This window comes from Actinocorallia herbida (assembly GCF_003751225.1).
GTDB lineage: Bacteria > Actinomycetota > Actinomycetes > Streptosporangiales > Streptosporangiaceae > Actinocorallia > Actinocorallia herbida.
The window spans coordinates 501815-559485 of the sequence record NZ_RJKE01000001.1 but is presented as its reverse complement, the minus strand read 5'-3'; the positions used below and the strand labels follow the sequence as shown (position 1 = coordinate 559485).

The following is a 57671-nucleotide window of genomic DNA, read 5'->3' as shown; positions in this document are numbered from 1 at the left end:
CTCGCGCCGGACCAGGCCGTCGCGCTGGAGCCGGTCGACGAGGCGGGTCAGGCCGCTGCGCGACAGCAGGACGCGGTCGGCGAGGTCGTTCATCCGCAGCCGTCCGTCGGGCTGCTCCGACAGGTGCTGGAGCACGTCATAGGAGCCCAGCGCGAGGTCGTGCTCACCCAGGAGGTCCTGGTGCAGATGCCGGGAGATGTGGACCTGGGCGCGCAGCAGGGTGCGCCACACCGTCAGTTCCCGGGTGGTGATCGTCGAGCCGGGGAGGGTGCTCACGTCTGTCACGGACCCGATGCTAGGCGTCGCGAGGTTCCGGAAAGTGGTCCTTCGGTTGCGGTTGCGACACGGTCGACTCGCCCCGCGTTCGCCCGCACTCCCCGCGTTCCATACCATGGACGCATGGCCTCCCCTTTGACGACCGAACAGGTGACTGCGGCACTCGCCACGGTCCAGGACCCGGAGATCCGCCGTCCGATCACCGACCTCGGCATGGTGAAGAACATCGAGATCGCCGCGGACGGCGCGGTCACCGTGGGCGTCTACCTGACGGTCGCGGGCTGCCCCATGCGGGACAGGATCACCAAGGACGTGACCGACGCGGTCACCAAGATCGGCGCCTCGTCCGTCAAGGTCGAACTCGACGTGATGAGCGACGAACAGCGCAAGGAGCTCCAGACCACGCTGCGCGGCGGTCAGCCCGCCAAGGAGATCCCGTTCGCCAGGCCCAGCTCGCTGACCAAGGTCTACGCGGTCGCCAGCGGCAAGGGCGGCGTGGGCAAGTCCTCGGTGACGGTGAACCTCGCGGCGGCCTTCGCGGCCCTGGGCCGGAAGGTGGGCGTCGTGGACGCCGACATCTACGGCCACTCCGTGCCGCGCATGCTCGGCGTGGACGACCGCCCGACCAAGGTCGAGGACATGATCATGCCGCCGTCGGCGCATGACGTGAAGGTGATCTCGGTCGGCATGTTCACCCCGGGCAACCAGCCCGTCGTGTGGCGCGGCCCGATGCTGCACCGCGCGCTCCAGCAGTTCCTCGCCGACGTGTACTGGGGTGACCTGGACATCCTGCTGATGGACCTGCCGCCCGGCACCGGCGACATCGCGATCTCCGTCGCCCAGCTGCTGCCGAACGCGGAGATCCTCGTGGTCACCACGCCGCAGCAGGCCGCCGCCGAGGTGGCCGAGCGGGCCGGCGCGATCGCCGCGCAGACCCACCAGCAGGTCGCCGGCGTCATCGAGAACATGTCCTACCTCCAGTGCGACCACTGCAGCGAGCGGCAGTACGTGTTCGGCGAGGGCGGCGGCCAGACCGTCGCCGACGAGCTGACCAAGACGCTCGGCGCGCGGGTGCCGCTCCTCGGCCAGGTGCCGCTGGACGTGCGGCTGCGCGAGGGCGGCGACGCCGGCAAGCCGCTGGTGCTCTCCGACCCGGACGCCCCGGCCGCGGCCGAGCTGCGCCGGATCGCCGAGAACCTGGCCGGGCGCAGCCGCGGCCTGCTCGGCCGCCAGCTCAGCGTCTCGCCCGCCGGGCGCTGACCCGACCCCGAACGAAGAAAGACCGCCCGCTCTCCCTGTGAAGGGAAGCGGGCGGTCTTTCTTCGTTCTGCGCTCTGTCGTGCTCTCGCACTCGGTGGGGCCTCGCTCAGGTGGCCTCGGAGTCGAACGGAGGACGCTCGTCGGACCCGAGCCGCCGCTCCGAAGCCGTCGACGCGTACGACTTGTCGTCGAGGTCGAGGCCGAGATCGAGGCCCTTGATGCCCAGGGGATCGTTGTCGCCCTCGAACAGGTGCTTGCGCACGAAGTTCTTGGGGTTGAGGTCCCGCGGATCGAAATCCTGGAACTCAGGGCCCAGACCGTCCTTCAGGTCGTTCTGCGCCGACTGCGCCATCTGGCGGAGCTGGCGTAGCGCGCGGCCCGCCTGCTGGGCGTAGGAGGGCAGCTTGTCCCCGAAGATCACCAGGGCGAGAACCACGAGGACCAGCGCCTCGGGCAGACCCACATCGAACAACTGCGCCTCCATGCCACGGGGGGCCGGGATCTGCGCCCGGCCCCCCTAGAGTATCCGCGCCCTACCGCCCTGAGGACAGGGCCGGGGCCGCTTCTTCTGCTGGTCAGCCCTGGCCGAGGGTGACCTTGACGGTCCCCTGCTGGCCATCGCGCCGGTACGTCAGCGTGACGGTGTCGCCCGGAGCGTGCGAGGAGATGATCGCCACAAGCGCGTCGGTGGAGGTCACCGCCCTGTCGTCGACCTTGAGGACCAGATCGCCGGGCTTCAGCCCGGCCTTGTCGGCGGGGCCGTCCTTGACGATGCCCTGCGCGCTGTCGAGGATCTGCACGCCGTCACCCTGGTACTGGGTGTTCATGCTGATGCCGATCATCGTCTTCCGGACGGTCTTGCCCTCGATGAGCGCGTCGGCGACCTGGCGCACCTTGTTGATCGGGATGGCGAAGCCCAGGCCGATGCTGCCGCTCTCACCGGAGCCCTGGCCGAGGCTGGCGATCGCGGTGTTCATGCCGATCACCTTGCCGTCGGCCGCGTTCACCAGCGGTCCGCCCGAGTTGCCGGGGTTGATCGCGGCGTCGGTCTGCAACGCGGTGATCATGCCGCCGTCGGAGCCGTTCTCGTCGCCGGTGGGCACGACCCGGTCCTTGGCCGAGATGATGCCCGTGGTGACCGAGCCGGTGAGGCCGAGCGGCGAGCCGATCGCGATCACCGGGTCGCCCGGCGCGAGCGCGTCGGAGTCGCCGAGCTCCAGCTCGGGCAGCGAATGCTGGCCCTGGGGCTTCAGCACGGCGACGTCGTTCTCCGCGGAGGTGCCGACGACCGCCGCGCTGACCTCCTTCTCGTCGCTGAACACGACGTTGATGGACGGGGTGCCACCGCCCCCGGCCTCCACCACGTGGTTGTTGGTGATGATGTAGCCGCCCCGGACGATGAATCCGGTGCCCGTGCCGCCTTCGCCGTTGGCGAGGCTCACCTTGACCGTCACGACGCTCGGCAGCACCTTCTGCGCGACGCCCGCCACCGACTTCGGGTCCCTGGCCTGCTGGCTCTCGCCGTTGCCGCTGCCGCCGCCGATCGAGACCGGCGCGTTGACGCTGCCGTCGTCGTTGGTCACCGACACCGCGACGCCGGCGCCGACCGCGCTGGCCACCAGCGCGATGACGAGCGCCCCGATCGCGAACACCCCGACACCGGGCGTGCGCCGCGGCGCGGACGCGGGCGGCGGCACGGGCGCCCAGTTGGGCGCGCCGGGACCGCCGGGCGGCAGCCCCTGGCCTCCGGGGGGAGGCGGGGGCGGCGGCGCCATGCCGGGAATGATCGGTGGCGGCGGTGCGGCGGGCTGGGTGCCCGGCCAGTAAGCGCCCTGCCGGGCCGGCGCGAATCCCGGACGCGGTTCGCCGTAGGCGGGCGGCGCGTCCTGGTAGAGCGGCGGATTGTCCTGGTAACGCGGTGGCGCGGACTCCGGCAGCCGCTGCGCGCCCGAGGCCCAGGGAGACTCCTGGGCCTGCACGACCGCGCCATCGACCATCGTCGGCTGGGGCGCGTTCGCCGCGGCGGCCGCCCGCGAGACCACGAGCTTGTCGGACGGGGCTGCGGGAGTGTCCGGCGGAGAGAACACCGGCCCTGCCGGGCCCTCCTCGACTGCCTCGTGCGACCCCTTGTCGTCCGTCATGACCCACTCCTCGACGAGCCTGAGATGTAACGGTTTCATGGTCGCCGATCGACCGTGTGATTGCCGTAAGACAACCTAAACCGTACTCAGCGCTTGGCCTCATCGAGACGGCGCGGCAGCCGGACCTGAGTGAGGCCGTTGCTGCCGGAGACCTGCTGGGTGAACGAGGGAGTGACGTTCGGTACGCGCGCCACCGTGGGACCCACGCTGGAGGCCGTGCCCGCCCCCAGCGCGGCCAGCGTCGCCGCCCCCACGACGAGCGAGCGCGCGCGCGGGATGCGCCGCCGGGGCGCGGTGTAGGAACTCGGGTTGGCGAAGACGCCGGGGCTGCGGGCCGGACGGTTGTCCCGCGGCCTGCGGTAGCGGTCCGGCATGTCCGTCTGGCCCGTCATCATCAGGGCCTGGAAGAAATCGGGCGCCGGGACCGGCGTCGCCGGGGTCCGGCCCAGGTTGTACAGACCGATCATCAGATCGGTGCTCGGCGTCGTCCCGCCGAGCGCGCCGAGGCGGCGCTTGACCGAACGCATCGCCTCGACCTCGGTGCGGCAGCCGGCGCACAGCACGAGGTGCGCCTGCGCCCTGTCACGCTCGTCGTGGTCGAGTTCCCCGTCGACCAGCGCGGTAAGACGTTCCCCGAGGCAGCTCACAGAGCGATCCCCTTCTTTTCTGCGGGAGCGCGGTGGGCGAGGGCGGCGCGCAGCTGCGCGCGGCCCCGGTGGATACGGCTGCGCACGGTGCCGATCTTCACCCCGAGCGTGGCCGAGATCTCCTCGTACGACAGGCCCTCGATGTCGCAGAGCACGACGGCGGCGCGGTAGTCCGGCGACAGAGCGTCGAGCGCCGCCTGGACGTCGTTGTCGAAGTTGGTGTCCTCGTAGACCTGGGCGGGGGACTTCTCACGTCCGGGCAGCCTGTCGGCCGCGTCGTCGGCGAGTCCCTCGAACCTGATCCGCTGCTTGCGCCGGGCCTGGTCGAGGAAGAGGTTGGTGGTGATCCGGTGCAGCCAGCCCTCGAACGTGCCGGGGGTGTAGTTGGCCAGGGACCGGAAGACGCGGACGAAGACCTCCTGCGTGAGGTCCTCGGCGTCGTGCTGGTTGCCGGTGAGCCGGTAAGCGAGCCGGTAGACGCGCAGGGAGTGGTCCTTGACGACCTGCTCCCACGAGGGTGGCGACCATTCGGCGGCGGGCGCGTTCTCCCGCCCGACGTCCCTTCCCGCCGCACCCTGATATGGAATAGCTGAGACCGCCATGGTGTCTCAGATCACCCTTTCCCCTGCTTCGCCAAGGAACCGTGCTCCCTCGGACCGTGATTTTTAGAACGCCTCGGAACGCGCCTTCGTTCCCCGACGGCGCTATCGTCTTCACGCGGAGTCGATGTCAGGGCTTGGAGGCGGCCATCAACGAGGTGCAGACCTACGGGGAGTGGTTGTCCCCGGAGGATGAGCCGCTGCGCGAGGCGAGACGGCTCAGCGAGGAGTTCTCAGCGGATCCCATCGGCCCGGGCGGCGGGGCGGCCTTGCGCCTCCTGGCCTCCCTGGTCAACGCCAGGACCGTCGTGGAGATCGGTTCTGGGTGCGGCGTGTCGGGCATCTGGCTGCTGCGCGGGATGCACCCGCAGGGCGTCCTCACCAGTGTGGACGTGGAGCCGGAGAACCAGCGCCTGGCCAAGATCGCCTACACCGACGCCGGATTCGCCGCGGGCCGCACCAGGATGATCAGCGGCCGCGCCCTCGACGTCCTGCCGCGGCTCACCGACGCCGCCTACGACCTCGTCTTCTGCGACGCCGTGCGGCGCGAGTACCCCGACTACCTGGCGGCGGCCCAGCGGCTGCTGCGCCCGGGCGGGGTCGTGGTGTTCGACGACGCGCTCCGGCCGTGCACCGACCCCGCGGACGCGCTCGGCGTGGAGACCACCGCCCGCCTCATCGCCGAGGACGAGTCCCTCATCCCCCTGCTGCTCCCCATAGGGGACGGCCTTCTGATTGCGCAGAAGCATCGTGGCTGACACTCCCCCCGTCGAGGTAAGGCTCCGTCCGTCCTTCCAGGGTTCCGGCCAGGTCGTCGGAGTGACGATCCTGCTGGTCTGCTCGGTTCTGTTCATCGTCGGCGGGGTGGCCGATCCCGCGAGCGTCGGCGGTGTCGTGTTCCTGTTCCTCGGCGTCACCGGGACCCTCGCGTTCGGCGCCGTCCTGCTGGTGCTGCTCGGCCATCTGCTGGGCCGCCGCCCGCTGCTGGTGCTGGAGGACGAGGGCGTCAGGATCCCCGCCAAGTGGCCGATGCCGCGCCGCGGCGACCGGGTGCTGCCGTGGGGCGAGATCGCCTCGGTGTGCGCGTGGACCCAGGGCGTCCTCACCGGCAAGGGGACCGCACACCAGCTGGCGTTCCTGCCGGAGCCGGAGAGCGCGCACGCCGCGCATGTGTCGGGTGCGGAGATCCTGCGGGTCAAGACCCAGGGGATGCCGGGCACCGCGGTGCTGCGCTGGAACGTCGCGACGCTGCCGGGCTGGACGGTCAAGCCCGACGAGGTGATCCGCGAGGTGCGCAAGCGGACCGACGCGCCGTTCGAGGACCGGCGTGTCGGGCTGCCCAAGAAGCGCCGCGTGGTCCGCAAGGCGCCCCCGAAAGAGGCCTGATCCGCACGAAGGACGCGAGGGGATCCCGGGCCCCGGATCGCGGTGGACCCGGGGCGCTCGGCGGTGGCCTCGGTCAGGCGGTGAGCCAGTCGAGGAAGAGCCTGACACCGTAGGCGGTGGCCGATGAGCCGGACCGGGCCGGGCCCGCCACGTCCAGGTGCGCCCAGGGGCGGCTTCCCGCGAACTTCTCCAGGAACAGCGCGGCCATGATCGAGCCGCCGCCGAAGCCGCGCTTCTCGATGTTGGCGACGTCGGCGACGTCCGAGACGATCGCGGGCCGGTAGTCGTCGATGAGCGGCATCCGCCACACCGGCTCCTCGGCGGTCTTCGCGGCGGCCTCCAACTCGGCCGCGAGGGCCTCGTCGGTGGCGAACAGCGCGCCGTGCTTGAGGCCCAGGGCGACCTTGGCGGCTCCGGTGAGGGTGGCGATGTCGACGACGGCGTCGGGCGCGAGCTCGGCGTCGGCGTAGGCGAGCGCGTCGGCGAGCACGAGCCTGCCCTCGGCGTCGGTGTTGAGCACCTCGGAGGTCAGGCCGCCGAAGTGGGTGATCACGTCGGACGGGCGCATCGCCGAGCCGGACGGCATGTTCTCGGCGGCCGCGATCAGCCCGGTGACCTTGACGGGCACCTGGAGGTCGCGCAGCGCGGACAGGACGCCGATGACGACGGCGCCGCCCGCCATGTCGGTCTTCATGGTGGTCATCGAGGCCGCGGGCTTGATCGAGATGCCGCCGGTGTCGAAGGTGATGCCCTTGCCGACCAGCACGATGTGCCGGGTCGCGCCTTCGGGTTCGTAGGAGAGCTGGATGAGGCGGGGCGGGCGGGGCGAACCGGAGCCGACCGCCAGGAGGCCGCCGAAGCCCTGGGCCGCGAGGTCGTCCTCGTCCCAGACCCGCACCCCGAGGCCCTTGCCTTCGGCGACGGTTCTGGCCTGCTCGGCGAGCCAGGCCGGGCCCTTCTCGTTCGACGGGGTGTTCGTGAGGTCGCGGGCGAGCGCCGCGGCGCGCGCGTAGACCGCGCCGCGCTGGGACGGCTCCGCGCCGACCAGGACGATGTCCGCGAACTTCTTGGGTTCACCGGTCTTGAGCCGGTAGTCGTACCCGGCCAGCAGCGCGGCCTCGGTGAAGGTGGTGAGGTCGCCCTCGGGCGGGACGACCGCCAGCACGTCCTTGCCCTTGGCCCGGGCGGCGACCGCGGCCCCGGCCTTGCGGAGGTCGGCCGGGGTGCCCTCGCCGATCCCGTACAGCAGCAGTTCGCGGAACACGCCGTCGACGCGGACCGGGACGGAGATGATCTCCCCGGCCTCGCCCTTGGCCTCCCGGAACTCCAGCAGTTCGGCCGGCGCGAACCCGGTGTCGAATCCGGGATCGACGCCCTGGGGCACCGCGAGCACCTGCGCGCCGGGCACCTGGGACAGCGGACCCTCGACGGCACGGACACCGGTCAGGACGGGCACGGTACTCCTCCAGCACAAAGACGGACGAACAGGACAATCGCCCTGTTCAAAGCAAAAAGGGTCCCGGGCGGCCCAAGGGGGGACGCGGCCGGGACCGCAGAGGCAGATGGGGCAGTCGGCTAGCCGACGACGGCGCCGAGCGCGTTGCCCAGCTCCCTGGCCTCGTCGGGGGTCAGCTCCACCACGAGCCGGCCGCCGCCCTCAAGCGGCACGCGCATGACGATGCCGCGCCCCTCCTTGGTAACTTCGAGCGGACCGTCACCTGTCCGCGGCTTCATCGCCGCCATGCGTGCATCCCCTTCCTTCCCGGCCCAGAGGCCGTTCGGGCCTTGGGAGGCCCGGGCCGCTCCAGCTCCGCGTCTTTCAGTAGTTGACATTATCCCGTGTTCCGGGCGCGAAGTGGTAACGATCAGAGGGGAGAGATCGCTCCCGGGCCGGAGAAAGGCCGTGCCGGACAGCCCGAAACATGGTCGTTGACCAGGCCGCATGCCTGCATGAGGGCATAGGCGGTGGTCGGACCGACAAAGCGGAAACCGGCTTTCTTCAGGGCTTTGGCGAGTCCCTTGGACCCCTCGGTCACGGCCGGGACGTCGGCCGGGGTCCGCGGAGCCGGTGCGTCGGGATCGGCGAATCCCCAGATCAACCGGGCGACGCCGCCGGGCAGGTCGAGGGCCGCACGGGCGTTGGCGACGGCCGCCTCGATCTTGCTGCGGTTGCGCACGATGGAGGCGTCGGCCATCAGCCGGGCCACGTCACGCTCGGTGTAGGCGGCCACCTTGGCCGGGTCGAAGCCGTCGAAGGCGCGGCGGAAGTTCTCCCGTTTGCGCAGGATGGTGAGCCAGGACAGGCCCGATTGGAAGGCCTCCAGGGACAGCCGCTCGTACAGGCCCGTGTCGTCGGTGACCGGGCGGCCCCACTCCTGGTCGTGGTAGAGCACGTACTCAGGGGTCGAAGCGGCCCAGGCGCAGGTCACTGGTTGCGCTGCTGCTCCTCCCAGCGCCACTCCGGCTCCCCGCTCGTCCACGGCTCCTCCTGCTTCGCCCACCGCCCGGCCTCTCCGGGCGTGCCCTGCGATGGCCCGACGAACTCCCACGGCTCCAGGGCGGTGCTTCCCGGGGCCCCGCCGAACTCCGCGAGATCGGTTTCTCCGGGCGCCGCGTCCTCCGGCGCCTTACGCGCCTCCTCGCGCAGCAGCGCGAGCTCGCGCTCCAGCCTGGCCACCTGCTCCTCGCGGACCGCGAGCGCCTGGGTGAGCTTACCCAGCGCGTCGTCTGCGACCGGCACGGTGTAGCCCCACGGGCTCTTGGGGAGCCGCAGCAGGACCGCGTCGGCCGAGCGGGGCAGCCTGTCGTCCGGGATGCCGCTGGGCGGGTTGTCGTCGGCGGGCTCGGCGAGTTCTCCTCCGCGGCCGAGCGCGAGGACGACCGTCGCGGCCACCACGGCGAGCGCGGCGAGCAGGAGCACTACGGGCATCGGGGTCCCCTCCGATCGGCGTCGTCCCCCGATCGTGCCATGCTCTCAGGCATGGAGGAGCACGTGCTGTGGACGACCTGCCCGGAGGACCCGGAGGACCCGGAGGCCCTGACCGACGCGGGAACCGACCCGTCCGCCGAGGAGGTCCGCGCGCTCCTCGCGCGGGGGCCGGTGCGGGTCCGCCTTTCCGGGACGGGCAGCGGGCCTCTGGCGGCCGCGGCGGTCTACGCCTTCCTCGGGGTCAGCGCGGTCGAGTCCAATGCCGACCCCGACGAGCTGCGGCAGGTCCTGGACATGGTCGCGACGATCAAGGGCGCCCGCCCCCCTGCACTCGGGAAGCGGGCGCTGGCCTAGCCGAGACGTGCCTTAGCGGTGGCCGTGGTCGTGGCGGTCGAGGCGCTGCCACGGGCCGGTGATCGCGAAGGTGACGCCGGGGCCGTCCTGCCGGTTGGCGAAGAGGGTGCGGCCGTCGGGCGAGAAGGTGACGCCGGTGAACTCGACGTCGTTGAGCGCGTTGCGGGCGAGGGCGAAGGGGTCGCCCTTGGCGGTGGTGCCGATCAGGAACTGCTCGCCGTCGCCGTCCTCGGCGAGGATGACGCCGCCGCCGTACGGGGAGACGGTGATGTTGTCCGGTGAGTCGAACTGCCCGCCGGGCGCGAAGATCAGCTCGAGCTCCAGCGTGTTGCGCTTGGGGTCGTAGGTCCAGACCTGGCCCGCGTGGTCCCCGGCCGCACCGGACGACTTGCGCGCGTAGGAGGCCACGAAGTAGGCCTTGCCCCGGCCCCACCAGGCGCCTTCGAGCTTCTGCGCGCGGGTGATGTCGGTGAACTGCTTGCGGGTGGAGGTCACCTTGGCCGACGGGTCGGGCACGTCCACCCACTTGACGCCCTTGAGCACGGTCCCGGCCTCGGTGATCGCCGACAGGTCGGGCACTCCGGGGACGCGCATCGCCTGGAGGACGCCGCCCTTGCGGTACGAGTGGTAGCCGCCGCGGCGGGCCTCGGGACGGAACCGGTAGAACAACCCGAAGGGGCCGCTGGCGTCCTCGGTGAGGTAGATGGTGTCGTCGTGAGGGTCGATGCACACCGCCTCGTGGGCGAAGCGGCCGAGCGGCTCGATGGGCTCCGCGACGGTCTTGCGGCCCGTGGGGTCGACCTCGAAGACCCAGCCGTGGGTCTTGGTCTGGCCGGTGAAGCCCTCGGTCTCCTCACAGCTGAGCCAGGTGCCCCAGGGGGTGGCGCCGCCCGCGCAGTTCGTGGCGGTCCCGGCGAGGCTGACGTACTGGTCGATGACGTCGTTGTGCCGGTTGAGGTGCACCGTCGTGGTCCCGCCGAAGGCCGCGGGGTCGTAGGTCCACTCGGGGCGGGCGACGGCCTTGGTGCCGCTGTTGCCCTGCTCGTGGTTGCGGACCAGCCGCAGGTCGTCGTGGCGGCTGCCGGGGAAGGTCGCGGTGCCGTCGTGCTTGCCGGGCACGACGCCCCCGCCGGGCAGCGGGTCGCCCTGCGTGGAGAGGATCTTGTACTCGAAGCCCTTCGGCAGGTCGAGGATGCCCTCGGGGTCGGGCACCAGCGGGCCGTAGCCCTGCACGTCGGGCGCACCCGCGCCCGCGGAGGTCGCGAAGACCGAGTCAAGGCTTCCGGCGAGCGCGATGGACACCGCGCCCCCGGCCACGAAGCCGCGGCGGGAAACACTCATGGTTCAGGAGCTCCTTGGTCAAAGCGGGGTGATCACCCCGGAGCCTGACCGATGGGGTTGAACGCACGGCGTCCGGCAGTCGACGGGACTCAGAACTCCAGCAGCTCCTCGGCCCTGCGCCCGTACTCGGCCTCCAGGTGGTCCAGCGCCTCGGCGACGTCGCCGGTGAAGCGGACGGCGTCGCCCGCGGCGGGCCGGTTGAAGCCCTCGGCCAGCAGGTGGTCCATGAGGGTGCGCAGCGGGCCGTAGACCCCGTGCGGGTCGAGGATCACGATGGGCTTGGCGTGGAAGTCCAGGCTGCGCGCGACCCAGATCTCGAACAGCTCCTCCAGCGTGCCGATGCCGCCGGGGAGCACGAGGAAGGCGTCGGCGCGGCGATCCATCTCGGCCTTGCGCGCCCGCATGTCGGTGACGAGGACGAGTTCGTCGTTGTCCCCGTCGGGCGCCTCCTGGGCCGCGGGCATGCCCTCGGGCACGACGCCCACGGTGCGCGCACCGCCTTCGCGGGCCGCCTCGGCGACCGCGCCCATGCACGACTGGATCCCGCCGCCCGTCACCAGGGTGTGCCCGCGCCGCGCCAGCTCGGCGCCGACCTCGCGGGCGACCTCCACGTGCTTGGGGTCGATCCGGGTGCTGGACGCGCAGAAGACCGTCACCGTCATGCCCACCGTGCACTGCCCTCTTTCATGATGTTTGCTGATTTATATGTGGATTCTCCCTGCTTGCCGAACATGCCGGAACCACCCGCGGGGTGAGCCGCCCGTGTCGCCCGCGTGACCAGGGGTTCGATGAGTTGTCCACAGGGCGTCCAGCGAAGTCGCGGGAAAGCGGCGATGATCTGGGGCAGGTCCCGAGGGGCCTCGGTCGGTGGCGGGGGCCGCGGGCCGGAACGGGGATTTCGAGGAGGGGGCTTCGATGGCCGAGGTGGAGGAACTGGTCGACCGGGTGATCGGCGACACGGTGGTGGGGCTCGAACTGCTCAACATGTGGCTCGGCACGCGGCTCGGGCTGTACCGGGCGCTGGAAGAGGGGCCGCTGGACGCCCGGGGGCTCGCCGACGCGACGGGCGTCCATCCGCGGTACGCGCGCGAATGGCTGGAGCAGCAGGGGGTGGCGGGCTGGCTGAAGGTGGCGGAGGAGGATCCGGCGGGCGATCCGTACCTGCGGGCGTTCCGCCTGCCCGAGGAGGCCCGGGAGGTGCTTCTGGACACCGACAGCCCGTTCTACCTGGGCGCGCTGCCGGAGTTCTTCACCTCGATCGCCTGGACGCTGCCCGAGGTCGCCGACGCCTACCGGCACGGCGGCGGCGTGCCCTTCTCGTCCTACGGCGCGGGCACCCGACACGGCATCGGCGGGCTGAACCGGCCCATGTACCTGGCGTCGGCCTCCGGGTGGGTGCGCGCGCTGCCCGGGGTCGCCGAACGGCTCTCCGTTCCCGGTGCCAGGATCCTCGATCTGGGCTGCGGCACCGGCTGGTCCACGATCGCCCTCGCCGAGGCCTTTCCCGAGGCCGAGGTCCAGGGCGTCGACCTCGACCGGGAGTCGGTGGAGGAGGCGAAGGGCAACGCGGCCGAGCGCGGCCTGTCGGACCGGGTGACGTTCGCGTGCGCGGACGCCGCGTCGTTCGAGGCCGGCGACGACCGCTACGAGCTGGTCTGCCTCTTCGAGGCGCTGCACGACATGGCGGATCCGGTGGGGGTGCTGCGCCAGGTGCACGGGCTGCTGGCACCGGGCGGCTCGGTGCTCGTCGGGGACGAGCGGGTCGCCGAGTCCTACGCCGCGCCCGGCGATCTGCTGGAGCGGCTGAACTACGGTTTCAGCACCCTGCACTGCCTGCCCGCGACCCGGGCGGAGGAGCCGCAGGTAGAGGCGGGCACGGTGCTGCGGCCTTCGATGGTGCACGAGTACGCGCTCCGGGCCGGCTACCCCGAGGGGTCGAACACGGCGGCCATCGAGCACGACCTGTGGCGCTTCTACCACCTGCGGGCTTGAAGAGCCGTCGGCCGGCGGGCCCCCTCACCGGCCCTTGGTGACCTGGATCACAGGGCCATCGATTACAGTGAGGAAAAGGCCCGCGGCGGAGCGATCAGGGGGAGGCGAGGTCGTGGCCCACTATCGCAGTGTCGGAAACGTGCCTCCCAAGCGGCACACGCAGCACCGCACGCCGGAAGGCGGCCTCTACTACGAGGAGCTGATGGGCGAGGAGGGCTTCTTCAGCGACTCCTCGCTGCTGTATCACCGCGGGCTGCCCTCCGCGCTCTCCGACGCGCGGCCCTGGACGCCGCCCGGCGGGCCCGTCCGGGCGAACCTGCCCCTGCTCCCCCGGCACCTGCGCCCGCACGAGCTGTTCGGCGCCGACGACTGGCGGGAGACCGACGCGGTGACGGGCCGCCGCGTCCTGCTCGCCAACGCCGACGTCCGGATCTGCTACGTGGTGGCGGGCAGCCCGTCCCCGCTGTTCCGGGACGCCGTCGGGGACGAGTGCGTCTACATCGAGTCGGGCGCGGGCACCCTGGAGACGGTCTTCGGAGCCCTGCCCTTCCGGCAGGGCGACTACGTGCTGATCCCGCGCGGCACCGCCCACCGGTGGGTGCCGGGCGGCGGGCAGCCCGTGCGCGCCTACTGCGTCGAGGCGTCCTCGCACATCACCCCGGTGCGGCGGTACCTGTCGAAGTACGGGCAGTTCCTGGAGCACGCGCCCTACTGCGAACGCGATCTGCACGGGCCGTCCGAGCCGCTGCTGGCCGACTCCTCCGGCGAGGTGGAGCTGCTGGTGAAGCACCGGGGACCGGAGGGCGTGGACGGCACCTCCTACCTGCTGCCGCACCACCCGTTCGACGTCGTCGGGTGGGACGGCTGCCTGTACCCGTACACGTTCAACGTCGCCGACTTCGAGCCGATCACCGGCCGGATCCACCAGCCGCCGCCCGTCCACCAGGTCTTCGAGGGCTCGGGGTTCGTCATCTGCAACTTCGTGCCGCGCAAGGTCGACTACCACCCTCTGTCGATCCCCGTGCCCTACTACCACTCGAACGTGGACTCGGACGAGGTGATGTTCTACTGCGGCGGCGATTACGCGGCCCGCAAGGGCTCCGGCATCGCCCAGGGCTCGATCTCCCTCCACCCGGGCGGCCACACCCACGGCCCCCAGCCCGGCGCCTACGAGCGCAGCATCGGCGCCGAGTCCTTCGACGAGCTCGCCGTCATGGTCGACACCTTCCGCCCCCTGGACCTGGGCGAGGCCGCCTTCTCGTGCCAGGACCCCGCCTACCCCTGGACCTGGTCCCGCCCGCCCGCCTGACCCGGGCGTGGCGCCGCCCAGGCGGCGTTCGGCCATGGGGCGGCCCCACGCGGGCGCGGCGTCGCCGCACCGGGGCCCGCCGTGCGTGTTCGTTCGCGCAGCGGGCGAGCGGGGCGGGGCCGCGACGGGCCGGGCCGGGCAGGAGCATCGGGATGGGCGGGTGACGGCCTGTCAGGTGTCGGGGGTGGTGAGGCGGGTGACGATGGCGTCCAGGGCGGCCAGGTCGGGGGCGGGGAGGGACAGGAGGGCGCCGGGCGGGGTGTCGAGGATGGCCGCGGCGGTGGCGGCGGCGGCGCGGCCCTCGGGGGTGGGGCGGACGAGTTTGCGGCGGCGGTCGGCCGGGTCGGGGGTGCGGGTCACGTAGTCCCGCTGGACCAGGCCCTCGACGAGGAGGGAGGTGTAGGGCGCGTCGGTCACCAGTTTGGCGGCGAGCAGGCTCATGCTCATCTCGCCGGCCTCGGTGACCAGGCGCAGTGCCTTGGCCATGCCGAAGCTGACGCCCAGGGCGTCGGAGACCTCGCGGCGCCGGTCCGCCCGGTCCAGCACGAGGGTCCGCAGCCCCCGCCACACCCGGACGGCGGTGTCCTCGCTCATGCCGTCGCGTACGGATTCGTTCACGGCGTCGTTCACGGCGTCGTTCTCCACGGCGTCACCGTAGCCCGCCCGGCGGCTCCGCCCTGCCCGTACCCGGTGATCGCCCGGCATCATCGGAAGGCGTCATCAGGGCTTGGCCGTCAGGGCGGGTTCGCGGGACTCGGTGGGGAGACCCAGGTGGGCGGCGTTGCGGGTGGCCGCGGCGCGGGCTCGGGGGCCGGTGGTGGCCGCGCCCAGGAGGAAGACCACGGCGCCGCAGGCGGCGATGATCCAGTAGGTGACGCGCTGGGCGGTGGCGAAGCCGGTCGAGGAGAGCTGGGCGTGGGCGACGACCGAGCCGATGACGGCGACGCCGACGGCGGTGCCCACCTGGCGGCTGGTCGAGGCCAGGGCCCCGGCGACGCCCGCCTGCTCACGGGGCATGCCGGACACCGCGGCGTCGGTGATCGGCGAGTTCACCATGCCGAAGCCGATGCCGAACAGGAGGAACCCGCCGAGCAGCGCCCAGACCGGCAGTTCGCCGCGTGCGGTGAGCGCGAGCAGAAGACCCGATCCGGTCAGGCAGACCCCGGCGAGGAGCAGTGGCAGGCGCGGGCCGTGCCCGCCGACGAGACGCCCGGAGATCGGCGCGCACACCAGGGTCATCAGCGCCATCGGCAGCATGAACAGGCCTGCCTCCAGCGCGCTGTAGCCCTGCACGTCCTGGAGGTAGAGGGTGTTGACGAAGAGGAATCCGCCGAGCGCCGCGCACGCGCAGATCGCGATGAGGGCGGCCCCGGTGAAAGGCGGGCTGCGGAAGAACCGGAGGTCGATGAACGGGTCGGTACGGCGCGGCTCGTACCAGAGCAGCGCGCCGAGGCAGAGGACCGCCGTGGTGGCCGATCCAATGACGACGGGGCTGCCGAGCCCGTGCAGGGGGCCTTCGATGATCCCGTAGGCGGTCGCGCCGAGCAGACCGGCGACGAGCAGCTGGCCGACGGGGTCGAAGCGCCGGGCCCTGGCCGCCTTGGACTCCGGGATGTGCCGGGTCGCCAGGTAGATCGCGAGGAGGCCGATGGGGACGTTGAGCCAGAAGATGGACCGCCAGCCGGACACCGCGACGAGCCCGCCGCCGACGAGCGGCCCCGCGGCCATGCTGATCCCGACGACGCCGCCCCACACACCGATGGCGCGGCCCCGCTCTCGCGGGTCGGTGAAGGTGTTGGTGATGATCGCCATCGCGACCGGGTTGAGCATCGACCCGCCGACGGCCTGGAGGACGCGGGCGCCGATGAGCCACCCGAGTCCGGGGGCGAGGCTGCACAGCAGCGACGCGGCCGTGAAGATTCCGAGCCCGATCCGGAAGACCCGGCGCCGCCCGAACCGGTCGGCGAGCGCCCCTGCGGGCATGAGGAACACCGCGAGGACGAGCGTGTAGGCGTCGAGGGCCCATTGGAGACCGGTCACCGAAGCGTCGAAATCCGTCTTGATGGACGGGAGCGCCACGTTCAGCACCGTGTTGTCGAGGCTGACGATGAGCAGGGACATGCAGCAGGCGATCAGGATCAGCATCCGGCGCCGTTTGTCCAGCGGAGAACTCACCGACCACCCCCGAGATAGTTACTTGTACTTCTACAAACATTTTGAGAGTACAACTGTTCTGGGGGCAGCCGGTGGATCAGGTACGCATTGAGCCGGAAATCACCCGCGGGCGGACATCGCCGCGAGGATGCGGTGCATGGTGCTCTCCAGGTGGGCGCGCAGCGCGGCCGCCGCGGCCTCCCCGTCGTGCGCGGCGCAGGCGTCGAGGATCGCCTGGTGCTCCAGGTGGCTGAGCCGCCGCCGTTCGGCGTCCGGCGTGGCGAACCTGTACCGCTCGCTGTTCTGCCAGACCGGTTCGATCGCCCGGGGCAGCCACAGCGACCCCGACGCCCGGTAGATGGTGAAGTGGAACTCGGTGTGCGCGCGCCGCGCGGCGTCGACGTCACCGGCCTTGAGCAGGTCCTCGTGCTGGGCGAGGGAGGCCGCGGCCCTCTCCACCGCGTCCGGGGTGATCATGAGCGCGGCCCTGGCGGTGGCCAGCGACTCGAGCTCGATCCGGATCTCGTAGGTGTCGCGCAGGTCGTCCTCGGTCAGCTCGCGGACCCTGGCGCCCTTGTGCGGGATGATCTCGACGAGGCCGAGCGCCTCCAGCCGGCGCATGGCGTCCCGGACGGGCATCGGGCTCATGTCGAGCTGCGCGGCGAGGTCGTTGAGGCGGAGCGGCGACCCGGCGGGGAGTTCCCCCGCCAGGATCATCCGGTGCACCTCGGACGCCGCGGTGTCGGCGAGTGTCCGCCCCTTGCGCGGGGTCAGGGCCGACGGTCCGACGCTCTCGCTCAACGGTTGTCCTCTGCCCACGGAAGGAGGACCTTCTCAAGCGCGCTGAGCACGTAGAAGAGGACCACGCTCATCAGCCCGAGCAGGGCCATCGAGGCGAACGCCAGGGCGGTGTCCGCGCTGGCGCCGGACTGGACGATGACGAAGCCGAGACCCGCGTCCGCGCCGACGAACTCGGCGATGACGGCGCCGATGACGGCGAGGGAGATCGCGGTCTTCAGACCGACCATGACGTGCGGCATCGCATTGGGGAATCGCACCTTGAAGAACGCCTGGAGGTGGCTGGATCCCAGCGACTTGACCAGGTCGACCAGCTCGGTCGGCGTGTTCTTCAGACCCGTCGCGGTGGAGATCACAATGGGGAAGAAGCATAGCAGGAAGACCATGACGATCTTCGGCATCTGCCCGAAGCCCATCCAGACCACCAGGATCGGGGCGATGGCCACCTTCGGCACGGAGTTCACGATCAGCAGCAGCGGGTAGACGATCTGCTCGACGAGCTTCGACATCGCGATGACGACGGCGATCGGAACACCGATGAGGACGGCCAGCGCGAAGCCCTGGATCGTCTCCAGCAGGGTCACCCAGAACTGCTCCATGAGGTAGCCGGGCTGGGTCGTGAACGACGCGAGAACGTCGCCCGGCGACGGCACGAGGAACGGGTCGATCGCGAAGACCGCGGTCGCCGCCCACCACAGGACGATCGTGCCGATCACGCCGAGGACCGGCATGCTCCAGCTCATCACCACGTCGCGCGGGTTCGTCCGCGGCTTCTTGCGCCGGTCCTTCGGCCCCTTCTTGCGCACGAGGGAGTCTGCGGTCATCGGTGGCCTCCGGCGGGCTCGGGCATGAGCAGTTCGTGCAGCTCGGCGCTCACCGAGGTGACGCGGTCGGCGTAGGCGTTGTGCCCGAGCGTGCGGGGACGCGGGATGTCCACGTCGATGATCTTGCGGAGCCGGCCGGGCCGCGGGCTGAGCACCACGACCCGGTCGGCGAGCAGGACGGCCTCCTCGATGGAGTGCGTGACGAACACGATGGTCGTCTCCTGCTCCATCTTGATCCGCTGGAGCTCGACGGAGAGCTCCTCGCGGGTGAGGGCGTCCAGGGCGGAGAACGGCTCGTCCATGAGCAGGACGTCCGGGTTCTGGATGAGCGAGCGGCACAGCGAGACCCGCTGCTGCATACCGCCCGAGAGCTCATGCGGGAGGCGCTTCTCGAACCCGGCGAGACCGGTCAGTTCGAGGAGTTCGTGCGCCCTCCGCCGGTGGGATTCCTTGTCCAGCTTGAGGATCTCCACCGGCAGCATCACGTTGTCGAGCACCGTGCGCCAGGGCAGCAGCGCCGCCTTCTGGAACATGAAGCTGACGTCCTGCCGGGGCTTGTCGACGGGCCTGCCGCCGACCGTCACCGAACCCGAGGTCGGCTTCTGCAGGCCCGCGACCATGCGCAGCAGCGTGGACTTGCCGCAGCCCGAACGCCCCACGAGGGTGACGAACTCGTTGCGTTCGACGGTGAGGCTGACATCGTCCAGCGCGTGGACGCGACCCTCCCGGGTCTGGAAGATCTGTGATACCTGCCTGAGCTCGATCATCTGCGGTCTCCTGTTACTTCTCCGCCTGGACCGCGACGTCGAGGTCGACGAGCTGGTCGGGGGTAACGCCGGACGGGATGGCCCCCGCCTCGGTGAGGATGTCGATGTTGGCCTTGACCCTGGCCTCGTCGACGGCGCCGATGGTGGCTCCCTGGGGCAGGACGTAGTCCTTCATCGCCTGCATCTCGGCGGTGGCGATCGCCGGGTCCTGGGTCGGCTGGAACTTCTTGAGGATCTCGCCGGTCTCCTCGGGGTTGTCGATCGCGTACTGGAGGCCCTTGAGCAGGGCTCCGGTGAACTTCTCGACGAGCTCCGGCTTCTCGTCGGCGAGCTTCGTGGAGGTCATCAGCGAGTTGCCGTAGAGCTCCGGAAGGAGGTCGCCGTAGGGAAGGAGGACGGCCTTCTTGTCCTTGGCGGCCTTCTCGATGAGCGGCGCGCCGACCATGAACTGGCCGATCGCGTCGGCCTTGCCGCCCGCGAGGAGCTGGGGCAGCGCGGCCGGGGACGAGCCGACGAACTTCACCTTGGCGGCGTCGATGCCCGCGGCCTTGGCGTAGACGGGGAACGTCACCTGGTTGGTGGACCCGGACTGGTCGGCGACGGTCTTGCCTTCCAGATCCTTGGGCGCGGCGATGCCGTTGCCCTCCAGCGAGATGATCCCGGCCATCGTCTTCTGGTGGATCATGGCCACCGACGTGACGGGCAGCTTCTCCTTGGCGATGGTGATGGACGCGGCGGTGAAGTCGCCGGGGCCGAAGTCGGCGCGTCCGCTGGCCAGCAGCTTCATGACGTCGACGGTGCCGGAGCCCGGCTTGATGTCGATGTCGATGCCGGCCTCGTCGAAGTAGCCCTTCTCCTCCGCGACGTAGACGTACGCGTCGCGGCCGAAGGTGTTGAACGACGTGAGGTAGTTGACCTTCTCCAGGGATGCGCCGGAGCCGCCGTCCTCGGCGCCGCCGCCGCACGCGGTGACGGCCATGAGGAGGACTCCGGCGATGCCCGCGAGCCGGGCGGTAGAGGTGAGCTTCATCGTTCTTCCTTCACTCTGTGGGAGGACAGCAGAGCCCGGGCGTTCTCTTCGCTGATCCGGCGCACGAGGTCCCCGTCGAGATGGGCGACGAGCGACGCGGGGTCGTCGCTGCCCATCGGGAACGGCCAGTCGCTGCCGAGGACGATCCGGTCACCGCCGAACGTGGCGACCGCGAGGTCGACGACGGCGGAGTCATGGGCGAGGCAGTCGACGTAGAAGCAGTCGATCGCCTCGGAGAGGGGGGTGGTGAGGGTGGGAAGGCCGGGCCGCTCGGTGTCGATGCCGCGCTGCCAGCGGCCGAGCACGGAGGTGAGGACGCCGCCGCAGTGCACGAGCAGGAACCGGACGCCGGGGAAGCGGCCGGGCACGTCGCCGAAGAGGAGCTGGGCGACGGCCACGCCCGTCTCGTACGGGTTGCCGAGCAGGTTGGCCAGGTAGAAATCCTTGAGCCGTGGGTCGGGGCTGGCCCCCGGGTGCAGGAGCAGCGGGCGGCCGTCGGCGGCCAGCAGCTCCCACACCGGGTCCAGGCTCCCGTCGGCGAGGCTCACCGAGCCCCCGCCCGCGGAGGCGGCGAAGCCGACCCAGCCGGCGTCCTCGGCCAGCAGCCGCTCGAGCTCCGCCGCGGCGGCTTCCGGCCGGTCGAGCGGCAGGTAGGCCATCGGCAGGAGCGTCGGGCGGCCCTCGGTGGCCTGGAGGATCCCGTCGTTGAGGGCGCGGACCCAGACGACGGTCTCCTCTTCCCCGAGGTGCTGGCGGAAGAACGGCGGCGGGGCGGAGACCGCGCCCGCTTCCAGGCCCAGGTCGGCGAGCCACGCCTCCAGGGCCTCCGGCTGGTAGAGCCGGGGCAGGCCGACCCGCGACCCGTCGACGACGAGCCGTCCGCCGTCCGGCTCGATGCCGGGCAGCGCCGCGACGTCTGTGAGGACGGGGGCGAGGTGGGTGTGCAGGTCGATGCCGGCCATGAGGGGCGTGGTCTCCTAGTTCCGAGGGCGGGGGGCGGGGGTCGGGGTCGGGGTGGGTCAGGCGAGGCGGGTGCGGACCATCCGGTTGCGCAGCTCGCCGAGGCCCTCGACCCGGGTCACGAGCTCGTCGCCCTCCTTGAGGAAGATCTGCGGCTCGCGGGCGTTGCCGATGCCGTGCGGGGTGCCGGTCAGCACCACGTCTCCGGCGCGCAGCGTCATCCCCCAGCTCAGCTCGGCGATGACCTGGGCGAACGAGAACGCGGTCAGCTTCGTGGTGGCGTCCTGGAGACGGACTCCGTTGAGGTCGAAGGTGATCGCGAGGTCGTGCGGGTCGGCGATCTCGTCGGGCGTGGTGATCCACGGGCCGAGTGGCATCGTGGCGTCGATGCTCTTGCCCTTCAGCCACTGGCCGCCGTGCGCGCGCTGGAGGTCGCGCTGGGAGACGTCGTTGGCGATGAGGTAACCGCCGACGTAATCCAGTGCCTTGTCTTCGGGGATCGACCGTCCGGTCTTCCCGATGACGATCGCGACCTCGGCCTCGTAGTCCCACTTGGTGGAGATCTCCGGGTCGAACGCGATGTCGTCGTTCGGGCCGATGACGGTGTCCGGGCCCTTGGTGAAGAACGTCGGGTGCGTCGGGCGCTCCTTGGGGTCCTGCCCCTCGCGCTTGCCCTTCGACTCCTCGAAGTGCTCCCAGTAGTTCCAGCCGGTGCACAGGACGTCGCGGTTGAAGCGGGCGAGGGGGGCGCGCAGGTCCAGGCCCGCCAGCGGGACGCGCTCGGCGTCCTCGACCCCGGCCCGGATCGCCTCCAGCGCGGCGGCGTCGCGGACGGCGTCGTCGGGGGTCGGCGCGCCGAGCGGGAGGGCCGCGGCCTGGTCGCCCAGGATGACGACGGTGCGCCGCACCCCGTCGAGGACCGCCGCTCCGTACCTCATCAGTCACCCACCACGGCGATGGCGTTGATCTCGATGAGGTAGTCCTTGTTCACGAACTTGGAGACCTCGACCATCGTCGACGCGGGCGCCACACCGGTGAAGTACTGGCGGCGCACGGCGTGGATGGCCTGGAAGTCCTCCATGTTGCGGACGTAGACGTCGACCCGGGCGATGTCGTCCAGGGTGCCGCCCGCGGCCTCGACCGCGGCCTTCAGGTTCTGGCAGACCTGGTGGGTCTGGGCGCTGACGTCGCCGACGCCGGTGACGCCGCCGGACGCGTTGCGGGCGGTCATCCCGGAGATGAACACGAACCGGCCCGCGGCCTTGGCGACGGTCGCCTGGGCGAAGTGGCCGTTCGGCACGGCGAGTTCGGGGCTGACGACTTCCTGCTTGGGCATTTCTCTCCTCAGAAGGCGCGGCTGCGCGGGTTCAGCGGGTGTCTTCCTCGCTGCTGTACCAATCGGGCTGCGTCGGGTAGTGCGGCCCGTCGTAGATCTCCAGCAGGACGGTGTCCTCGTCCGCGTGGGTGGGGCCGTGCAGGCTGCCCTTGGGGTTCCAGTAGAAGGAGCCCTGCGTGAGGGTCAGCCCGGTCGGGACGTACGTGTACCGGCCGGAAAGGCAGAACATGAACTGGTTCGAGGCGTGCGAGTGCCGGGACGGGATGCCCGAGCCCTTCTTGAACCGCACGAGGGAGATCGACGCGCCGGTGTCGTCGTTGCGCCACAGCGGCTTGTGCGACAGCCCTTCGAGGGTCTTGTCGAGCCACTCCAGGTCCTGGACCTGCAGGAGGATCTCGCGGAACCTGCCCATGACCTCGCCGTCGGGGCCGGGGACGTCCTGCTCCCGGGAGCGGTCGGGCGCCTCGCCGCCGTAGTTGGCGGGCTCCGACAGGTTCTCGGCCCACTCGCTCTCGGAGATGCCCTCGGGGCGCTTCGGACGGATCGGCTCAGGCACGGTTCTCTCCCAGGAACTTCAGTTCGATGAGGCGGCTGACGTAACGCGAGTCGCCGCGGTTGGTGAGCATGTGGACCTCGCCCGGCTCGCGGTAGATGACGCCGCCCGCCGGCTCGTGCACCAGGCGCGGGTCGCCGCCGATGAGGGCGTCGATCCGGTTGTCCGCGGCCTCGATCGCGACGACGAGGTACGGGTTGACGTGCTGGTGCCACGGCTGCTTCTGGCCGGGCTGGAGGTCGATCTCCCAGACCCTGACGAACTCGTTCTCCAGGAGGATGTTCTGGCCGACGCTCCCCAGCGAGACGGGCTTGCCGTCCGGGCCGACGAGGTGGGTGTTGTCGTGCGCGGCGATCGGCTCGCCGTCCGGCCCGACCAGGCCGGAGTTCTGCTGCTCGGTCATGCGTTCTCCTCGAAGGCCGCGGGCGCGCGGCCGGTGATGCGGGCGTAGACCTCGGCCGCGACGTCCGTGGTGGAGGCCGGGTCGAACGGGAGGATCGCCGCGACGTGCCCGTCGGGGCGCAGGAGGACGACGGTGTCGGCCGGGACGCCGAAGCGGCGGCGGACCCGCTCGGCCGGGTCGAACAGGGCGCGGTCGCGCAGGCCGGAGTCGTGCGGGGCGTCCCAGCGGGACACCGCGAAGCGCCTCAGCGCCGGGCTGTCCTGGGCGGGGATGGCCGGGCGGCGGCGCGTGTCGGTGAAGTACAGGGCGACGAACGCGTCCCTGGTCAGGTCGTGCAGGTGGACGCCACCGCCGTCGGGGCCGAAGACGGGCAGGTCGGGCGCGCGGTCGCCGGCGTTGACGGGCAGCGGGGTGCTCCCGGTCTTGACCATCGACCACTCGCCCTTGCCGTCGACGTCGAGGGTGACACCGAGCATCGAGCGGGTGAAGGCGTTGCCCCAGTTCCCGTCGGTCATCGCGTCCAGCGCCTCGCCCTCGCGGGCCATGTACTGGCGGGCCGCCTCCGACATCTCGCCGGAGCCCTTGACCGCGACGGGCGCCTGCTCGACCTCGTAGCCGTCGAGGATCGACTCGTCGGCCCAGCCGCGCAGCACCCAGGACAGGCGCCACGGCAGGTTCGACGCGTCGAGCACACCGGTGTTGAGGCCGAGCGCCCACATCGGGGTGATGAGGTGGGCGGCGTCGCCGAGCAGGAAGACCCTGCCGTCGCGCCACTTGCGGGCGACCCGGTGGTGCACGTTGTAGACGTTGGTGCCGATGACCTCGATGTCCTCGACGTCGCCGATGAACCTGCGGGTCTTCTCGCGCAGTTCCTCGATCGTCAGCTCGGCCGCGTCCTTCGGGAGCGGGTAGAGGAACCGCCAGCAGTGCGGCTGGCGGACGAGGATCATCCACTCCTGCGGGTCGGAGAAGTAGGCCAGGTACGGGTAGTCGCGCGGGCTGGCGACGTCGAGGTCGGCCTTGATGTCGACGAGCATGTAGCGCTCTTCGAGGGTCTTGCCCTCGACGGTGATGCCGAGCTGCTCGCGGATCGTGGAGCGGCCTCCGTCGCAGCCCAGCAGGTAGCGGGCCTTGAACGTCTCCGGTCCCTCGGGGCCGTTCAGGTGCAGCTCGACGTGGTCGGCGTGCTGCGTGAACTTCTCCAGGCGGCGCGACATGCGCAGCGCGCCCGGCGCCTTGGCCTCGAACGCGTCGCGCAGGACGGGCTCCAGGTGGTGCTGCGGGATGTTGATGACGAACGGGAAGCGGGTGTCCTCGGTCAGCTCGCCCGTCCGGACCGACAGGGTCGGCTCGTTGGTGACCCGGTCGATCTCGCCGATCTCGTCGATGCGCAGGGAGGCGCGCAGGACGGGGTCGAGGGCGTCGAAGCGGTGGAGGACCTCGAGGGTCCGGGTGAGGATCGTGCCCGCCTTGGTGTCGAGGGACAGGCTGTCGTCCTCCTCGAACACGGCGACGGGGACGCCGTGGTGGACGAGGCCGAGAGCGGTGATGAGGCCGACCGGGCCCCCGCCGACGATCGCGACGGGCAAAAGGTCCTGGTTCTCCTTGAGAGGGTCGGACATGGTCACTCCTTGGGGTACGCGCGGTCGCGGCTGAGCTGGGAGCCGGTCATCGTCGCGGCGTCCGACAGCAGGAAGAGCAGCGGGCCGACCACGTCTTCAGGCGTGCCGATGCCGGTCGTCTTGGCCCAGTGCTCGCGTTCGCCGCCCTGGGGGTTGGCGGCTTGGAATTGGGGCGTGTCGATGACGCCGGGGGCGAGCACGTTCACGCGGACGCGGTGCTCGGCGACCTCGGCGGCCAGGGACTTCGCGAAGGGGATGAGCGCGCCCTTGCTCGCGGCGTACGCGGACGCCTCGGCGCGGCCCATGTGCGCCAGCCCCGACGTGAACATCACGATGGAGCCGCTGCGCCGTTCGATCATCGAGGGCAGGACGGCCTGGCACGACCACACGACGCCGTCGAGGTTGACGCCCAGGGTGCGGGCCCACTCGTCCGACGGCATCTCGGCGACCTTCGTGCGGGGCTGGATCGCGGCGCCCGCGACGAGCCCGTCGATGTGGCCGTGCCGGGCCAGCACGCCTTCGACCGCGGCGAAGACCGCCGTGCGGTCGGAGACATCGACCTTGACGTGCTCGACGCCGTCCAGGTCGAGGCCGGGGGCCACGTCGAAGACGACGGCCTGGCCGCCGCGCGCGGCGATCCCGCGGGCGAGGCCCGCGCCGATGCCGTTCGCGCCGCCGGTGATGACGACGACCTCGCCGGTCGCGTCGAAGGTGGTCCGGATCATCGGCGCACTTCCGGAAGGGTCGCGCCGACCTTGGCGGCGGTCTCTTGCAGCGCCTTCAGCACGCTCGCCTCGACCTTCACGCCGCGCGCGGCGGCGGTGTCGCTGCGCTCGGCCTCGATCTGGCCGGGCAGGTAGAGCCGGTCGACGCCCGGGGCGGTGGGCGAGCCGGTGACCTCGGCGGCGAGGGCGGCCATCCGGTCGGCGAACCCGTCGGCGTCGCCGAAGGAGGCGAGGTCCAGCGCGAGGAAGAAGTGCGCGCAGTCGTTCGGCACGGACACGTCGGCGTACAGGCCCTTGACCTTGCTGCCGGAGGATCCGCCGGACAGGACTCCGGTGAGGACGTCGACGATGAGCGCGAGGCCGAAGCCCTTGTGGCCGGCGGCCGGGAGCAGCATTCCCTTGAGTGCGGCGTTCGGGTCGGTGGTCGGGCCGCCCTCGGCGTCGGTCGCCCAGGTCACCGGGATCTCGCGGCCTTCGGCGGCGGCGATCCGGATCTTGCCGAGCGCGGCCTCGGACAGCGCCATGTCCAGGACGACGGGGTGGCCGTCCTTGCCGGGCACGCCGATCGCGATCGGGTTGTTGCCGACGACGGGCTGCGCACCGCCGGGGGCGGGCATCAGCGGCCGGGTGTTGGCCGCGGCGATCCCGACGCAGCCGCTCGCGGCGGCGGCCTGCACGTAGCGGAACGCGCCGCCGAAGTGGAACGCGTGCCGGACGGCGACCGCGCCGACCCCGTGCTTCTTGGCCTTCGCTACGGCCAGCGCCATCGCCTGGTCGGACGTCAGCTGACCGAGCGCGTCGCCCGCGTCGAGCACCGCGACCGCGCCGAGGTCCACGACGACCTCCGCGCTCTCCTTGCGGGACACCGATCCGGCGAGGATCCGGTCCACGTACATCGGCACGAGCATGGCCCCGTGCGAGGAGACCCCCCTCAGGTCGGCCTCCACGAGCGACTCCGCCACGACCGAGGCCGCGTCCTCGCCGAACCCGACCGCCCGGAACACCCCGGCGACCGCTTCGAGCAGCCACCCGGCTTCCACGAGACCGTCGCGCTCTTCCTGAGCCACCGTCACGCCCCTCACCCCAACTCCTCGACTGATGACCAGGATTCTGGTGATATCTCATATCAAATGTCAAATATCACCGTGAGGTTAACCAGGTGATCATCGGCTGCGCATGGCGTTGGCCAAACCCTGGCCAAGGGCAGGAAAGCCCTACGGGCACGGCCTTCCCGCAAGATCGGCCGAGGCCGGCGAGCGGCGCGGAGGAGCCCGAAAAGTGGTCACTTTTGGACGCCCGGCGAAGCCGATGGTGAGGACGGCGCAACAGGCGCGTTACCTACCCCGTGTCATCTGATCGATCCACTGAGCGATTGCCAAATACCGTCCGCTATCGGGATGGGACCCGGTGAAAGCGGCCACAACCGGCTGGTGAATGCCTTCACACCCGGTGAAAGCGGTCACGGTCCCGCCCGCGTGACGGCACCTCGGACCGCCCTCGGGTGGCCGGATACGGACGGTGTTCGGCGGGCTTCCGCGTTGACAGCGGGGGTGCGCGGTCCGGAGGGTCGAAAGATGACCGATTGGGAAGAGTACGGAACCGTCCTCAGCGAGGTACTCCACACGGCGCCACCGGACACCGACCTCTTCCTGCGCGGGCCCGGCGGGCGCTATCTGGCGCTCTACAAGCGGCCCGACGCCCTCTCGGCCTTCCTCTCCCCCGCCCGCGGCCCCCTGCAGCTCCCCCCGGACGAATCCCCTGGACGGCTCGGCTGGCTCCCCTCCCCCCAGGGCTTCGCTCTGCCGCCTCTCGACCTGGACTCCTCGGCGTCCGGCCTGGTCGACCTCGCCGTCCGGACCCTACGGGAGGTTCTGCGGGTCGGATCCCCGGGCGAGGTGTCCCCTGTCGCGTACCGCGTCGACGGCCCTCCCCCGGACGTCACGCCGCTGCGCTTCGCCCTCGCGCCCGCCGCCGCCCTGGACACCTCGGGCTGGCACCGTCCGCACGGCTCGGCCTTCTGGACCGACGCGCGCACCGGAGGCCGGATCCTGTTCCAGCCCGGCGCCGCGCCCCCCGACGTCCCGCACTGGCTGGACGACCTCCCCGCCGCCCGGCGCGCCCTCACCGTCCGGCACGCCCGCGTCGGCTGCCTCATCTCCGCCGACCCCGTCACGATCGGCGACATGACGGGCCTGGCCTGCCTCGCCAAGGTCACCCACGCGGCCCGTCCCCGCGTCTCGTACACCTTCACCGTCTGGCTGCTGCGCGCCACCCGGGCGGTCTACCTCCACCACGTCATAGACGCCCCCGACCCTCCCGATCCCCGCTCCGGCGCCCCGGCGCCGCACCCTTACGCCCCCGCCGTCAGGACCGCCCTCCCCTACCTGCCGTCAGACGAGCAGTCCTTCGATCCTTCCCACCCCGACCACCCGCTGACCCACTCCCGCACCTGGCTCCACGCCCTCCCCTACCGCCTGAAGCTCTCCCCCTCCTTCACCGCCGCCCCCGTCTACAGCCCTTGACCGTTCGCCTTCGGCTCCCCGTAGTACCCCGTCCTGTACCTCTCCTCCACGACGTCGGCCTTGTCCTGCGCCGCCCGCACGAGATCCACCCCGAGCACGTCCGCGAGCTCCACGAGGTACGTGAACACGTCGGCCATCTCCGACCGCACCGCGGCCGCTTTCGCCGCATCGTCCATCACCCGCGCCGACTCCTCCGGCGTCAGCCACTGGAACTCCGCCAGCAGCTCCCCGGCCTCCCCCGCCAACGCCATCGCAAGGTTCTTGGGCGTATGAAACCCCTCCCACCCGCGCCGCTCCGCCGCCACCCGCAACCTCGCCGCCAACTCTTCCATCCGCTCCATCCACCCAGCGTAGAACCGGAGGACCCGACCCCGTACGCCGTGCTGCGAATCCCAGTAGTGGACGGGCATGCCGCCCGGCTTACTCGGCCTCGTCTTCGGCAGGGTCGTAGAAGGGGCTCTCCCAGGGGTCGTAGCAGTAGGTGTGCCAGGGGCCGGAGAGGTGTTCGCCGTGTGCGGCGACGACATCGGAGAGGTCCTTACCGGGGTGGAGGCGCAGGAAGCCGCAGGGTGAGAGGCCCAGGCCGGCGTCCACGGTGTAGTAGACGGCCCCCTCATCCTGGAACTCCAGGTAGGCCGGGAGCACTCCCGCGATCCGGGTGTCCCCGGACCGGGCGTCGGCCGCACGTTCCAGCGAGGGACGCGAGACCGCGAAGGCGGCCCGTGTGGGGAGTCCGGCCACCGAGACGGCCAGGGACGCACAGACCAGAACGGGCACCAGCGCCGACCTGAGCAAGATCACGGCAAGCCTCTCGCCGCCGTCCCACTCCGGCCGCACCTCCGCGGCGACGCCGCGCCCCCAGCAGACCAGGGTGACGACACCGAGCACCAGCCACAGCAGGATCCCCACGACCTCCCAGAACGCCGCCGCCGTCCACAGAAGAACAGCCGAGGCCAACAGCCCGGTGAAGACGCCGGGCGGTCGGCGCCGCCCCGCACGCAAGATCCCCATACGACTCAACCCTGGCAAAGCGCACCCTGCCCCACAAGGCCCGGACCCCACAGGCCCGTGCCCGGCCGAAAGAACGAGGTGGCGGGATTCAACCGACGAGCCCGTCCAGGAACCCCTGGGTCTCCTCATCCGTCGAGTACAGGACCGTGCCCATCATTCCCCGCGTGAGCAGCACCTTGTAGGTGTGCCGGATCAGCCGGTCGTACTCCTGCGGACTGGTCGTCTTCTTGAACGCCGGGTCCTTCGTCGCCTCCCGCACGGCCGTGAACCTGCCTCCCCGGATCACGAGATCGGGCCCGAGGATCACGCCGTTCCAGTCGTACTCGAACCCCTGCGCGGTGTAGACGCAGCCCACCTGCCCGAACCCGCCGGGCGCGGTCGCCCACATCGGGCTGGGCGGCGCCATCCCGACCGCCCGGTCCCCCTTGACGTTCCAGGGCCTCTCCCAGCCCCCGATACGCACGTCCGGGACGAGCTCGCCGTCAACGGGGTCGCTCCACCGCCAGCAGTACCCGGCGGTCATGCGCGCGGAGTACTCGGAGTCCAGCTCCCCCTGGAGCCGCTTCTCCATCGCCCCGGGGCTCTCGGCCACCTCGACGCGGAAGTGGTCGTCGCCCTGCCACGGGACCGGCCCGTCGCCGCGCAGCCCGAGCAGCCGCAGCACCCAGTCCTCGTACGCCGCACTGCCCCCGCAACGGAACTGAGCGTCCAGCGAGACCTCGTGGACCGTGAACCCCTGGCCCTCGGCATAGGCCCGGATCTCGGCGGGGCTGCCCAGCTCCCCCGGCCGCACGACCTGGTTCTCGTCGAGCAGGAACACCGGCACCCGCGCGACCGCGATCAGCTCGTCGATCTGCGGCCGACCCGTGCGCAGCGCCGCCTTCGTGTACCGGTTGACCGACGTCTCCCGGATCCGGTGCGCCTCGTCGCAGATGAGCACGTCGAGCGAGTTCTTCTCCGCCGCCATGAAGCTGTTGAAGTACTTGAACAGGTCCTTGACCCGCTTCGTCCCCTTCCCGACATGGTTGCGAAGTGTCGTCGTGAAAGCCGAGGAGCCCGTCGCGTGGAGCGCGGTCCTCCCCTGCCGGAACAGCTCGCCGAGCACCGAGAGTGCGATGACGCTCTTCCCGCTCCCCGGCCCGCCCGTGACCAGCACGACGCGCTTGCTGTCCGCCTGGTGAGCGGCCTTCACGGCGTGCATCACGAGGTCATAGGCCAGCCGCTGCTCGTCCAACAGAACGAACTGCTCCTGCTTCTTGATCTCCTCCGCCCCAAGCCTCATCAGCTGCTTCGACGGCCGGATCGCGCTCTCCAGCAGCCGGTCGCCCGCACCCGCCCCGGGCGCCTCGGAGAACCGCGTCTTCAAGTACTCCTGGAACGCGCCGCGCCGCGTCTTGGTGAACAGCCGCCCCTCTTCGGACGTGACCTGCCCGAGCAGGTCGAGCACGTCCCCGTCCTCGGCGTTGTGCAGATAGGCGACGCCCCCTAGCTGCCGACCGTCCAGCGCCGCCACGAAGTCCCGTAGGTACTCGCAGTACTGCCCCACCTGACGCGAGGGGTGCAGCTTCGGCCCTCCCGGCATGCTCTCCACGAGCACGAGTTCCTCGTCGTCCTCGTAGGACTCGGCGCGACTCCACTGCTTCAGCTCGACCACGACATATGCGTCGTTCCCGTCATGGTCGACGCCGGCCAGCACCACATCCGCCCGCTTGCTCGTCAGCGGAAGCTGGTACTCCACCAGCATCTCCACCTGCCCGAGCCCCGCGTCCACAAGATCCCGCGCCAGCACCGGCAGGCTCCGATCCCACGACCGCCGCTCTGACTCCCCCGGATTCACCCGCATCGCCACCCTGAGATGCTCGGCGATCCGCTCACTCAACACCCGCTCCACCGGAGACGCCAACGCCGCAACACTCGACGCGGAATGACGGAACGCCGTCACCCAACCCACCCCCGGGCAGCACGAATCAACGCGCGGGTGGGGGCATCTCCGGCATAAACCGATGACCGAAAGCCCGTCGGGCCGCCTGAACGCAGATCAGCCTAGCCTCGCCTGCCCTAGACCGTCGCAGGAGTCTCACCCGGGTGGCCTCCCGCGTTCAATCCACCGTTGCAGCGATCAGCTCACGGAGGTACTCGCGAGTTTCCGCATCTGTTGAATAGATGACCACACCACGCATGCCCCTGGTCAACAGGACGTAGTATGTGTTACGGATCAGTTGGTCAAAACGTTCATTGGACACCTTTCTGGAGCGCACGGTTCGATCGGCGCTCTTCGACCTGTCCGTGACCAGGTGGCCGTCACGGACCACCAGATCGTCCCCGACGATCACCCCGGCCCAGTCGTATTCGAGGCCCTGAGCAGTGTAGACGCAGCCGATCTGTTCAAAGCCCCCGTCTGCGCTGGCCCACAGCTGTGAGGGTGGAGCACTTCCCAGATTTTTCCCAAGGGGATTGTTCCAGGGACGTCTCCAGTCCCCTACGACGACGTCCTTCGTGAGTTCCCCATCTGGATTCTTGTCCCACGCCCAGCAGTAACCGGCGGCGATACGCGCAGACCTGCCCTCCTCGATCCTCTCGATGAGGAAGTTCTCCATCGCCTCCGGCGAGGACGCGAGCCGCACTTCGAAGGATGGGTCGGGGTCCCACTTCACAGCACTCTCACCCACGCGGGATTCGTGATCCTCACGGCCGAGACCGAGGAGGGCACGGAGCCACTCCTCGAAGATGCCGCTGCCTCCGCATCTCCACTGGTCCTTCAACTCCATGACCGGATAGAAGCACACGTCGAGAGTCTGTGCGGCGTTCTTGATGGCCGTGACGGTGCCGTTCTCGTTCGGCCGGATGCTCTGATGATGATCCGTCAGGAAGACCACTACACGGGCAGCCTTGATGAGCGTTCTGAGCTGGTGTTCATCGCTGTTGTAACGACTCTGGAACTGTATCCGCGTCTTGCTTCTCGCACGGTGGGCCTCATCCACGATGAGCACGTCCAGACTGCGGTCTGGATCGACGTACCGGTGGAATTTGTTGACGAGCTTGCGATGTCCCTTGCGATTCTTCGCGAGTTCTCTCCGGACAGTCTCGGCCATCGCACCCGAGCCTGCGGCGAACTCGACGGCGATTCCCCTCCTGGCCAGATTCCCGAGGAGTTCCAGGGCGATCGCCGTCTTCCCCGAGCCCGCCCGCCCCACGATGACGACCACGCGCTTGGTTCCGTCGTCCTCTGCGTTGCGCACCGCTTGCTCCACGGCCTTATATGCGTCCACCTGCCCGTCGAGCAGGGTGAAGTGGCGCCGGTCCGCGATGATGTCGGCCACCATCTCCAGGAGGGACGGGCTAGGTGCTATGGCGCTGTTCAGAAAGCGATCTCCGACCTCCCACCCGGGGTCGGGCGCGAAAACCTGCTGGAGGTAGCCGATGAACGCCCCGCGCGTGCTTCCCGTGAAGATCCGTCTCCGGGGCTCCTCAGGGCGTTGCAGCAGGTCGTCAACAGTCGAGTTCTGTGCGTTGTGCAGATACACCACGCCGTGAACGGCCTCCGGCCGCTCCCGGACCATCTCGACGTAGTTGATGATCGTCTCGCAGTAGCCCTCCAGCTGGTCTAGGGGGTGTGCCTTCGGCACCGACATTCCCGGAACAACGAAAAGCTCTGACTTGCCCGAGTGCGCGTGGGCCTGAGCGCCGGCAGGACTTTCATCTGCCTCTTCATCCTCGGAGACGTTGGGAAGGTCCCCCTCGTCCCAGTCATCTTCATCGAAGAGAGCATCGTCCTCGTATGCGGCGGCAGCACTCCACTGCTTCAGCTCGACGACCATCAGTACGTCGTTTCCCTGCGCGTCGGTACCCGCGAGCACCACGTCCGCCTGACTGCCCTTGTTCGTGGGCATCACGTACTCCACGATCATCTCGAGATCGCCCAGACCGGCCTCTATCAGCTCCCGCGCGAGAGCCGACAGACTCGAGACCCAGGTCTCCCTCTGCTTGTCGGTGGAGGTCTTACCCGTCGCCGCCTTGTAGTGGTCGGCCAACGTCTGCTTGAAGACCGTCTTCGATATCGAGGAGTGCGTCAGCTCCTCCCTGAGCGTTCTCACGCTGCTTCGTCGTGCACAACGAGGAGTCTGGGACACCGATACCTCACAAGAACCATTCGTCTACTCTGATCCGAGTAGATCATAATGAGTCGCGCATGTCTTATTTTGCACCTATCCGACACCACACAACGCCACTTCAACCACGAAGACAGATAGGCCAGGGTTTGCGTTAACACGGAGCGACCGCAGCTATCTGGGGACACGCATCCGCGGTCTGGTGACGACCGCGGATATCGCAGCTCTGGGTTCCACCACCTCCTCTCCAGACCACTGCCCGCGCCGGCCGAGCCACCGGATACCCGGAACGTCGGCAAACGCAATACAGCGCGACTTCTTTCGCGTTACGGTGGCGGCATGGCGCTGTTGCGGATGGCCGTCGAGAACTACCGGTGCTTCAAGGAGAGGCAGGAGCTCGACCTGCGGCCGATCACCCTGATCCTGGGGAAGAACAACTCGGGCAAGAGCGCGCTGACCCGGCTGCCGCTGCTGCTGGAGACGGGAATCCACACCGATTCCTCGCTACCGCTCGACCTCGACCAGCTCGGCGACGACCCTCCGGACTTCCTCGACCTCGTCTACGGCCGCAACCCACACCGCCCGCTCCACATCGACTTTCTCGTCTCGGACGGGCGGGAATCCTGCGAGGTCGGTGCCACCATCCAGAACATCGACGAACAGCGCACTCAGTTCGTCCGTGACCTGTCACTCGGCAGCTCCATACGCGACGTCCTCCTGCGGTGGGACGGCGACTACGGGCCTCGGACGTACGTCCTGACCGTCGACGGGAACGAAATCCCCCCACCCCTCACCGCCCGGTTCCAGGGCCTGCTCCCCACGCTCCTGGACGGCAGCCCCTTCGACGAACTCGTCCAGATGGTCAGGGAGTCCTTCGGAGCCTCCCACTACCTGAGCCCTTACCGGCAGCGACCGGCGCGGCTCACACGCCTGCCGTCGCGGATGGCCGCGGATGTGGGAAGTTCCGGCGAGAACGCCGCGGGAATGCTGGTCAACGACCACGTGCGGCGCGACGGCAGACTCCTGAACGCAGTGAACGAGCTCCTGAGCGGTGGCCTCGGCGACTGGCGTATCGAGGTGGAGCCGCAGGGTCCCCTCTTCGCCGTGGTCCTGCGCTCGACCGCCAACCCGGAACTCGCGGTCAACCTGCTGGACTCCGGGACCGGTGTCGCACAGGTACTCCCTCTTGTCGTCCAGCAAGCACAGCACCTGCTGCGACCGGACAACGAGACACCATTGCAGATCATCGAAGAGCCGGAGTTGCACCTGCACCCCGCATTCCACGCGGTGCTCGGTGATCTGTTCCTGCAGGGTGTACAGCGCGGTGGCCGATTCCTCGTGGAGACACACAGCGAAACCCTGCTGCTGCGCCTGCGCCGGCGGATCGCCGAGGAGAAGCTCTCGCCGGATGACCTCGCGGTCTACTTCGTCGAGCACGCTGACGGGATCTCACGGGCACGCCGGATTCACGTGGACGCCTACGGCGATCTGGACTACTGGCCGGAGGACGTCTTCTCGGAGGATTTCGAGGAGACGAAGAAGCTCATGAGGGCCCAGCTCGAGAGGGATGAGGCATGAGGGTCGAGGTCGCATCGGACGCCTTCACCACCGGAGGCTTCGAGGACGTCGTCACGCTGATGCGGTACTTCACCGAGGACCGCCACGACTGGGTCGTCGATCCACGGCAGCTCCCCGCGATCGAGTGCTTCTTCAGCGAGCACACGCCCTCCAGGGCGTCGACCTACACCAGATTCGCTCGCAAGGCGTCCGTGTCCGCCCGTGCCTGGACGTCGAGCCGCCGCCGTGAGCGGGCCGACACCATCTCGGTCACCGCTGACAGTCTTGCCGACCACACCGCCGACCTCGGGCGGTCCGCCAAGGTCGTGGTCGAGAACGGCGACGCCGACCGCTCGTTCCTCTTGGCCGTCGCCCGGGTCTTCGGGCGAGAGCGCGTGATCGCGGCCGAACGGAAATCATGGCTGGAGTTCACGCACAGCGGGGGCGGGGGCGAGCTGCCGAAGCGCGCACGGCACGAGGCCGCCGGCTTCCGGCTGCTGCGCCGAGTCGTGTTCGTCTTCGACGGCGACCGCATGACCCCGAACGAGCGGTCCAAGCACGAGAAGGTCGCCGCCGACCTGCGCAAGGATGCGATCGAGGGACACATCCTGATCCGCCGCGAGGTGGAGAACTACATTCCCACCAAGGTGCTGGCCGCGGTCAAGGGACGCCAGTCCGCCCTCACCACCAGGATCTCCCTCCTGAAGTCGCTCATTCCCGAGCAGCGTGCCCACATCGACATCAAGAACGGCTTCGCCGACAAGAAGACGAAGCAGGCCGTCGTCCCCGCAGCCCAAGCCGAACTCTTCGCGACGCTGCCCCCTGCAACGGTGAAAGGCCTGAGAGAGGGATTCGGCGAAGGGTTGCCGCAGCTTCTCGAACGCGAGGTGGAGGCCGGGAACGTGAAAGAGTCGGACTTCGCGGCGCTCGGCAGCGAGGTGTGCGAAGAGCTGAAGGCGCTGCTTGCCCTGATCGACCGGATCATCTAGGAAAGACGCCATGACCACCGACGCGGACGAGCACGGCCTCACCGGTCCGGAGAACCTCACCTCCAGCGGCGGCGGGCAGCTCCGGGTACAGCCCGAGGTGAACCTGCTGGAGGGCTTCCTCGACGAGGTGCACGTCGGCCAGCTGCGGGTCCCGAAGTTCCAGCGGCCGTTCGTCTGGCGCCCCGAGCAGATGCTCGACCTCTTCGACAGCATCGAGCGCGGCTACCCGATCGGCAGCGTCCTGCTGTGGAAGACGAACCTGGAGCTGGAAAGCCTGAAGCAGGTCGGCGGCCTGCGCGTACCGGAGTCCTCGGGCTCCGATCTGACTTACGTGCTCGACGGGCACCAGCGCCTGTCCACGCTGTACTCCTGCCTCTACCGGCGGGACGACGACGGCGAGGAGGGCCCGGACGACTGGAAGTGGCGCGTGTACCGGGTCCTCGGTGCGGGCGACACCCGCTCGAACCGCTATGTCCACTGGCGGAAGGCCGCGGCGCCGCCGGACAACTACCTGCCGATGCGCTCGGTTCTGAAAACCCTGGATTTCCTGTCGTACGCACGCCGGCTCGGCGACACCCGCCGGGGCCCGGCATTCGATGCGCTCATCGAGGAGGCCGAGCAGGTCGCCCAGCGGATCAAGTCCTACAAGATCTCGGTGGTGAAGCTGCTGGGCGGCGACCTCTCGCAGGCCGTCGAGGTCTTCTCCCGAGTCAACAGCAAGGGCCAGGAGATGAGCCCGGACCAGATGGTCTCGGCTCTCACCTACGCGGGCGGTTCCACCACGCTGGCCGACAGCATCGACGGCATCCTGGAGCGGATCGAGGGCGAGGGCTTCGGCCGGATCAACTCGACGACCGGGTTCCGCGCACTGCTGGCCGTCGCCGGTGAGGAGGAGGTCACCGGAGCGCGCTGGGACGTCCTGGCCCGCCGCGTCGAGGGCAAGATCGAGCGCGCGGTGCACGACACCGACGAGGCGCTCTCCCGCGCGGTCGCCTTCCTCAAGACCAAGGTCGGGGCGCCGCTGGCGCGGCTGGTGCCGTATCCGAACGCCCAGCTCATGCTGCTCGCCCAGTTCTTCCACCTGCGCCCGGAGCCGACGCAGGGGCAGAGCGACGCCCTGGTCCGCTGGTTCTGGATCACCTCCTGGTCGGGCCACTTCGCGAGCGTCAACTCCACGACGAGCCGCCAGTCCATCCAGGACATGTGGGCGTTCGCCGAAGGCCAGATGCACTTGGCGGACTTCGCGGGCTCGCAGGGCATGTTCGACTTCGTCGAGCAGCGCCCCCGCCCGTTCCCCGAGCGGTTCGACCTGCGCAGCGCCCGTGTCCGCGCATACGTGCTGTGGGAGCTGAAGACCTACCCGATTCGCCGCTCCCTCAACGGCCGTGAGTACGCGGCCGTCGACGTCGTCCGCGACCACGACACCGCCGGCTTCCGCAAGCTCATCTCCATCTCCGGCCTCGCGAACGGCTCGAGCCCAGGCAACCGCGCCGTCCTGGAGCCCAATTCCTTCGCCATCCCGACCGACCGGTTCCTCCACCGGAGCCTGCGCATGGCCGCCGAGGACGGCGCCGTCGGCATGTCCCCCGACGCCCTTGTCCTCTACGAGTCGGGAGCGGCCGAGGAGTTCATCTCCCTGCGCGCCTCCCGTCTCGCCGAGCAGGAACTCGCGTTCATCAACCAGATGGGCGTCGCGATCCCCACCCAACGCGCCGCAGAACCTGACATCGACACCGAATGACCCGCCGTCCCTCACCCCAACAAGCTTCGCAATTCTCCGTATAAGCCCGCAGAAGCACTGGTCTGCGCTTGAATCACGGGACCGGCGAACGAGGGAGCAGAAGACGCATGCGGGAAACTTCGGACTCTTTGGTCTTGGTGGAGGTGGTCCCCGGGGTCGTCGTGCCCTTCGGCGAGCTCCCTGCGGAACTCGAACTCGATCTGCTCGACTCCTGGCTTGCACCGACCTCCGACCGTGCTCGGATCTCCGCTGTCCTGTCCTCGATCGGGAACACGGCGACCGTAGCCGGAAACCTCGCGACGGCGGTCGCCAGCGCGCAGGGTCTGTACAGGATCGGCGGCGTGACCCAATCGCTGCTGAACTCCGGCGCGACGCTCGCCGTCAAGGACGGCGCGAACCTCGGCGCCGTGATGCTCAACGGCCGCGTCATCGCGCAGGCCCGCTTCGTCCCGGTGACCGCGGTGAGCGCCGCACAGGCCGCGACCGCGCTCGGGCCCGCGCTGGCCATGGTCGCCCTGCAGATGCAGTTGAGTGAGATCACCGGCCTGGTCAAGACCAACATCGCGCTGACGAGCCGGGTACTGGCGGAAATCCGTATCGGGCAATGGGCCGAGCTCATGGCGCTCGTCGCCACAATCGACCAGGCCATCGACAGGGCTCGGGAGATCAAATCGGTCACGACGTCCGAGTGGGAGAAGATAGTCGGCAGCGAAACGGCACTGATCGCGCAGCGTAGGCAGTATCGGCTGAAAGTCGATAAGCACCTCCGGCAGATCCACGGGGTCGACGCGACCGGCCGCCGTGCGTATCTCGAGGCCAACGCCGAGGCGATCGTCTTCGACGCGAACGCCCTTCTGTCCTCCCTCAAGGCGTGGATCGGCTACCAGGCGCTCCACGCCGCGAGGGCGCGAGAATCCGTGGACGTCAAGGAGGCCCGACTCGTCGACGTCATCCTGCGCGACACTCGTGCGGAGTTCGAGGTCGCGCTCCCCGAGACGAAGAGACTCGTCAACTCATTGACCAGGGAACTGCGGATCATCGCCGAGCTCTCCGGACGCGAAACGCTCTCCATGCCGAGCAAGCGGAGGGACTCGGCGGCGGCCCGTCATGCCGCGGCCCATCTCCTCGAGGCCATCGAGCCCCTTGCAGATGTCCTCCGTCCGCCGGCACCTCCACTCGAGGCCCCGGCCGTCGTCTGCGCGCCGGAATCCCTGGGCCCTGAGCCGTACCTGCGCGTCCTACGCTGGTTCCTCGACGACGGTGAGACCGTTCGCGTCCTCGGATTCCCCGAGCAACTCGACGCACTCGGCCCCGTCTCGGCGATCCTCAGCGGCGCGAAGGAGAAGGTGGCGGCGGCGCGGGACAAGGGAGCGGCGAGGACGCTGGTCGCCATCACCGATCGCCGCATCATCACGGCCAAGGCGAGCGCGTTCCTGGAACAGGGCGAACTCCGCCAGGACATCCCGCTCGACCAGGTGCGCTACGTCAGGTCAGCCGCCGCGCAGGACAAAGGCGGGCGTCGCACGATCGACCTCATCACACGGGACGAGAACATCCGTTGGCTCTTCCCCACCGACGTCGAGGGCACCCAGGTGGACGCATTCGCCGCCGTGCTCGCTGAGTCGATGATGATCCCGGAGGTCGAGCGCAAGGCGCTCCAACAGCGGCATCTCGCTTCCATCGAAGCCGGAGGGTAGGACGAGGTCGGGCGAGGTCGGGAGGAAGCCGACCTCGCCAAGTGAGCCTAAGCCGCAACTGACGTAGGAGCCGGCATCGGGCGTCGGCTGCCCAGCGGGCCTTGCGCGGAGCAGCCGAGCTGAGATGAGCGGGTCGGGCACTCGCTGGATCGCCGCTGTCCTGTAAGGCTGGCGTGGGTTGCCTCGGGTCAGGGCGGCGGCGGTGCTCCGCCTTGGTCATTGTCGTCGCGGCGGGCGGCGAGGGGGATACAGATGAAGGGTGTGGCGACCGTGATGGTCGTCAGGAGCGCTTCGGGCCAGGTGGCGCCGTTCATCAGGGCGAGGAAGAAGCCGCCGGCAGTGGCGGCCGTGCCGATCGCGGTGAAGGCGCGGCCGTTCATCGCGTGGCCGCGTCGGGTTCGAGGTGCGGGTCGGCCCAGAACGCGATGAGCTGTTCCTCGGTGAGGTCCTCACACGGGCCGGGCGGCAGGGTCCGGCCGGTACGGACCTCGCGGTCTGCGATGAGCAGCATCAGCAGGTTGTGGTCGGGGCCGTCGGCCGGCCGGGGTCGGCGCACGGGCGGCTCGGCTCGTCGGTGTGCTCGGCCCCGGGCCGCGCACAGCGTGGACATGGTGGTCATGGCCCCAACCTTTGCCCGCCCCAGGCTCAGGCGACCATGCCCTCGGCAGCGTCCGGCAGATCCCGGCAGATCCTTCGCGCATGCGAGCAGCGGCGAACATGAAGGCGTTTTCACGGGATCTGCCGGGATCTGCTGGAGTTTGCCGGGATCGGCCATCCGGCCCTGACGGCTTGATCCGCGATGGTGAAATGCCTGTTACGGGGCTACGCCACCGGAAGCGCGCACTATGCGCAGTTCTCCGGGGCCGCCTCTGTCAGGAAGGGCCGGTGGCCGTGGCCCCGTCCTTCTCGGGTGGCCGTTGATCAAGACAGGTGGGGGCCTTGTATGAAGGTGATCGCGCGGGAGAAGCCGATCCCGTCGCCGCGTTCGTCGCCCGGCTGAACCGCGCGCTGCTGTCCGCGGACATCTCCAATACCTCCGAGCTCGCCCGGCTCGCCGCCCGCCTCCTGGCCAAAGGCGAAATCAGCACTTCGCTGGCGCGCTCCACCGTCGACGACCACCTCAAGGGCAATCGGGCGGGCCTGCCCGACTGGAAGCTGGTCCGGGCGATCGTCCGGGTCTGCCGCGCCACCGCAACCCCAGAAGGGCTCGCCGAGATCGGCACCGAGCGTCAGTGGGGTGACTGGTACGCCGCCGCCCAGCAGGACCTCCAGCGGGCCCGCCGCGCGCCCCGTCCCGGATCCCCGCCCAGGCCCGTGCATGACGTGCTGCCGGCGCCGGTCACCGAGTCCGGCCCGCTCGACGGCGACGCCCTCGATGACGCCTTCGCCATCTACGCCGGTGGCGACGGTGAACACGACGACCGCCTTCTCGCCGCCTGGCCCCAGGGCGCCTCGACATGGCCACCCGACGACCAGCTCCAGCCTCCGCCCGGACCCTCCCTGGCGGAGTACATCGTCATGTCCCCGGCCCGCTTCGAACGCGAGGTCGCCGAACTGTACGGAGACGAAGACCTGCGCTACGGGCTCGTCCCCCTGCCCACCGCCGACTTCGACCAGATCGCCGCGGACTGGATGACCGCCCAGTACGGCCGTACCGGCGGACGCCTCTACCGCCAAGCCGTCGCCACTTCCCCGGAACGGCCCCGCAGCGCCTACCTCATCGCCGTCCTGCTCGGCTGCGACGGCTTCACCCGACATTCCACCGCCTGGCTCTCGATCGCAGCACGAGCGGGCTACCAGCGCGCCATCGAACTCGCCACCTACCCCGACCTCACCCTCGGATGCAGCATCACCGCCCACCTCATCGGCAACGAGTACGAGCGACGCCCCCAGACCGCCCGTATCTCCCACGTCTTCTTCCAAGCCTCCAGCCGCGCAGCGTCGACGGCCCAGAAGACCTCATAGCCGGTCTTGGCACCGACACGGCGGTCAGTCCGAACTCACTAGTGGCTCGTCCCTGAACGTTCCTGGGCTATTTGATCTCCGAGGGTGGGCGCGGGAGCCTTGTCCCAGGCCTGTTCTGGGAGGTGGTCGTGGCGCGTAAGCCCGAGGTGTTCGTGCGTGCGTTGTCGATGGAGGAGGGCCGCAAGCTTCAGCGGATCACCCGGTCGGCGAAGGACCCGGTGAAGCTGCGGCGGGCGATCGTTGTCTTGATGTCCGCTCAGGGCCAGTCGGCATCGGCGATCAGGTCGTTGATGCAGGTGAGCGACGACTATGTCCGGTCGGTGGTGCACGCGTTCAATGAGCGGGGGTTCGATGCGCTGGACCCAAAATGGAGCGGGGGCCGTCCGAGGAGGATCGGTGAGTGGGTGCGTGAGCGCATCTGCCTGATCGCCCGGACGACCCCCGCCGAATGGGGCATCACCGCCTTCTCCACGTGGAGCCTGGCCAAGCTCGCCGCCCACCTGGAGAACATCGGGCTGGTCACGTCGCTCAGCGTTGAGCACCTGCGGCGGATCCTGAAGACCGGCGGGGTGTCGTGGCAGACCACCACGACCTGGAAGAGCAGCAACGATCCGGATTTCATCACCAAGATGCACGCCGTCCTGACCCTCTACGACACCCCGCCCGAGGGCGGGCGGGTGATCTGCGTGGACGAGTTCGGGCCGCTCAACCTGATGCCCCGCAAGGGCAAGACCTGGCGGCCGGCCGGGCATCCGGCCAGGCTGCGCGCGACGTTCAACCGCAACGACGGGGTCCGGCACATGCTCGGCGCCCTCGACCTGGCCACCGGCAGGATCTACTACCGGATCCGCAACCGGAAACGCTGGCGCGAGTTCCTGTCCTTCCTCAAGTCCCTGCGCGCACGATGGCCCGGCGAGCGACTGCACGTGATCTGCGACAACTACTCGCCCCACAAGCACCCCGAGGTCAGGGCATGGGCGACCGCCAACGACGTCGACCTGGTGTTCCTGCCGACCTACGGCTCCTGGCTGAACTGGATCGAATCCGAATTCGCCGCCCTGCGCTACTTCGCGCTCAACGGCACCGACCACCGCAGCCACCGCGAACAGAACACCGCGATCGGCGCCTACATCCGCTGGCACAACCAGCATGCCCGACCGAAGACGAGCTTCGCGGCCAGCTCCCCGATCCGCTCCTGGACCAGTTACCCCAGCAAGGTTGCGTGACGAGCCACTAGTGTCCTGCGCCTGAAATTCGTTGGTTAAGTATGTATCGTGTTGTTATGGCGAATCGGGGTCCTGCTGCGGTCGAGATCGAGCTGGGTGAGGTCGAGCGGGCGCGGTTGGTGGGTGTGTCAGTGGAGTCGTCGGCGTTGGCTCTTCGGGTGGGGATCGTGCTGGCGTGTGCTGAGCCCGGGGCGAGTAACGCGCGGGTGGCGCGTGATCTAGGGGTGTCGGTGACGACGGTGCGCAAGTGGCGGGCGGCGTTCGCGCGCGGTGGGGTGGAGGGGTTGCTGGATGCGCCTCGGGAGGGCCGGCCCAAGGCCGTGCTGAGGGTGGGTGATGATGAGCGGGTGGTGCTGGTGCGGTGGGCTCGGCGGGCGAAGTCCGCGCAGGTCCTGGCGATGCGAGCGAAGATCATATTGGCGTGTGCGGACGGGATGAGCAGCAAGGACGTCGCCGCCCGGTTGGGGGTGGACGCCTCCACCGTCTCCAAGTGGCGTGGCCGGTTCGTCCGGCTGGGGTTGGATGGGTTGATGGACGAGGAGCGGCCGGGCCGGCCTCCGTCGATCACTCTGGATCAGGTGGAGGAAGTGGTGGTGGCGACGTTGGAGGAGACGCCGAAGAACGCCACACACTGGTCGCGGGCGTCGATGGCCGAGCGCAGCGGCCTGTCGAAGTCGACGATCGGCCGGATCTGGCGTGATTTCGGGCTCAAGCCGCACCGGGCTGAGACGTTCAAGCTGTCGACCGACCCGCTGCTGGTCGAGAAGGTCGTCGACATCGTCGGCCTCTACCACGACCCGCCCGAGAAGGCGGTGGTCCTGTGCACGGACGAGAAGTCGCAGATCCAGGCGCTGGACCGGTCGCAACCTGTTCTGCCGATGATGCCGGGCATGCCCGAGCGCCGCACCCATGACTATGCCCGGCACGGCACCACCACCCTGTTCGCAGCCTTCGACATCGCCGACGGCACCGTCATCGGCCAGATGCACCGCCAGCACCGGGCCGCGGAGTTCAAGAAGTTCTTGATCACCATCGACAAGACCGTGCCCGCCGACCTGGACGTCCACCTCATCGTGGACAACTACGGCACCCACAAGACCCCGGCGATCAAAGCGTGGCTCGCCAAGCACCCACGTTTCCACATGCACTTCACCCCGACGGGGTCCTCCTGGATCAACCAGGTGGAACGCTGGTTCGGCTTCCTGGCCGACCAGAAGATCCGCCGTGGCGCCCACAAAAGCGTCCAGGCCCTGGAAGCCGACATCCGCGACTGGATCAACGACTGGAACAGCAACCCCCGGCCCTTCATCTGGACCAAGACCGCCGAAGAGATCCTCGAATCCCTCGCACGATTTTGCCGACGAATTTCAGGCGCAGGACACTAGCATCATGGCGCTGAGAAGGTGACTGAACCTGCGGACTGGAGGAAGCCGGAGTTGCGGGCTTCAGCCGCCGCCTGTCGCCGAGGCCGCCCCGCCGGGAGTCGGGGGTGCGGCCTAGGCGTTGCGGCGTGTCAGGCGGCCAGGGTTCGGCGTGGGCCGGGGCCGGGAGCGGTGGACGGGTGGGGTGCCGGGTGCGCGGGACGGACGGGCCTGGGCGAGCTGCTTGGGCAGGGCGGGGACGTCAGGTCGGGTCGGGTGATCAGGGGTGATGGGGCCCGGGTGGGTGGGACGGTGCGCGTGGTCGCGGGTGCTGGGAGCGAGCGGCTCCGGAGTGTCGGGGCGACCAGACGATCTCCCGGGTGTGGTCGGCGGGCGGGAATGGGCGGGACGAGGGAGGGTGGGGATTCCTCAGGATGTGCTGGTGCGGGACGGGGGGTCTCGGCGGTGGGGGCGAGGAGTTCCGGTGCTTCGGGAAGGTGGTGGTGGCGGCCCTTGGGGGTGAGGCGGTCACGGATCGCGCAGGTGATCAGGAGGAGGGCCAGGACGAGGACGTAGGAGGTGAGGAGGAAGGTGCCGAGGAGGCCGTAGGGGATCACAGGGTGTCCTCGATGGCGTGCTGGGCGGTGAGGGCGGCGGTGAGTTCGTCGGGGGTGTCTTCGATGAGGGTCATGTGGAGGCCGGCGACGAGTTCGGCGTCGGTGAGGCCGAATCTGTCCCAGCGGGTCGCCATGAGGGATGTGCCCTCGGCCGTGGGACGGATTCTCCAGGTGGGGTATTTCTTGCGCAGAATGTCCCAATCAATGGGCGGCAGCGGCTTGGGCATGAGAGACCTCTTTCCATCGGTGAATGTCACTGATGAAGAACACTCTGCACCCGAATAACTACCGAACACCAGGAACCCTACCGAAGGGAAACTTAGGACATATGAAACCCCAAATGAAACCTCTCGAGGTTTCATTCATCATGCACACATAATCCCCGACCCGCAGATCGTCACCACTTCGCGGATTCACAGGCCGCATCCCGGATGATTGACCTATGGTGTTCCAAACCGCCGGGGCCCATCACCCCCACCGAAAAGACATGATCTGTCTTGTTTCCGGGGAGGAAGCCATGCCCGCGAAGCGCGAACCCCTGACCCTGGCTCCGCTACGCGCGTTCGCCGACGAGCTGCGCGCATGGCGCGAGCAGGCAGGCCTAACCAAGGCAGAGCTGTCCCGCGAACTCCGATATACCTCGCAGTACGTGGGCCAGGTCGAGGACTGCAAGAACCTGCCGTCCCGCAAGTTCGCCGAAGACTGCGACGCCCACTTCACGACCAACGGCGTCTTCCAGCGCCTGTGGAAGACCTTGAGTAACACCCGCCGCCTCGCCTACCTCCCCAAGGGGTTCCCGGAGTACTTGGAACGCGAGCGCCGCGCCAACACCATGAAGATCTTCTCACCCATGCTCGTGCACGGGCTCTTTCAGACCCAGGAGACGATCAACGCCATCATGTCGACCGCCAGCGACGGGGAAAGCGCGTCGGGCGTAGCGGAGCAGCGCGTTGAACGCCAGCGTCAAGTCTTCGACCGAGTGAGTCCGCCGACCATATTCCTTGTTCTCGACGAGGGAATTCTGTACAGGAGGATCGGCAGCAAAGAAGATCATCGAGATCAGCTCAGGCACCTGCTCACCCTCGCGGAACGCGCACATGTGATGGTTCAGATAGTTCCGCAGGATTGCGGCTATTATCCCGGGCTCACCGGAGGCTTCATCGTTCTGACATTGGAAGATGGAAGTCGCGCCGCCTATACCGAATCCGCCGGTTCAGGAGTCTTTGTTGACGAACCGGGACAGACCGCAGAATTCGATGTAAGGTTTGACATGATCAGAGGCCGAGCAAAGTCTCACGACGAATCCCTGATCATGATCCGCAAAGCCATGGAGAACCTATGATCGGCGACGTCAGGCTGGAGTGGCGCAAGAGCAGCCACAGCGGGCACGAGGGGGACTGCGTCGAGATCGCAACGGCTACAGACCGCATCGTGATCAGAGACTCAAAGAACCCCTCCGGGCATGCGCACCACCTCTCCCTGGCAGCAGCCGCAGTCCTGATAAGGGCGATCAGAGAGCGCCGCTGAGTTGCGCCACCTCGACTTACGGCCGGGTCAGTGGGTGGCCTGCGGGCCGCTGTTTATAACGATCTCCAGAGAATTTCCCTATGATCTTGATCTCTTTCCTCCGCTCAGTCGTATGGGCGGTAACCTGCTCGTTCGGGCAGAAGGACGGGGCGAGGAGAGACGCGGGTGGCATCCGGTGGTCGTAGGCCTGTTCCCCAGCCGCCGCGGGAAGTGCGGCGGTGGTTCCAGGAGCGGCCTTCGGAGCATCCGCATGAGCAGGAGGCTCTGGACTACGTCCGCGGGCTGATGCCCAAGAACGAGCCGTACCGGGCCTGGGCGACGTTCACCTTCACCGCCCGGTCTGGCCGGGTCAACGAGTGCGATCTCCTTCTCGCCTCTCCCAGCGGCCTGCACCTTGTGGAGTTCAAGGCGCACCCCGGCCGGGTGGTCAACTCGGGGCAGACCTGGCGGTTCCACACCCGGGACCGCCGCATCCTGACCCTTACCAACCCGCTGCACCTGACCGACCGCAAGTCCAAGGAGCTGCGCAGCCAGCTCCAGTGGGCGGTCCGTGAGCTGGGTCTCAACGTGCCGATCCCGCGGGTCGAGCCGTCGGTGTTCCTCACCGACGACCGCCTCGTTTGCGAGCTGGACGCCGCCCAGCGCCCCGCCGTCTACGGCCGGTACGCCGAGTCGGGTCTTCCCGCGTTCGAGCAGGGCATCCTGCTCGCCTCCAAGCCGCAGCCGCTCGACGCCCGGTTCTCCCAGCATCTGCCGAAGCTCCTGGAGAAGATCGGCATCTCCCAGTCGCAGCGGCACCTGCGCTACGGCGACGCCGACGACTGGAAGCTGGAGCCCACCCCGCTCGACTCCGGCCCCACCTGGGAGGACAGGCTCGCCCGCAAGTCCGGCCTCGTGGAGGAGGAGGGGCGTGTCCGGATCTACCTGGTCCCGCAGAGTTCCTCCGACGAGGCGCGGGCCTCGGTGCACCGTGCGGCGCTGCGCGAGTACCAGGTGCTCCAGGGGATCACCCACCCCGGCATCGCCCAGGCCGTCGACCTGCGCGAGCACCTCGGCGGGTCCGCCATCCTCTTCCGCCACGGGTCCGATGACCTCCGCCTGGACACCTACCTCGACGTGCACGGCGCGAACCTGGCGCCGGAGACGCGGATCGGCATGATCCACCAGCTCGCCGAGGCCCTCCGGTACGCGCACGGCCGCTCCCTCTACCACCGGGCCCTGTCCGCCCGCTCCGTCTACGTCTCGGCCAAGGCCGACGGCAGCAGGCCGCAGCTCCGGATCATCGACTGGCAGACCGCGGCGCGCGACTTCGACACGTCCTCCGGCCGGAGCCTGGGCAACAGCCCGGCCGCCGCCGACCACATCGAGGACTCCGCCCAGCTCTACCTCGCCCCCGAGTTCGACGGCCGCTACCCCGATCCCGTCGAGCTCGACATGTTCGGCCTCGGCGCGCTCTCCTACCTGATCCTCACCGGCCTTCCCCCTGCCCACGACCGGGCGACCCTCCTGGACCTGCTCAAGGACGGCGGCCTGCGCCCGTCCGGCGTGGCCGACGGCGTGTCCACCGAGCTCGACCAGCTCGTCCACGACGCCACGCTCGGCGACGTCACCAAGCGGATCGAGTCCGCCGACAGGTTCTTGAAGCAGCTCGACGCCGCGACCCGGCGGGCCGAGGAAGAGGCTCCGGTCCAGGCCGACCCGCTGAGCGCGGTCCCCGGCAACGTGATCCGGATCGACGGGCACAAGGCGTGGACGGTCGAGCGCGTCCTCGGCACGGGATCGACCGGGCGCGCCCTCCTCGTCTCCTGCGAGACCGAGGACGAGGAAGGGGAGCGCGACACCGACCGGCGCGTGCTCAAGGTCGCCGTCGACGAGAACGTCGCGGCCGACCAGCTCCGCAAGGAGGCGCAGATCCTCGCCAAGGTCGGCGGCGGGCCGATCATCCGGCTCCTGGACGGGCCGCAGACCCTCGCCGGCCGTACCGTCCTGGATCTGGAGTACGCCGGCGAGCAGTCGCTGCGCGCCTGGCTCGACACCGACGGCAAGCTCTCCTACCACTACCTGTCACGCTTCGGCGAAGATCTGTTCCGGGCCCTCGACCAGCTCGCCGGCAAGGGCGTGCGGCACCGCGACCTGAAGCCCGAGAACCTCGGCGTGTTCCAGCGGGTGGACCGCAACCGCGAGCTGAAGCTCTTCGACTTCTCCCACGCCGCGGCCTCCGACCAGGACACCCGTACCGGCACCCGCGGCTACCTCGACCCGTTCCTCGGCACGATCAGCCGCCCGGCGTTCGACGACCACGCCGAGCGGTACGCCGCCGCCGTCACGCTGCACGAGATGGCCACCAAGGAGCGCCCGGTCTGGGGCGACGGCCAGACCAGCCCGGCCGTCACCGGCGACGACCACCCCAAGGTCGCCGCCGAGCTGTTCGAGCCCGCGCTGCGCGACGGGCTCACCGCCTTCTTCCACCGGGCCATGCACCGGGACGTCGCCCAGCGGTTCGACACGCTGCGCATGATGGAGGACGCCTGGCGCGAGGTGTTCCGGGCCGCGGACGCGATGGCCCCGATCGGCTCCGAGGCCTCCGGCGCCACCTTGGAGGACCAGCGCGAGGCCGCCGCCGAGGCCGCGACCCTCGACACGAACCTCCGGGCGTCCGGGCTGTCGCCCAGGGCGGTGTCCCTCGCCGACTCCTTCGGCGCCTCGACCGTCCGCGAACTGCTGGCCATCCCGCCGCACGAACTGTCCCGGGCCCGAGGCGCGGGCCGCAACATGCGGCGCGAGCTGCTCCAGCGCCGCCGCCAGTGGGAGCCTCTGCTCACCGGCCCCGTCGAACCGCCTCCTGCCCCTGAGGGTGCGACCGATCAGCTCACCGGGTACGAGGGGCGCCTGGGGATCGACGTGCTCGCGCGGCTCGTCGCCCCGCCCGCCGGGAGGCGCGGCGCGAAGGGATACAAGGCCGTCCTGTGGACCCTCGGCCTTCCCGCCGACGACGAGCCCGCTCCCCCGGTCTGGCCCGCCGCCCGGCTGCTCGCCGACCGGTTCGAGATGACCACCCAGGCCGTCTACAACGCCCTGTCCAAGAGCGCCGGAACCTGGTTCGCGGCACCGTGGCTGGCGAACGTCCGCGACGAGCTCGTCGCGGTCCTCGCCAGGAACGGCGGCGTGATGACCGCCGGACAGCTCACCGCGGCGTTCCGGGCGGCCCGCGGCGGTGTAGAGGGCACCCAGGAGCAGGCCCTCGCCCGCGCCACGACCGTGATGCGGGCCGCGATCCTCGCCGAGACGTGGAACGGACGGCCTGAGGAGGACGAGCCCCGGCTCACCTACACGCGGGCCCGCGACGAGATCTTCGTGAGCCTGGAGTCCCTGCCGGGCACCGACGACCCGACGCCGAGTGAGCTGGTCGAATACGCGCTCGCCCTCGGTGCGGCCGCCGACCTGCTCGCCGACGCCGATCCGCTGCCGGGCCGCTCAGAGGTCATGGCCGCGCTGCGCCTGGTCGACCCGCCCGAGGGTCTCGACGCCTTCCCGGACGAGCGCCTGCTGGCGCTGGCCGCCTCCGCCTCGCGCTCCGCCGTCGCCTCCCCTCGGCTCGACCTGTACCCGCGAGACCTCGACCTGCTGCGGGCGCTGCGGATCTCGCAGGCCGCCGCAGGCGCGGCCCACGACCGCGGCATCGGGGTCGCCGCGCTGCTGGAGCGGCTGCGCGCGAGGTTCCCCGACCTCGCCGTGCTGGAGCCCGCCCCGACCTACGTCGAGCTGCAGGACGCCCTCCGCGACGCGGGCTTCCCCTACACCTACGACGCGAGCACCAAGGAGTTCCGGCCGCCCGCGCCGGCGCCGCACCCGTCGTCCACCGCGACGGGCATGTTCACCTTCACGCCCGGCGACGGCACGGCAGGTCAGCCCGCGCACCGCAGCGAGCTGAACCTGCGGCGCGCGCTCGACGAAGGCGGGTTCGTGGCGCTGACCATCGCGCAGAAGAAGGTGCCCGGCACGGTCGAGCGGCTCGGCCTCACCCATCCGGTGCGCGTGGTCGACGTCACCGACGTCTTCCTCCGGGAGCTGCGTGGACTCGCGGCCGAGCAGGGGACCGACTTCGCCGGCCTGCTGCGCGCCGACGACAAGTACGGGCGCACCGGCACGATCCCTCCCGGCTTCGCCTCCTATGTGAAGCTCGCCTGGGAGCGTACCGTGACGGCCATCACGGCGCTGGGCGCGGACCCGAAGACCGTCCTGCTGCTGCACAACGCGGGGCTCCTCGCCCGGTACGCGGCCGACGGCGGTCACTCGGCGCTCGTGGCGCTCCAGCAGGCCGCTCGCCGCCCGGAGACGGCACCTCACGGAATGTGGCTGCTGTGCCCCTCTCAGGCGCCCAAGAACAGCCCTACGCTGGACGGAATGACGGTCGAGGCCATCGGCTCGGCCGAATGGTCGGTCCTCGACACCTCCTACCTCGACGCCCTCGCATCCCGCGACTCCCTCGGAAAGGCCTGAGCCCGTGGCCCGCCGCAAGAACGCCGAGCGCACCCTCGTCTCCGACCTGCGCAAGCAGGTGACCGCCCTCGTGGACGACCTGCGCGCGACCTCCGACACCGACGAGGCGCTGCGGAGCAGGCTGACGACCGAGCACCAGCGGGCCCGCACCGCCCAGCGCATCGCGGTCAACTACACCGACTGGCGCGAGGACCGCCTGACCCAGATCGCCGTCGCCTGGGTGCTCGGCACGGTCTTCGTCCGGTACTGCGAGGACAACGAGCTGATCGACCAGCCATGGATCTCCGGCCCCGGCGACCGCCTGGCGGACGCCGAAGACCACCACGCCCACTACTTCCGCGAGAACCCCTCCCACAACGACCGCGACTGGCTGAAGGCCTCCTTCACCGCCCTCGCCTCCTCCCACCCCACGGTCGCCGGCCTCTTCGACGAGGCCCACAACCCCCTCTGGGAAGCCGACCCCTCCTACGAAGCGGCGGCCGCCCTCCTCAAGTTCTGGCGCACCCCCGACGCCGAAGGCAACATCCCCTGGACCTTCAAGGGCCACGACACCCGCTTCCTAGGCGACCTCTACCAGGACCTCAGCGAACACGCCCAGAAGACCTACGCACTCCTCCAGACCCCGGAGTTCGTAGAGGAATTCATCCTCGACCTCACCCTCACCCCGGCCCTTGAGGAATTCGGCCTCCAGCCCGTCTGGCCCCACACCCCCGCCGCCTGGTCCGGCCCGGTCGACGACGAGGGCCGCGCCTTGGGCCTCCGCACCATCGACCCCGCCTGCGGCTCCGGCCACTTCCTCCTAGGCCTCTTCCACCGCATCCTCGCCGCCTGGGACAAGCAGGCCCCCGCCATGCCCAAGTGGGACCGCATCCGTCTAGCCCTGGACTCCGTCCACGGCTGCGACAAGAACCCCTTCGCCGCCGCCATCGCCCGCTTCCGCCTCCTGGTAGCGGCCCTAAACGCCGCCAAAGAGCCCCGACTCTCTTCGGCCCCCGTCTTCCCCCTCAACATCGCCGTGGGCGACTCCCTCCTCCACGGCCGAGGTGGCCCCGGCATCCAAGGCGACCTCCTCGCCACCGACGACGAGTTCTATTACAAAACCGAGGACATCGGGATTTACACCCGATCTTCAGACCTTCTCGGCCGCAACAGTTACCATGTATCAGTCGGAAATCCCCCTTACATCACAGTTAAAGACAAGCAGGAAAGCAGGAATTACAAAAACGGCTACAACGCATGCTCAGGCCTTTACGCACTTTCAGTACCGTTTGCTCAACTCATCTTTAACCTCGCCATATTCGCCGGTGGCGATGACCGCAGCGCAGGGTTCACTGGGCAGATTACTGCGAACTCTTTCATGAAGCGCGAGTTCGGAAGAAGTCTGATCGAAGAGTTTTTCCCCAGCGTGGACCTCACCCACGTAATTGACACCTCGGGTGCATTTATTCCAGGACATGGAACTCCAACCGTCATCCTGTCTGGACGCAATCGGCTCCCTTTCGAGCGCGAATCCATCCAAACTCTACTCGGCGTACGCGGAGAACCAGGACAACCCGAAGACCCTGCCGATGGACTGGTCTGGCGCGCCATCGAGGAACAGATCGGAAAGCCCCGAAGCGAGTCCGCCTGGATTAGCTCCGTGCGCCTCCCGCGACAAACACTCCGTTCACACCCATGGTCGTTGAGCGGTGGCGGCGCTGGCGAACTGTTTGAACGAATCAACAGGAACCCAGAACAACGACTAAGCGGGATATTCCTGGAAACAGGACGGACCACTCACACCGGACAGGACGAGGCATTCTTCATGCCGAAACATTCCTGGAAGACACACGGTATGGCGGATTCAAATATGCCCGCGGTCCGCGGGGACGAGGTTCGCGACTATGTGATTCGCCCGTCAGATTCGTCGTTTTTCCCATATACCGAAGAAGCAAAGCCTCGAGACCTCAACAACATCGAGCATAGATTCGTGTGGAAAAATCGCACAATTCTGCGCATGAGAATTGACTTTAACAAAACACTCGAAGAGCGTGGTCTTCGCTGGTTCGACCATTCAATGTTCTTCCCTCGAAGATTTGTTAGTAAATATTCTATCGCTTTCTCTTTCGTAGCAACACACAATCACTTTGTCCTCGATCGCGGGGGCAAGGTATTCAACAGATCCGCGCCGGTCATCAAGCTGCCCGAGACGGCGAGCGAGGACGACCACCTCGGACTGCTCGGCCTGCTGAACTCCTCGACCGCCTGCTTCTGGCTGAAGCAGGTCAGCCACGACAAGGGGAACCGAGGAGGGGAACGTGGAACCGGGCGCTACGCCTGGGAGAGCTTCTTCGAGTTCACTGGGACAAAGCTCGAAGAGTTTCCGGTTCCTGCAGAGAGACCGGTTCACCTGGGTAGAGAACTTGATCGTCTGGCTTCGGAGCTCAATGCGGCTGAGCCAGCCGCCGCCGTCGCACATGAGCCGCCTAGTCGGGAGTTGCTTAGCGCGTCCAGGCTCCGGAGCACTAAGATCAGGCAGCGAATGATCATGCTCCAGGAGGAGCTTGATTGGCACGCCTACAGAATCTACGGGCTGATCAGCGAACAAGACGCATCGAGAGTAACCTCCTCGGGTTCCGCCTCTGCCGTTTCCCTTGGGCAGCGTGCATTCGAGATTCTTCAGGCACGTGAGAACGGCGATGATGAAGCCGTTCAGCAGTGGTACGTCCGCCATGGGTCGGCGCCCGTCACCGAGACGCCCGAAGAGTGGGATCCGGAGTACACGAAGGTCGTGCAGGCTCGGATCGAGATGATCGAGCAGCGGCCGCAGGACATCGGGCTGTTGGAGCGGCCGGAGTTCAAGCGGCGCTGGTCGGCGGACTCTTGGGAGGCCAAGGAGAAGGCGGCGCTGCGGGAGTGGATTCTCGACCGGTGTGAGCGCAAGGAGCTGTGGTTCGTGCGGCGGGGCGGGATGACGCAGCCGCGGACGATGACGGTCGGGGAACTTGCCTCGCGCCTGCAGGATGACTCGGATCTGCGTGAGGTGGCTCGGCTTTATGCGGCCGATCATCTTGGGAAGCCGGATCTGCCGCTCGCCGCGATCCTCGAAGAGGTCGTCAAGGAGGAGTGCGTTCCCTACCTGGCGGCGCTGCGCTACAAGGACTCCGGGCTGCGCAAGCGCGAAGCGTGGGAGAAGACCTGGGAGCTGCAGCGGCAGGAGGACCGCGAGGAGCGGAAGATCGACATCGATGTGCCGCCTAAGTACACCTCCGCGGACTTCCGCAAGCCCTGGTACTGGTCGCACCGCGGCAAGCTCGATGTGCCCAAGGAGCGGTTCGTGTCCTACCCGGGTGCGGCTCTGCACACCGATGACGCGCTGCTGCTCGGGTGGGCGGGCTGGGATCACAAGGACCAGGCGCAGGCGCTGATCACGCTGGTGCGCGATCGCGTCAAGGAGCAGTGGGGCGCCGAGCGGATCGCGCCGCTGCTGGCCGGCCTGCTGGAGCAGATGCCGTGGGTGAGGCAGTGGCACGGCGAGTACGACGCGGAGTGGGAAGGCAGCCCGGCCGAGGAGTTCGCGGCCTTCCTGGAAGAGCAGCTCTCCCGGCACGAGCTGTCGGCCGAGCTGCTGGCGGCCTGGCGGCCGACGAAGGAATTCCTCAAGGGGACGAAGGGATGAGCCCGGTGGAAGAGCTGTACCTGAAGGACGTCCTGGACCTCCCCGAGGAGGTCCACGCGGGGCAGTTCAAGGTCGAGCTGTCGGGCGGGTTCGACGCGACCGCCGTCCTGGTGGACCAGTACGTCGTCACCGACCAGCTCAAGGAAGCCTTCGACGCCGCCCTCTCCCAGGTGAGGATCGCGCTCACCGGGAACACGTCCCTGGCCGCCTACCTGCACGGCTCGTTCGGCTCCGGTAAGTCGCACTTTATGACCGTGCTGCACGCCGTCCTGGAAGGCCACCAGGCCGTCCTCGGCAAGCCGAGGCTGCGCGAGCTGTACGCCGAGAACTCCGAGTGGCTGAGCGGCCGCAGGTTCATCATGGTCCCCTACCACCTGGTGGGCGCGACCGACCTCGGCTCGAAGCTGCTGGGCGGCTACGTCACCGCGGTGCGCGAGCTCGGCCTGCCCGTCCCGGCGGTCTACCGCTCCGACGCGCTGCTCGCCGACGCGCGCCGGCAGCGCGAGTTCCTGTCGGATGACGCGGCCTTCGCCAAGTGGCTCGGCTCCTCCGCCATCCCCGAGCCCGACCCCGACGACGTCATGCCGATCGGCGGCGCCGTCGGCTGGACCACTGCCACGCTGGACGCCGCGTTCGCCGCCCCGCACGGCTCCACCGAGCGCGACGCGCTCGTCTCCGCGCTGCTCACCGGCCCGCTGTCCAGCTACGCGCGCGGCCAGGCCGGCGTCCGGGACGCCTTCCTCCCGCTGGACGAGGGCCTCGGCGTCATCAGCAGGCACGCCCACCAGCACGGCTACAACGGGCTCGTGCTGTTCCTGGACGAGCTGATCCTGTGGCTCCAGGCTCATATGTCCAACCAGGAGATGGTGAACGACGAGGTCAGCAAGCTCGTCAAGCTCATCGAGGCCGAGGACTCCGTCCGGCCCGTCCCGATCATCTCCTTCATCTCCCGCCAGCGCGACCTGTCGAAGCTCGTCGGCGAGGACGTGATGGGCGCCGAGGTCCGCAACCTGGAACGCCAGGTCGAGTACCTCGCGGGCCGCTTCCAGGTGATCAGCCTGGAGGACCGCAACCTCCCCGCGATCATCAGGGAGCGCGTCCTGCGCCCCCGCGAGGGGATGCGGCAGCAGCTCGCCGACGCGTTCGCCGACGTCTCGTCCGAGGACCAGGAGGTCCGGGACGTCCTGCTGGACTCGGGCGGCGCGACCGAGGCCACCTGGAACGACTTCCGCGACGTCTACCCGCTGTCGCCCGCCCTGCTCAACGTGCTCGTCGCCCTCTCAGGCGCGCTCCAGCGCGAGCGGACCGGCCTCAAGCTGCTCAGCGAGATGCTCCGCCAGCGCGGCTCCACCCTCAAGCTCGGCCAGATCATCCCCGTCGGTGACCTGTGGGACGTGCTGTCCGGCGGGATCGGCGAGGCGTTCAGCGACCGGCTCAAGCACGAGGCCGCCGCCGCCACCCGCTTCCACGCCCGCGTCAAGGCCAACCTGCTGGAGGAGTACGGCTCCGCCGACGACGCCCGCTACCAGGCCGACGACAGGCTGGTGAAGACGCTGATCCTGTCCACCCTGGCCCCCGACGTCAACGCGCTGAAGCGGCTCACTGGAGCCCGGCTTGCGGCGCTGAACCTCGGCTCGATCAAGTCGCGGGTGAGCGAGCCCGCGAGCATCGTCAACGCGCGGCTCAAACGGCTCATCACCAGCGGCTTCGGCGAGATCCGCGCGGACGGCGACCACGACCCCGTCTTCTCGCTGAACCTCACCGACCTCGACATCGAGCCGCTGCTGGAGCGGGTCACCGGCGAGGACCACGCGGGCACCCGGCGACTGTGGATCAAGAAGCACCTGTGGGAGGCGCTCGACGTCAAGGACACGGGCGCGTTCGTCAGCGAGCGGGAGATCGTCTGGCGGGGCAGCAGGCGCACCGCGGAGTTCATCTTCGACAACGTCCGCGACGCCAAGATGACCGTCGACCAGTTCAAGCCCTCGGTCCCAGGCCATGTGCGGTTCGTCCTGGACTACCCGTTCGATACTGACAAGTACCCCAGCGACGACTACCAGCGGGTCGAGGAGCTGCGGCGCGACGGCCTGGAGGCCGACACACTGGTCTGGCTGCCCCACCACCTGTCGGCGCAGCGCGGCAAGCAGCTCGGACGGCTCCTGCGGATCTCCTTCCTGCTCCAGAACGGCAAACTGCGCGAGTACGCGGGCGACAAGTCCTCCGAGGAGCAGGCCCGCATCGCCCAGTACCTGGAGTCCCAGAAGGACACCCTCACCAACGAGCTGAAGACCGTCCTGCAGTACCTCTACGGGATCGTCGGCCGGACCGGTGAGTCGGACAGCAACATCGGTGCCGAGGTGCCCGAGAACCGGCACGTGAGCTCGCTGAACCCGGAGCTGCGCGACCCGCGCCTGCACGGCGGCGCGGGCTTCAAGTTCAACGCCGAGCAGCTCGCCGACGCGATGTTCGCGGCCATGTACCCCAAGCACCCGAACTTCGACACCGCGGGCGCCCGCAAGGCCGTCACCCCGGGCGACCTGAAGACCGTGCTGAAGTGGATCGCGCTGGCGATGGACGACGGCGAGCGGCGCGTCGTCGTCGACCGGGACAAGCTCGGCCTCATGCGCCGGATCGTCCACCCGCTGGACCTCGGCGAGGTGCACGACGGGCCGCTCAACGTCGGGACCGAGTGGCTGCGCCGGATCGACCAGCGTGCCGCGCAGAGCGGCAAGGACACCCGCGACCTGCAGGTCGAGGACATCCGCACCTGGATCGCCGACCTCGGCTGGACGGGCCTGGACCGGAACGTGTCCAACCTCGTCATCTCCGTCTACGCGCTGCTCGCCGACCGCGCCTGGGTGTTCCAGGGTGTGCCGTCCGCGGCCCCGGAGGTGGACAGGATCGGCCCCGGCTGGGTGCTGCGCGACCAGGACAAGCCGAGCCCGGAGGAGTACGCGGCCGCTCGAGCCAGGCTCCAGGCCGTGTTCGGCAAGGACGTGCCGCCGCTCCCGTTCTCGCGCAACGTCGACAAGCTCGCCGCCTTGCTGCGTGAGCAGATCGCCGAGTTCGACCAGGACGTCCTGAACGTGCGGAACCTCCTGCGCGAGCACGCCGACACGCTCGGCCTGGCGCCGGACGCCGCGCGTCTGGCCGCCGCCGACGACGCGGCCTCCTTCCTGGCCCGCCTGGCGCAGAAGGAGAACGCCACAGAGCTCGTGCGTGAACTCGCCGCGGTGACCTACCGGACCCAGGACAAGGAGCTGGGCAACGCCGTCAAGAGCGCCCCGCAGGTCGCGGCGGCGCTGCGCCGGACGGGCTGGCAGACCCTCGGGTCCCTGCCGTCTCTGGTCCGGCGTGAGGACGGCGTCGGGCGGTCGGCGCTGGCGGTGACGACCGCGCTGAGCGAGGCCGCGAACTCCCCCGACTACCTGCGACCGCTCGCCGACGCCCTGCGGACCGCCGAGGCGAAGACCAGCGAACTGGTCCAGCGGGTCCTGGCGGAGTCGGTCGTGGCACCCCCCAAGCCCGACCCCGTCGTACCGAAGGTCTTCAAGCCCGAGATTCCCTCCGTGCCCGAACAGGGAGGTGCCTCCGGCACGCGGCCGACGGCCAGCCAGACCTCGCTCACCGAGAACGGCGACCCGCCGGTCTCCGGAGCGGGACGCCGCCGCACCGTGCGCGCCGCGAGCGTCGAGGGTGACCTCCAGCTCGTGTCCAAGGAGATGCGCGACTACCTGAACGCTCATCCCGGAGCCGAAGTCGAGCTGGTGTGGCGGCCGGTCCAG

Annotated in this window: 51 protein-coding genes (2 of these 51 running past the window's edge); 19 read left to right on the top strand and 32 right to left on the bottom strand. The window is 69.3% G+C overall.

Annotated elements, in window-relative coordinates; translation table 11 throughout:
• On the bottom strand, positions 1–285 hold the 5' portion of the coding sequence (locus EDD29_RS02835) for a MarR family winged helix-turn-helix transcriptional regulator (RefSeq protein WP_246052469.1). Its footprint begins 198 nt before the window's first position; the window shows 285 of its 483 coding nt (coding positions 1–285); its start codon is at positions 283–285; its stop codon lies beyond the left edge, outside the window.
• A gap of 114 nt (positions 286–399) precedes the next feature.
• On the opposite strand from EDD29_RS02835, the gene EDD29_RS02830 reads away from it, so the two are divergent.
• Positions 400–1536, top strand: a complete 1137-nt coding sequence (locus tag EDD29_RS02830; RefSeq protein WP_123662028.1) for an Mrp/NBP35 family ATP-binding protein — start codon at positions 400–402, stop codon at positions 1534–1536.
• A 106-nt stretch (positions 1537–1642) separates the two neighbouring features.
• On the opposite strand, the gene EDD29_RS02825 is transcribed toward EDD29_RS02830, so the two are convergent.
• The 4 genes from EDD29_RS02825 to sigE form a co-directional block, all read right to left on the bottom strand.
• On the bottom strand, positions 1643–2008 hold the full coding sequence (locus EDD29_RS02825) for a sec-independent translocase (protein ID WP_425454936.1): 366 nt from the start codon (positions 2006–2008) through the stop codon (positions 1643–1645).
• A 103-nt stretch (positions 2009–2111) separates the two neighbouring features.
• A complete protein-coding gene (locus EDD29_RS02820) occupies positions 2112–3677 on the bottom strand; it encodes a S1C family serine protease (protein ID WP_123662026.1) in 1566 nt (521 codons plus the stop codon).
• Between the two features lie 86 nt (positions 3678–3763).
• On the bottom strand, positions 3764–4324 hold the full coding sequence (locus tag EDD29_RS02815) for an anti-sigma factor family protein (protein ID WP_123662025.1): 561 nt from the start codon (positions 4322–4324) through the stop codon (positions 3764–3766).
• Positions 4321–4926 (bottom strand): RNA polymerase sigma factor SigE, encoded by a 606-nt coding sequence (gene sigE, locus EDD29_RS02810; RefSeq protein ID WP_123662024.1) that lies wholly within the window; start codon positions 4924–4926, stop codon positions 4321–4323. Before sigE ends, EDD29_RS02815 begins: the two co-directional genes overlap by 4 nt.
• Positions 4927–5060: 134 nt before the next feature.
• Between sigE and EDD29_RS02805 the strand changes: the two genes are divergently transcribed.
• Positions 5061–5681, top strand: a complete 621-nt coding sequence (locus tag EDD29_RS02805; RefSeq protein WP_211359539.1) for an O-methyltransferase — start codon at positions 5061–5063, stop codon at positions 5679–5681.
• Positions 5674–6309 carry a hypothetical protein gene (locus tag EDD29_RS02800; protein ID WP_148085862.1) on the top strand — a complete coding sequence of 212 codons (636 nt, stop codon included), beginning with the start codon at positions 5674–5676 and terminating at the stop codon, positions 6307–6309. Before EDD29_RS02805 ends, EDD29_RS02800 begins: the two co-directional genes overlap by 8 nt.
• A 73-nt stretch (positions 6310–6382) precedes the next feature.
• Here the strand turns inward: EDD29_RS02800 and EDD29_RS02795 are convergent, their stop codons facing one another.
• From EDD29_RS02795 to EDD29_RS46165, 4 genes are all read right to left on the bottom strand, one after another.
• Positions 6383–7765 carry a leucyl aminopeptidase family protein gene (locus EDD29_RS02795; protein ID WP_123662022.1) on the bottom strand — a complete coding sequence of 461 codons (1383 nt, stop codon included), beginning with the start codon at positions 7763–7765 and terminating at the stop codon, positions 6383–6385.
• A 119-nt stretch (positions 7766–7884) separates the two neighbouring features.
• Positions 7885–8052, bottom strand: a complete 168-nt coding sequence (locus EDD29_RS02790) for a DUF3117 domain-containing protein (protein WP_123662021.1) — start codon at positions 8050–8052, stop codon at positions 7885–7887.
• Between the two features lie 122 nt (positions 8053–8174).
• Positions 8175–8738, bottom strand: a complete 564-nt coding sequence (locus EDD29_RS02785) for a DNA-3-methyladenine glycosylase I (protein ID WP_246052468.1) — start codon at positions 8736–8738, stop codon at positions 8175–8177.
• Entirely contained in the window at positions 8735–9238 is a 504-nt protein-coding gene (locus EDD29_RS46165) for a hypothetical protein (RefSeq protein ID WP_123662019.1), read from the bottom strand. Before EDD29_RS46165 ends, EDD29_RS02785 begins: the two co-directional genes overlap by 4 nt.
• Before the next feature lie 51 nt (positions 9239–9289).
• Here EDD29_RS46165 and EDD29_RS02775 point away from each other — a divergent pair, with 51 nt between their 5' ends.
• A complete protein-coding gene (locus EDD29_RS02775) occupies positions 9290–9592 on the top strand; it encodes a hypothetical protein (RefSeq protein WP_148085861.1) in 303 nt (100 codons plus the stop codon).
• A 12-nt stretch (positions 9593–9604) separates the two neighbouring features.
• Here the strand turns inward: EDD29_RS02775 and EDD29_RS02770 are convergent, their stop codons facing one another.
• Both EDD29_RS02770 and EDD29_RS02765 read right to left on the bottom strand, forming a co-directional pair.
• The gene (locus tag EDD29_RS02770; RefSeq protein ID WP_123662017.1) at positions 9605–10933 is read right to left on the bottom strand and encodes an alkaline phosphatase PhoX; all 1329 of its coding nucleotides are present in this window, start codon (positions 10931–10933) and stop codon (positions 9605–9607) included.
• An 89-nt stretch (positions 10934–11022) separates the two neighbouring features.
• A complete protein-coding gene (locus EDD29_RS02765; protein ID WP_123662016.1) occupies positions 11023–11595 on the bottom strand; it encodes an LOG family protein in 573 nt (190 codons plus the stop codon).
• A 253-nt stretch (positions 11596–11848) separates the two neighbouring features.
• On the opposite strand from EDD29_RS02765, the gene EDD29_RS02760 reads away from it, so the two are divergent.
• Both EDD29_RS02760 and EDD29_RS02755 read left to right on the top strand, forming a co-directional pair.
• A complete protein-coding gene (locus EDD29_RS02760) occupies positions 11849–12925 on the top strand; it encodes a class I SAM-dependent methyltransferase (RefSeq protein WP_123662015.1) in 1077 nt (358 codons plus the stop codon).
• A 112-nt stretch (positions 12926–13037) separates the two neighbouring features.
• Entirely contained in the window at positions 13038–14234 is a 1197-nt protein-coding gene (locus EDD29_RS02755; protein WP_123662014.1) for a homogentisate 1,2-dioxygenase, read from the top strand.
• A 171-nt stretch (positions 14235–14405) separates the two neighbouring features.
• On the opposite strand, the gene EDD29_RS02750 is transcribed toward EDD29_RS02755, so the two are convergent.
• The 14 genes from EDD29_RS02750 to EDD29_RS02685 form a co-directional block, all read right to left on the bottom strand.
• Positions 14406–14879: a MarR family winged helix-turn-helix transcriptional regulator gene (locus tag EDD29_RS02750; protein WP_246052467.1), complete on the bottom strand. Its 474-nt coding sequence runs from the start codon at positions 14877–14879 to the stop codon at positions 14406–14408.
• 75 nt (positions 14880–14954) lie between these two features.
• Entirely contained in the window at positions 14955–16409 is a 1455-nt protein-coding gene (locus EDD29_RS02745; protein WP_246052466.1) for an MFS transporter, read from the bottom strand.
• A gap of 99 nt (positions 16410–16508) precedes the next feature.
• Positions 16509–17189, bottom strand: coding sequence for a GntR family transcriptional regulator (locus EDD29_RS02740; protein WP_211359538.1), 681 nt, complete (start codon positions 17187–17189; stop codon positions 16509–16511).
• Complete coding sequence (locus tag EDD29_RS02735) at positions 17186–18010, bottom strand: ABC transporter permease (RefSeq protein ID WP_211359537.1); 825 nt, start codon at positions 18008–18010, stop codon at positions 17186–17188. The genes EDD29_RS02740 and EDD29_RS02735 overlap by 4 nt, the downstream gene beginning before the upstream one ends.
• On the bottom strand, positions 18007–18777 hold the full coding sequence (locus EDD29_RS02730) for an ABC transporter ATP-binding protein (protein WP_123662012.1): 771 nt from the start codon (positions 18775–18777) through the stop codon (positions 18007–18009). The genes EDD29_RS02735 and EDD29_RS02730 overlap by 4 nt, the downstream gene beginning before the upstream one ends.
• 13 nt (positions 18778–18790) lie before the next feature.
• Positions 18791–19807: an ABC transporter substrate-binding protein gene (locus tag EDD29_RS02725; protein WP_123662011.1), complete on the bottom strand. Its 1017-nt coding sequence runs from the start codon at positions 19805–19807 to the stop codon at positions 18791–18793.
• Positions 19804–20769 carry an amidohydrolase family protein gene (locus EDD29_RS02720; protein ID WP_123662010.1) on the bottom strand — a complete coding sequence of 322 codons (966 nt, stop codon included), beginning with the start codon at positions 20767–20769 and terminating at the stop codon, positions 19804–19806. The genes EDD29_RS02725 and EDD29_RS02720 overlap by 4 nt, the downstream gene beginning before the upstream one ends.
• A gap of 57 nt (positions 20770–20826) precedes the next feature.
• Positions 20827–21705 carry a fumarylacetoacetate hydrolase family protein gene (locus EDD29_RS02715; RefSeq protein WP_123662009.1) on the bottom strand — a complete coding sequence of 293 codons (879 nt, stop codon included), beginning with the start codon at positions 21703–21705 and terminating at the stop codon, positions 20827–20829.
• Complete coding sequence (locus EDD29_RS02710) at positions 21705–22103, bottom strand: RidA family protein (protein WP_123662008.1); 399 nt, start codon at positions 22101–22103, stop codon at positions 21705–21707. The genes EDD29_RS02715 and EDD29_RS02710 overlap by 1 nt, the downstream gene beginning before the upstream one ends.
• A 31-nt stretch (positions 22104–22134) precedes the next feature.
• Complete coding sequence (locus tag EDD29_RS02705; protein WP_211359536.1) at positions 22135–22659, bottom strand: cupin domain-containing protein; 525 nt, start codon at positions 22657–22659, stop codon at positions 22135–22137.
• Entirely contained in the window at positions 22652–23059 is a 408-nt protein-coding gene (locus EDD29_RS02700) for a cupin domain-containing protein (RefSeq protein WP_211359535.1), read from the bottom strand. Before EDD29_RS02700 ends, EDD29_RS02705 begins: the two co-directional genes overlap by 8 nt.
• A complete protein-coding gene (locus EDD29_RS02695; protein ID WP_123662007.1) occupies positions 23056–24681 on the bottom strand; it encodes an FAD-dependent monooxygenase in 1626 nt (541 codons plus the stop codon). Before EDD29_RS02695 ends, EDD29_RS02700 begins: the two co-directional genes overlap by 4 nt.
• A 2-nt stretch (positions 24682–24683) precedes the next feature.
• Positions 24684–25406, bottom strand: a complete 723-nt coding sequence (locus EDD29_RS02690) for an SDR family NAD(P)-dependent oxidoreductase (protein WP_211359534.1) — start codon at positions 25404–25406, stop codon at positions 24684–24686.
• Complete coding sequence (locus EDD29_RS02685) at positions 25403–26479, bottom strand: Ldh family oxidoreductase (RefSeq protein ID WP_211359533.1); 1077 nt, start codon at positions 26477–26479, stop codon at positions 25403–25405. The genes EDD29_RS02690 and EDD29_RS02685 overlap by 4 nt, the downstream gene beginning before the upstream one ends.
• A gap of 501 nt (positions 26480–26980) precedes the next feature.
• On the opposite strand from EDD29_RS02685, the gene EDD29_RS02680 reads away from it, so the two are divergent.
• Positions 26981–27928, top strand: coding sequence for a TY-Chap domain-containing protein (locus EDD29_RS02680; protein ID WP_123662006.1), 948 nt, complete (start codon positions 26981–26983; stop codon positions 27926–27928).
• Here EDD29_RS02680 and EDD29_RS02675 read toward each other — a convergent pair.
• From EDD29_RS02675 to EDD29_RS02660, 4 genes are all read right to left on the bottom strand, one after another.
• Positions 27916–28269, bottom strand: a complete 354-nt coding sequence (locus tag EDD29_RS02675) for a nucleotide pyrophosphohydrolase (RefSeq protein ID WP_170201271.1) — start codon at positions 28267–28269, stop codon at positions 27916–27918. The two genes, EDD29_RS02680 and EDD29_RS02675, sit on opposite strands and share 13 nt — an antisense overlap.
• Positions 28270–28348: 79 nt before the next feature.
• Positions 28349–28939, bottom strand: coding sequence for a hypothetical protein (locus EDD29_RS02670; protein WP_123662005.1), 591 nt, complete (start codon positions 28937–28939; stop codon positions 28349–28351).
• 88 nt (positions 28940–29027) lie between these two features.
• Positions 29028–30821, bottom strand: coding sequence for a DUF2075 domain-containing protein (locus EDD29_RS02665; RefSeq protein ID WP_246053354.1), 1794 nt, complete (start codon positions 30819–30821; stop codon positions 29028–29030).
• 217 nt (positions 30822–31038) lie between these two features.
• The gene (locus EDD29_RS02660; protein WP_123662004.1) at positions 31039–33033 is read right to left on the bottom strand and encodes a DUF2075 domain-containing protein; all 1995 of its coding nucleotides are present in this window, start codon (positions 33031–33033) and stop codon (positions 31039–31041) included.
• Positions 33034–33387: 354 nt separating this feature from the next.
• Between EDD29_RS02660 and EDD29_RS02655 the strand changes: the two genes are divergently transcribed.
• The 4 genes from EDD29_RS02655 (at position 33388) to EDD29_RS02640 (ending at position 39032) form a co-directional block, all read left to right on the top strand.
• A complete protein-coding gene (locus tag EDD29_RS02655; protein ID WP_123662003.1) occupies positions 33388–34626 on the top strand; it encodes a DUF3696 domain-containing protein in 1239 nt (412 codons plus the stop codon).
• On the top strand, positions 34623–35594 hold the full coding sequence (locus EDD29_RS02650; protein ID WP_123662002.1) for a hypothetical protein: 972 nt from the start codon (positions 34623–34625) through the stop codon (positions 35592–35594). Before EDD29_RS02655 ends, EDD29_RS02650 begins: the two co-directional genes overlap by 4 nt.
• Positions 35595–35604: 10 nt before the next feature.
• Positions 35605–37335 carry a DUF262 domain-containing protein gene (locus EDD29_RS02645; RefSeq protein WP_123662001.1) on the top strand — a complete coding sequence of 577 codons (1731 nt, stop codon included), beginning with the start codon at positions 35605–35607 and terminating at the stop codon, positions 37333–37335.
• A gap of 134 nt (positions 37336–37469) precedes the next feature.
• Positions 37470–39032, top strand: coding sequence for a hypothetical protein (locus tag EDD29_RS02640; protein ID WP_211359531.1), 1563 nt, complete (start codon positions 37470–37472; stop codon positions 39030–39032).
• 188 nt (positions 39033–39220) lie between these two features.
• On the opposite strand, the gene EDD29_RS02635 is transcribed toward EDD29_RS02640, so the two are convergent.
• Both EDD29_RS02635 and EDD29_RS02630 read right to left on the bottom strand, forming a co-directional pair.
• Positions 39221–39412: a hypothetical protein gene (locus tag EDD29_RS02635; RefSeq protein ID WP_123662000.1), complete on the bottom strand. Its 192-nt coding sequence runs from the start codon at positions 39410–39412 to the stop codon at positions 39221–39223.
• A complete protein-coding gene (locus EDD29_RS02630) occupies positions 39409–39651 on the bottom strand; it encodes a hypothetical protein (RefSeq protein WP_148085860.1) in 243 nt (80 codons plus the stop codon). Before EDD29_RS02630 ends, EDD29_RS02635 begins: the two co-directional genes overlap by 4 nt.
• A 320-nt stretch (positions 39652–39971) precedes the next feature.
• Between EDD29_RS02630 and EDD29_RS02625 the strand changes: the two genes are divergently transcribed.
• The 3 genes from EDD29_RS02625 (at position 39972) to EDD29_RS02615 (ending at position 43608) form a co-directional block, all read left to right on the top strand.
• Complete coding sequence (locus EDD29_RS02625; protein WP_123661998.1) at positions 39972–40997, top strand: hypothetical protein; 1026 nt, start codon at positions 39972–39974, stop codon at positions 40995–40997.
• 128 nt (positions 40998–41125) lie between these two features.
• Entirely contained in the window at positions 41126–42223 is a 1098-nt protein-coding gene (locus tag EDD29_RS02620) for an IS630 family transposase (RefSeq protein ID WP_246052465.1), read from the top strand.
• A gap of 56 nt (positions 42224–42279) precedes the next feature.
• A complete protein-coding gene (locus EDD29_RS02615) occupies positions 42280–43608 on the top strand; it encodes an IS630 family transposase (RefSeq protein WP_246052464.1) in 1329 nt (442 codons plus the stop codon).
• A 589-nt stretch (positions 43609–44197) separates the two neighbouring features.
• On the opposite strand, the gene EDD29_RS44875 is transcribed toward EDD29_RS02615, so the two are convergent.
• The gene (locus tag EDD29_RS44875) at positions 44198–44428 is read right to left on the bottom strand and encodes a hypothetical protein (RefSeq protein WP_148085859.1); all 231 of its coding nucleotides are present in this window, start codon (positions 44426–44428) and stop codon (positions 44198–44200) included.
• 215 nt (positions 44429–44643) lie between these two features.
• On the opposite strand from EDD29_RS44875, the gene EDD29_RS02610 reads away from it, so the two are divergent.
• The 5 genes from EDD29_RS02610 to EDD29_RS02590 form a co-directional block, all read left to right on the top strand.
• Complete coding sequence (locus EDD29_RS02610) at positions 44644–45543, top strand: helix-turn-helix domain-containing protein (protein WP_123661997.1); 900 nt, start codon at positions 44644–44646, stop codon at positions 45541–45543.
• Positions 45540–45728 carry a DUF397 domain-containing protein gene (locus tag EDD29_RS02605; RefSeq protein ID WP_123661996.1) on the top strand — a complete coding sequence of 63 codons (189 nt, stop codon included), beginning with the start codon at positions 45540–45542 and terminating at the stop codon, positions 45726–45728. The genes EDD29_RS02610 and EDD29_RS02605 overlap by 4 nt, the downstream gene beginning before the upstream one ends.
• Positions 45729–45938: 210 nt before the next feature.
• Positions 45939–50228: a BREX system serine/threonine kinase PglW gene (pglW, locus tag EDD29_RS02600; RefSeq protein ID WP_246052463.1), complete on the top strand. Its 4290-nt coding sequence runs from the start codon at positions 45939–45941 to the stop codon at positions 50226–50228.
• A gap of 4 nt (positions 50229–50232) precedes the next feature.
• Complete coding sequence (pglX, locus tag EDD29_RS02595) at positions 50233–53886, top strand: BREX-2 system adenine-specific DNA-methyltransferase PglX (protein ID WP_123661994.1); 3654 nt, start codon at positions 50233–50235, stop codon at positions 53884–53886.
• Positions 53883–57671 carry the 5' portion of a BREX-2 system ATPase PglY family protein gene (locus EDD29_RS02590; RefSeq protein ID WP_123661993.1) on the top strand. Its footprint extends 21 nt past the window's final position, so only the first 3789 of its 3810 coding nucleotides appear in the window; it begins with the start codon at positions 53883–53885; its stop codon lies off the right edge, out of view. The genes pglX and EDD29_RS02590 overlap by 4 nt, the downstream gene beginning before the upstream one ends.

What these genes read in the sequence shown, in the direction of transcription:
- EDD29_RS02830 (WP_123662028.1), top strand. Translation starts at nt 400, where the DNA reads ATGGCCTCCCCTTTGACGACCGAACAGGTGACTGCGGCACTCGCCACG.
- EDD29_RS02820 (WP_123662026.1), bottom strand. Translation starts at nt 3,677, where the DNA reads ATGACGGACGACAAGGGGTCGCACGAGGCAGTCGAGGAGGGCCCGGCA.
- sigE (WP_123662024.1), bottom strand. Translation starts at nt 4,926, where the DNA reads ATGGCGGTCTCAGCTATTCCATATCAGGGTGCGGCGGGAAGGGACGTC.
- EDD29_RS02790 (WP_123662021.1), bottom strand. Translation starts at nt 8,052, where the DNA reads ATGGCGGCGATGAAGCCGCGGACAGGTGACGGTCCGCTCGAAGTTACC.
- EDD29_RS46165 (WP_123662019.1), bottom strand. Translation starts at nt 9,238, where the DNA reads ATGCCCGTAGTGCTCCTGCTCGCCGCGCTCGCCGTGGTGGCCGCGACG.
- EDD29_RS02775 (WP_148085861.1), top strand. Translation starts at nt 9,290, where the DNA reads ATGGAGGAGCACGTGCTGTGGACGACCTGCCCGGAGGACCCGGAGGAC.
- EDD29_RS02770 (WP_123662017.1), bottom strand. Translation starts at nt 10,933, where the DNA reads ATGAGTGTTTCCCGCCGCGGCTTCGTGGCCGGGGGCGCGGTGTCCATC.
- EDD29_RS02765 (WP_123662016.1), bottom strand. Translation starts at nt 11,595, where the DNA reads ATGACGGTGACGGTCTTCTGCGCGTCCAGCACCCGGATCGACCCCAAG.
- EDD29_RS02760 (WP_123662015.1), top strand. Translation starts at nt 11,849, where the DNA reads ATGGCCGAGGTGGAGGAACTGGTCGACCGGGTGATCGGCGACACGGTG.
- EDD29_RS02735 (WP_211359537.1), bottom strand. Translation starts at nt 18,010, where the DNA reads ATGACCGCAGACTCCCTCGTGCGCAAGAAGGGGCCGAAGGACCGGCGC.
- EDD29_RS02730 (WP_123662012.1), bottom strand. Translation starts at nt 18,777, where the DNA reads ATGATCGAGCTCAGGCAGGTATCACAGATCTTCCAGACCCGGGAGGGT.
- EDD29_RS02725 (WP_123662011.1), bottom strand. Translation starts at nt 19,807, where the DNA reads ATGAAGCTCACCTCTACCGCCCGGCTCGCGGGCATCGCCGGAGTCCTC.
- EDD29_RS02720 (WP_123662010.1), bottom strand. Translation starts at nt 20,769, where the DNA reads ATGGCCGGCATCGACCTGCACACCCACCTCGCCCCCGTCCTCACAGAC.
- EDD29_RS02715 (WP_123662009.1), bottom strand. Translation starts at nt 21,705, where the DNA reads ATGAGGTACGGAGCGGCGGTCCTCGACGGGGTGCGGCGCACCGTCGTC.
- EDD29_RS02710 (WP_123662008.1), bottom strand. Translation starts at nt 22,103, where the DNA reads ATGCCCAAGCAGGAAGTCGTCAGCCCCGAACTCGCCGTGCCGAACGGC.
- EDD29_RS02700 (WP_211359535.1), bottom strand. Translation starts at nt 23,059, where the DNA reads ATGACCGAGCAGCAGAACTCCGGCCTGGTCGGGCCGGACGGCGAGCCG.
- EDD29_RS02695 (WP_123662007.1), bottom strand. Translation starts at nt 24,681, where the DNA reads ATGTCCGACCCTCTCAAGGAGAACCAGGACCTTTTGCCCGTCGCGATC.
- EDD29_RS02690 (WP_211359534.1), bottom strand. Translation starts at nt 25,406, where the DNA reads ATGATCCGGACCACCTTCGACGCGACCGGCGAGGTCGTCGTCATCACC.
- EDD29_RS02680 (WP_123662006.1), top strand. Translation starts at nt 26,981, where the DNA reads ATGACCGATTGGGAAGAGTACGGAACCGTCCTCAGCGAGGTACTCCAC.
- EDD29_RS02675 (WP_170201271.1), bottom strand. Translation starts at nt 28,269, where the DNA reads ATGGAGCGGATGGAAGAGTTGGCGGCGAGGTTGCGGGTGGCGGCGGAG.
- EDD29_RS02670 (WP_123662005.1), bottom strand. Translation starts at nt 28,939, where the DNA reads ATGGGGATCTTGCGTGCGGGGCGGCGCCGACCGCCCGGCGTCTTCACC.
- EDD29_RS02655 (WP_123662003.1), top strand. Translation starts at nt 33,388, where the DNA reads ATGGCGCTGTTGCGGATGGCCGTCGAGAACTACCGGTGCTTCAAGGAG.
- EDD29_RS02650 (WP_123662002.1), top strand. Translation starts at nt 34,623, where the DNA reads ATGAGGGTCGAGGTCGCATCGGACGCCTTCACCACCGGAGGCTTCGAG.
- EDD29_RS02645 (WP_123662001.1), top strand. Translation starts at nt 35,605, where the DNA reads ATGACCACCGACGCGGACGAGCACGGCCTCACCGGTCCGGAGAACCTC.
- EDD29_RS02635 (WP_123662000.1), bottom strand. Translation starts at nt 39,412, where the DNA reads ATGAACGGCCGCGCCTTCACCGCGATCGGCACGGCCGCCACTGCCGGC.
- EDD29_RS02630 (WP_148085860.1), bottom strand. Translation starts at nt 39,651, where the DNA reads ATGACCACCATGTCCACGCTGTGCGCGGCCCGGGGCCGAGCACACCGA.
- EDD29_RS02615 (WP_246052464.1), top strand. Translation starts at nt 42,280, where the DNA reads ATGGCGAATCGGGGTCCTGCTGCGGTCGAGATCGAGCTGGGTGAGGTC.
- EDD29_RS44875 (WP_148085859.1), bottom strand. Translation starts at nt 44,428, where the DNA reads ATGCCCAAGCCGCTGCCGCCCATTGATTGGGACATTCTGCGCAAGAAA.
- EDD29_RS02610 (WP_123661997.1), top strand. Translation starts at nt 44,644, where the DNA reads ATGGTGTTCCAAACCGCCGGGGCCCATCACCCCCACCGAAAAGACATG.
- EDD29_RS02605 (WP_123661996.1), top strand. Translation starts at nt 45,540, where the DNA reads ATGATCGGCGACGTCAGGCTGGAGTGGCGCAAGAGCAGCCACAGCGGG.